Here is a 57,671-nt window from a genome sequence, read left to right on the forward strand (position 1 = left end):
CGGAGAAAATGGGGACGGACCACGTTTTTATGAAGGGGGCAAAGCGGCGCCCCGAAAAACGTGGTCTGTCCCCTATTTTTCCGCTATTTTTCCGCTGACGCCATTTTCCTCTCGACTCGTCAGACCTTGCTTTGAACAGATAGATATTTGTGGCAGCGACAATTTCGTGTAACGCTTCCCCAAGTTCGCTAATGTGGGGTTCAAGTGATTCACGATACGAAGCTCGGAGTTCAGCCGATTTCTGAGCACGGAGATTCGTCGCAACAGTGAATGCTGACGCTCCGGCCGCAATCAAAGCTGCTATGAGAGTTGCTTCTTCCCTATTCATGGCCTTTCACGCATAACAACTGATTCTACCGTTTACGGCTATCCAACCACTTGCCCGCGCCGGTCGAGCGAAAGACGCGAAGCGCCAGGCCCCTCTCGTCTAATCCGCCGAACCGGCGTGATAGACGGAGGAAGGATTAGCGCCCCACGCTAGCGAGCCCTCCCGACCCCCGCTGGGACGGCCCCGGGCACCGCGCGGCCGTGTAAGGAGTGTACTGTAGAACCCGGTGGGGGATAGTACCTGGCATCTTGGCATTGAGGCAGGTCAAGTTTGGCGGTGCCGGCGAAGCCCCGAGTGGAGTCAGGGGGCGCTCGGGGTCGCATCTTCGTTTCTTGGGTCGCCCCCGCGAGAAAATGGGGACGGCGAGAAAATGGGGACGGGCGAGAAAATGGGGACGGACCACGTTTTTAGGCGAGAAAATGGGGACGCGAGAAAATGGGGACGGACCACGTTTTTATGAAGGGGGCAAAGCGGCGCCCCGAAAAACGTGGTCTGTCCCCTATTTTTTGCGCTATCTGGACGAGGCCGTGACGGAACGCGTGCTGGCGATGGGGGAGCAAGTGGTGTCGCAGGGCGCTGAGATCGAAGTCCGGCGATTCGCGGCCTGATACCGGGTGGCGAGCCCCGGCCGCCCGATGCCGCCGCGCCCGACGAGAGCCCGCGTCAAACGAAGACCGGGTCAGAACTCGAGCAAAGCAGCGCATCTACGATTTGACGCTTCTTCATTGCGTTCACTCCCTAGAAAGAATGCCGAACAGCGGCGTGGCTGTGCGTGGTGGGGATGCGCAGTCCCGGGGGCGGTTTACTGATCGCTCCACCGCGCGCAGAAGGTATTAAGTTAACTGTCCCCGGAATTCCCGGGAGATGAGTAAACGTCCCCGGAACTCGTCCCCGGAACTCGCATGAGTCAGGGTTTCCTGAATATTGGAATATGCTGATGCTCTCCCTCGTTGTCCTTGTCGTTGTCGTTGTCGTCGGCGGCGACGCCCGGACCCGGACCATCTAGCGCTGAACGCCCCAAGCACGGGTTTACAGTTGACTAGGGTCGAACACGCCGCACGAGCGGGACCGATCCGCCGCCCGGCGGTTGTCGTGGGCACGGAAACGGATTAGCTTCCTGTTCTTAGGATCGGATCGGGGGAACTGCGATCTGGAATCTGTGCGACCGGGTCGGGGTGGGAAACGAAGAATGCTGGCGAAGTGGTCGGCTTAACCGTGGTCTGTCCCCCATTTCCGCGTGTCCCCCATTTCCGCGTGCGTCTTCGCACGTGGCGTGGATGGACTTGTTGGGCACAGCAAGCTCCGTGGACAGTTTATTTAACTCGCTCTCGGCGATGGGCGGGAGATGAGTAAACTGTCCCCGGAACTGCCGATTCAGGTGTGTGCGGATTGCCCAAGAGTGAATCCCTATCGAGGAGTCAATGCATCGCGATGAACATCTCTTTGCTCGAATTTGTTGCCGGGATCGGCGCAAGCATTGTCGCCACATTCGCCGTCGCGACCGTCGTTGTCGTTTGGAAGCCACTACGATTTCAAGTCCTGCTGTCTCGTTACAGATCGCTCCTTTCCGAACACGCATCGTTTCAAGATCCGTTGGGTACGGGGCTTGAATATTATCCATACCATACTCTTGAGTTCGATCAAGTCACGAAACCCGCAAAACCCTTGGCCTTAGTTACCGGAGACGCGGGTGTTGGCAAGACATGCTTTTTGAAGCATCTCTTGCATAACCAAGCATTTATGAGCCGTAGCCGACTCGGTCTTGTCAGCTCAACGCCAATCATTCTAGACGAAAATGTCGTCAGAAGCGCAGGGACAGGCACCCCGCACGCAAGGTTTCACCGGCTTGTCAGAAATGCCTTGAGCAACTGTGCTCCATTTTTCTACCTAGACATAGATAAACTGAAGTTTCCGGGTTTTGCGGCGTGCTAATAGCCAGTATTAATAAACGACATAATATCGGCATTCGCGACGACGCCTGGTGTTGCGCATTAGAATATAAGCGATCAATGATGGACGGGCGCATATCATCATCCGCTAAGATACTTATTGACCCGTGCGTATGACCTGCGTGCGCGCAGGTATTTGGATACGAAATCAATTGCTTAGTCGTGAATAAGGGCTCATTCCGCGGTATAATCAAGGTTGTCTAAGCACATGATCAAACGCGGAAAAGAGCCCCTATTCGATGTCCATCTTACGCACGTTGGCTCGCGATTTTCAATTCCTGTTTCCGCTCACCGAGCACGGCAACGAGCGGTTCCACTGGTTCGTGCTGACGTTGCAGGCGATCCTGGTGCCGGTCACCGCGTCGCGGACATCGAGTCTGCTGCGCAGCATTGCGACGCTGTTCGGCGTGACGATCGCGCAGGGGCGCTATTACACCTTCATGGCGTCGGCGAAGCTGCCCTGGGATGCGCTGTGGGAGACGCTGTGGCGGGCGATTCCGAGTCCGCTGACGGAGGGCCGTTTGCTGCTGGCGCTCGACGATTCGATCAATCCGAAGACGGGACGGCATATCTTCGCCTGTCAACGCACCTTCGATCATGCGGCGAAGACCAACCAGACGCGCTGGCCGTGGGCACAGACCATCGTCACGCTGGGGTTGCTGCTGCCGATTCACGAGCGCTGGTGTTGCGTGCCCTTGGCGTTCGCGTTCTATCTGCGCCGCACGCTGCTGCGCGCCGGCTGCGTGCGCGTGCGGGGCAAGGCGGTGCGCTTCGCCGACAAACTCACCCAAGCGCAAGGATTGATCAAGCGCGTGGCACGCTGCTTCCCACAGACGCCTGTGTTGGTGGTCTGCGACAGCTGGTTCGGCAACAACGGTCTGTTCAAGCCGCTGCGTGCATCCTTGGGCGAGCACGCGCATCTGCTCTCGCGCCTGCGCTCGAACACGGTGCTGTATGCACTGCCGACGTCGTCCCCGGGCAAGGCCGGGCGCCCGCGCAAGTACGGCCCGCGCCTCGGCAATGCCGCCGACTTGGCCGCGCGCATGCGCCCGCAGGCGCACGCCTATACCCTGCACGTTTATGGCGCGCTGCGCGAGGTCCTCGCCGCCGAGCAGGTGGTGATGCTCAGGACGCTGCGCTGCCCGGTGCGGGTCGTCTGGGTCTATCGCAAGACGCAGTGGGTCGCCTTGATGACCACCGACCTGACGCTCAGCGTCGAACAGATCGTGGAATACTATGCCGCGCGGTGGAAAATCGAGGCCGGGTTCCGCGAGATCAAACAGGAGATCGGCAGCAGCGACACGCAGACGCGCAATCCCGATGCGGTCACCAACCATCTGCACTTCTGCATGGCGGCGACTGCCATCACTTGGATCTACGCCGCGCATCTCAAACAAGCCCCCATCCGGCGCTATGCTTCAGACAACACCAACGAATACGCCTTCGCCGATGTGCGCCGCGCCCTCGCCAAAGAGATCGGGCGAGAGGGTTTTGGTATTGTTTGCCGCGATCCCGGCAAACCCGACAATAAATCCCTGATCTCGGTGATCATGCGGCTCGTCGCCTAGCGGAAATGCGGAAACTTCAGATAGATAAATTCGCAAAACCAATTTATTCCATGGCTCAGCGTCATCGGATAATCTTTATCATCGATGACATTGACCATTTCCAGGAACCGGCCTTAGGTGCGCTCCAAGAGATTCTCGACTACACGCTGACGGCCACGAAGCATCGGTTCGTCATCGCCTGCCGAACGCCCTTCTACCGCTACATTCTGGATCGACGATGGCAGCATGCAGGGATTAAAAGCCACTCCGTTACGATTGAGTTGCGCAGAATGGCAATAGATGAGCAACTGACTCGGGCAGCCGACGTGACCACGCGTATGCGTGCCAGCGGCCTCAATGATGCCGCGGACCGGATGCCGTCGCTCCTGGAGCATCCACAACTATCCGTGCTTTGTCTCCAGCCCATCTACTTTTCGATTCTGATCTGGCTGCTCAGAAATGGCGCGGCGCTTGACCCAACGGTTGCCAACCCTTTCGATCTGGTCGACCGCGCGGCAGATATTCTATTGCGTACGGACGAACAGCCTGTCGATCGCACTGTCCTGTATGCGGTGCTAGGTTGGCTGGCCGCCAATCGTGTCGACGGCTTGCTAAGCCCAGGTGCCGAACTGCAACGAGACCTCGGCAAGGCCCTGACTTACCATGGGTTGGGGCATCATCAGCAACACATCATAGCAATTGAGCGTGCCATCTGTAACGGGATACTAATCCCCCGACAATTTTCCCTCGGTGGCACGAACTCGCTTCGCTTTCTACACCCTCTGTTTCGCGACTACGTGCTAGCGTGGCACTATAAGGATCACCCGCAACAATTGGTTTCTACGTTCACTGGCAACGTCCAAGGGAACCTCGATCTCGTTTACTTCTGGTCTCGGTTATGCAATCACGCTTCGATTAACGCCTTTGCCAGATGGATTCTGCAAGGCGGTAGCGCCTCGCCAGTACTTGCTGCAACTCTTCTAAAGGCACTCTCGTCGCGAGAGACGACTCTCCCACCTTCCAGCTTAGTCCCAAGTTTATCAGATCACGCGAGCGCGTATGTCAACGAGCATACCTATGATTCGCTTGTCGCCGAGCCATACATCCACTGGTGTGCCGCACGATGCACGGCTGGCGCGGAAAGGAATTTCACGCAGTTACGCGACCTCTGCTTCCGCTGGTTCCTGACCTTGGAGGATCCGTCACTCGCGGAACCGCAGCGAAGCGCCGTTTCTCGTCAAGCGAATCATCTATTCGGCTGTTTGGTTCGCAATCTGGACGAGACAATCGCGCCTATGATGATTCCGCTGCTGTTGCGATTCCCGCGCCTGCGCACCGCCTGCAAGACTGCCGCAACGCTCATCGCGACTGCGCTTGAGGCGGAAGTCAACTCCTGGCAGAGCAGCATGGGAAATCGCATGTCTCTTGCACTGGACGGCGTCCCCGTCGTACGGGCAACCCTAGACGGTCTTCTGCAAACCCTTGCCGAGCTCGATACAGCGCAAGGCTTTGAGGTGCTCTGTCGGCAGCTTTGGGTCGAAGACCGTAAGTTAGCGGCCGCTAGGGCGTGTGCACCCCATTTTCACCCAACTGACAGGGTGCGGGCGGGGTTCAGCATCGAGCCGCGTGGCGTTAACCCTCAGGGCACTTTCGGCTGGTTGTGGCGGCCCTTCCTAGACGGCGAGCCGTCACCAGAGCTTTCCGCCAACACCACACGGCTCGTGTTACTCGTCGCCCAGGATCTGAGTAAACGTCCCGAACGCACCAATCCTGTTAACGGTTTGCTCTGGTTAGGTTTTGCCGCGATACACCATGGACCAGCGCTGCACCACGCGCGCCGCGAAGCACATGTTCTGAACTCTTACATCACTCAGCTTCAGGAAACGCGTCACCCGTCGCAAAACGATACATCTCCTAAAGACCGAGTTGTTGAGCAAATGCGGCTTTGGATTAGGGGCAGGGCGCCAGAATTCGCGCAGTATACAGAAAATTTGAGTAGTGAGGTCGTGTTAGAGCTGGTGCTTCGGATATTTGCGATGGAAGCCGGTCCAACCCCGAAGCATTGGTGTCGAAGTATCATTTGCGGTAAGGGCGAGACCTTCGTCAACAGCAGTGAATACGGCGCTATCAAATCTCTTTATCGCATTGGACATATTTGTGCGTTAACGGGCGTTGCTGCTGCGATAGTGCTATGTGACATGAGCCTTTGGACAGTTGTCGGACTCTTTGTATGCGTTTGGTTCCTTTTCGGAATGTGGTTCGGTTATGCGCGTGACCCCGTGCGCTGCGAACGCGAGTCGTATGCCATTGATGAATTTCCACTTTCCGCTACTCCACCTTTCATGTTGGGGTTCCTTATCGTCCAAATACCCTTGAGCCGGTGGGAGGCGCTGGCATCGGTGCTGCCGCGGGCTATCCGCGATCGAAGCTTTACGTACCTCGGATCTTCGCACGGACGAGAATACTTCAAGCATACAACTGTTTGGTGGCTATCGGTGTATTGCGCTATGTTATTCGGATATGCCTGCGTCGTTCCGTTGGACTTGGCGGCAAACTTACTGTTGGTTCTGGTTGTATTCGCCATGTCCTTCGACATCTACCTACAAGCCAAAGGATTAAAGAGCGAAGAGACCTGGTGGAATCCTTTGTCATGCCTGATAGACAAAGATGGCAGGATCCAACTTGACGAACTCCGAAGGGTTAAGTACTCCGACTAAATCATTTGTAATGGACTTCGCTAGCCTGGCTGCGCTCGACCCAGGGCCCGCTCGGCGTGCTCTACCTGGTGGATGAGCAGCGGCCGGTCGACCGCTACATCAACGCGGCGGGCAAGCTGTGGGAACAGTCCGACCCCGCCGCGACGCTGATTCAAACATTAGAGGTGCAGTCGCTGTCCGGTGCCTGTCTCGGGCTGATCGTGCTGCCGACGCATCCGTTGCGCGTCGCCTGGCAGCAGGGCTTCGACCTGATGGTGGCCACCTGATGGTGGCCAAATACCGCTACCGCGCCGAGAACGCCGGCAAGTTGACGGCGAAGCGCATGGCCGAGATCCTGCGCCCGGTCAACCGTGCCCACTATCCCGCATTCCTGCCCGGGCTTACGCCAGGCCAGACCTTCGTCTTCGGCGACACGCTCGGGTTGCACGCGGTGGCCCTGGTGACCGCCGATGATCCGGAGCCCAAGGCGACGCTGGCCCTGCTCGGCAGGCTGCTCGGGGGGCGACGAGGCGACGGCGCCATCGGTGGGCGAGGGTGCCGCAGACGCGCTGGCGGGGGAGCTGGGGCGCTGTCTGCAGTTGCATCCCCTGTATCGGCGGATACGGGTGCACGCGCTGCGCGCCGGAGACGCAATGCCGGTTGCCCGCGCGCTTGGTCGGGTGCAGCGCACGGTGGCGGACGCGGCGGAGGCCGACGAGGCCGAGGATGCGCACAGCTTCGAGCTGGAGCTGTTCCCCGGCACCGGGCGCTCCACGGCCCAGAGCGGGCGCTTTCTCGCCGCCACGGCGGAGCGCCGGCGCAGCGGCGCCGGAGCGGTGCCGGAGCAGGATCGCGGGCTGCTGCAAAGCGTCACCCGGCCCGGCGGCGTGACCCTGCCGCGGCTGCGCTGGGCGCGTCGGGATGCGACAAAGCCGGGCACGCCTGCCCATGTCGCCATCGCCTTCGATGTCTTCAGCTCGCGCGTCGAGACGCGCCGGCTGTCCGATCTGCCGCCGGACGGAACCCTGGAGGCGCATGGGCTGATGCTGGTGCCGTCGCGGGAGTTTTGAGCCGGGGATGCGCCCCATTGGCTGTCCTTCGTGCCGCCGCATCCGAAGGGGGCGCCGCACCCGTTCACGGCGAAGCTGACCAAGCGGCAGGTGGCCCTGCATGCGCTGATCCTGCAAGCGACCGCGCGCCATTTGAAGATCCAGCGCAGGGCCAGCGGGACCAGGCGAGTGAGGCCCTGGGGCATCGCACGGCGTGCTTCGCCACACCGGGGCCACGCATCCAGCCCACGACTACGTCAATGGTGTATAGTGCGCGGATGATCACGGTCGCCGAGACGGGCCTTGATCATCATTCCGGCCAAGCGACGGGCATGGCAGCGGGCCGAAGGAATGCGCCTGCTGTCCCGCGCCATCAACGCAGCCACTGGCGCGACGGCTCTCTCTCTGGTGACACCGCTCCCGCGGTGTCACCGCCTCCCGGCGCTCCGCGCCCACCCGCCGCGATCGCTGTCCCAAGGCCGCTGCCGACCTCGTCGCCCCGTCACACCCCGCGGGGCGCAGAGCGCCGAAGAGCGCGTGACACCGCAGGAGCGGTGTCACGAGCAGTACCTCGCGTCATCGCGGCCGGTACGATGATCAAGGCCCCGAGACGCTCCCGTTTCGCCGCAAGGCCGAATCGCTGCTCACCCCCGAGGAGCGGGACGGCCTCATCGACTATCTTGCCGAGCATCCGACGGCCGGCGTACTGATCCAGGGGACGGGCGGCATTCGCAAGCTCCGCTGGGGGGCCGAGGGGCGGGGCAAGCGTGGCGGTACTCGCGTGATCTATTTCGTCGGTGGTGAGGAGATGCCTCTGTACCTCTTGGCCTTGTTCGCGAAGAACGAAAAGGCGGATCTGTCCTTCGCGGAGCGTCGGCAGCTCCGCTCGTTGGTCGATGACCTGATGGCCTATTGGAGAAACCACAATGGGTAGAGCATTCACTGAGATTGCCGAGGGACTGGCGGATGCCGTTGCGCACGTCCAGGGCGGTGAGTCGGGGGTGGTCGAGCATCGCCGCGAGCCGATCGACGTGCGCGCGATCCGGGACAAGACCGGAATGAGTCAGCAGCAGTTCTGTGCTGCATTCGGCATCAGCCTTGGGACCCTGCGCAACTGGGAGCAGGGCCTGCGCACCCCGCGGGGGCCTGCTCGCGTGTTGCTGAAGGTGGTCGATCGCGAGCCCGAGACGGTGATTCGGGCATTGAAGCGTGCTGGGGATTGACCGAGCAAAGAATTTCCACCTCTCGGGTGCACCGCCGGCCTTTGAGCGGGCGCAGGGCCAGGTTCAGCTTTGTAGCCATGTCCCCGGAACGGAACAAATCGTTTCGGGGCTGGTCTCTCGTCTCACAAGACCCAGGGCGTTGTCCTGGGCTGGTATGTCCGACCCTTTCAGGTGAAGAAATCGGGAAGAAATCGGGGACGTACCACGGACTTCTTTCAACCGATAACCTGGCCCGTCTGGCGCATGGACAGGAGCGTCTCGTTCCAGTCCTTGGCACCATCCGGCTTTACGCGGTGAACCGCCAGGTCATCTCTACCCCCGTGGGCAAGAAACTCCGTATTCCGGGGACAGTGCGGCCTGGCAAGGCCGCGTGATCTAGCGGGTGTGAATCCCGCCTGGGTAATCGTGAGCCGCGAGCCCAGTATCGAGCCTTGCGGCGTGACTGGTAACAGGCGCGTCGATGCTTCGGCTGATGCGCAGGCGAGGTGCAAAGGTAACGGGTGAAGCCGACCCTGAAGGTGTTGAGCCCCGAAAATTTTGGTTGGTGAGTGCCGACGGTTTTGTCCCGCCGGCAGGCAACAATCCGTGTCGCGCTCTGGCGAGCGGCACGGATACTCCCCGGGGTCCGAGGCCGTGTCGAGCCTGACATTGAGAACATGCGGTAACCAGGGAGATCCACGCATCGGTCCGCGGGAAGCGGGCACCCGCGAACAAGTGTAAAAGCGAGGACGCGGGCGGTGATGCGTGGAAGTCGGAGCCACCCATACGAGCTGTGACGCCCGGTAATGCGGGTCGAGCAAAGGGGTGGCGGCCCGAGATAATGCGCGGGTGAAACACGGCCCTACACCGAGAGGACTCTGTCCGTGACAACCATGCTCGCGCGTTTCACGCCGTTGGCGTGCCCGCCCTTGTGGCGGTGCGCGACACACTCGGCGCTGCGGCGGAAGCCGCACGCGCGGAGTCGACAGGGCGCTGGACTCGCTCCCCTGTTCCACGGCGAAAGGCTCGGGCCGGGAGCCGGATGGTGTAACACTCCAAGTCCTACTGCTCCGAGCCGGGAGCCGAACCGTCGCATGGCAGAGATATTGCGGCACCGCCGGGAAACCAGGCGGCAAACAGATAAAGCAAACATCTGCCTAAACGGCGGCAAGGCCCCGGCTTACTCTCCGTTTACTTAATTGCGGAGTTGGAGTTCCTAGGGAAGAGGGGCAAGGGTCAATTACAGCCCTAGCCGGTTGAAGCATTCGCCCGACAAACTCGCCGGCTCCCGCCGAACTGCAGCCGGCACGCGTGGCCGCGGCTTGGCGCGGGCTGTGCTGAACGTAGAGCCACATAAACTGGGCTAGGGATTCCCGTTCCGGACGGGGTGAAGTGGTCCGGGACCACCTCGGGCCGAGCGCTGCCGATCCGCGCGGCCCCAGGCGTCTCCGGCTCAAGGGAGCCCCGACATCAAGACCGACCGCGAGATCTACACCCTGCTCGGCGCCGACGCCGAGACCCTGGCGATCCTCACCGACGGCATCTGCGTGCGCGGGCGCTATCATTTCGAGGCGCTGGAGGTCAAAGGGCTCGACCGCCGCACCGACGGCGTGCTGCTGCCGGATGCGCCGGAGGAGCCGATCTGGGTGATCGAGGGGAGAAAATGGGGACGGACCACGTTTTTATGAAGGGGGCAAAGCGGCGCCCCGAAAAACGTGGTCTGTCCCCTATTTTTCTACGAGGTCATGACGATCTTCGCTCCTTTTCGGAGCATTGGCCGGATTTGGGGCAAAATGTGATTCCATCGGTGGACCAGGAACTCCTCGTACTGGGTCACTCCGAACGCGTCGTCCAGCCAGAAGAACTGCGACGGCTCGTCTGGGTTCCAATGCTCGGTGACCTTGCCGGGTTCATCGAGCTTGAGCGTCGAGGCGTTCCACTGGTCGATTGCCGCCATCGCCAGCATGGATGCGATGGTCGTCTTGCCGGCAGCAGGCTCGCCGAGGAGTAGCACGAAACTGTACTCGTTGATCGCGTCGACGGCTTTCCTGTAGGCGGCGGTGACGACGACCTTGGCGAGGTCTTCGCGCATCGATTCAAGGACAGTGCGAGCCTGGACGTAGGCACGCTCGTCGAGAATCTGGCTTAAATCTCCTATTCCGTATAGTCTCGGAACGAGCATGCGTAGGCGCTTGTTCTCAAGAATCTGTTGGCTTATCCAGGTGGAACCGAACGTCGCGACGTGCTTGATTCCGGCCCCCTTGAAGAGCGCCTTGATCTTTTCATCTCCAGTCCCGGACAGACCCGCATTCGTCATGAGCACGTAGGAATCGCAAACGCCTTGCTTGACAAGCTTCTTGGCTTTTTCGACTTCGTCCGACAGATCGGACGTTCTCAGGACGGAGTTGATCTTGCTGGTGAACTTGCATTGGATTACGAAAGGGCCGCTAAGGCTCTCCCTTCCTGTGGCACTCCACGTTCCCGTGAATGCGCCATCCCTACCGCCATCATGCGAATCGAGAAACGACTCCACTGTCTGCCCGAGGATCTCCCTTGTGATCGTGAGACATAGTCGCTGAAAATCGTTCCAGCCAAGGGTGTGTAGCGCGTACATGTCATCTACCACACTTGCGAACGATACGGAGTTCGCGGCAGGCTCTCTCCGCCATACATGGCGGCATCTCGCTTGAATCAGACGAATGCGGCTACCCTACCACTTGCCCGCGCCGGTCGAGCGAAAGACGCGAAGCGGCAGGCCCCTCTCCGCTAACCCGCCGAACCGGCGCGATAGACGGAAGAAGGATTTGCGCCACACGCTAGCCAGCCCTCCCTGCCCGCGCCGGGACGGCCCCGGGCACCGTGCGGCCGTGTAAGGAGTGTACTGTAGAACCCGGTGGGGGATAGTACCTGGCATCTTGGCATTGATGCAGGTCAAGTTTGGCGGTGCCGGCGAAGCCCCGAGCGGGTTCAGGCGGCGCTCGGGGTCGCGTCGAGACCCGCCGGCTGTCCGAGCTGCCGCCGGACGGGACCCTGGAGGCGCATGGGCTCATGCTGGTGCCGTCGCGGGAGTTCTGTACCGGGGATGCGCCCCATTGGCTGTCCTTCGTGCCACCGAATCCGAAGGGGGCGCCGCACCCGTTCACGGCGAAGCTGACCAAGCGGCAGGTGGCACTGCATTCTGATCCTGCAAGCGACCGCGCGCCATTGGAAGATCCAGCGCAGGGCCAGCGGGACCAGGCGAGTGAGGCCCTGGGGCATCGCACCGCGTGCTTCGCCACACCAGGTCCACGCATCCAGCCCACGACTACGTCATTGGTGTATAGTGCGCGGATGATCACGGTCGCCGAGACGCTCCCGTTTCGCCGCAAGGCCGAATCGCTGCTCACCCCCGAGGAGCGGGAGGGCCTCATCGACTATCTTGCCGAGCATCCGACGGCCGGCGTACTGATCCAGGGGTTGGGCGGCATTCGCAAGCTCCGCTGGGGGGCCGAGGGGCGGGGCAAGCGTGGCGGTACTCGCGTGATCTATTTCGTCGGTGGTGAGGAGATGCCTCTGTACCTCTTGGCCTTGTTCGCGAAGAACGAAAAGGCCGATCTGTCCTTCGCGGAGCGTCGGCAGCTCCGCTCGTTGGTCGATGACCTGATGGCCTATTGGAGAAACCACAATGGGTAGAGCATTCGCTGAGATTGCCGAGGGACTGGCGGATGCCGTTGCGCACGTCCAGGGCGGTGAGTCGGGGGTGGTCGAGCATCGCCGCGAGCCGATCGACGTGCGCGCCATCCGGGACAAGACCGGAATGAGTCAGCAGCAGTTCTGTGCTGCATTCGGCATCAGCCTTGGGACCCTGCGCAACTGGGAGCAGGGCCTGCGCACCCCGCGGGGGCCTGCTCGCGTGTTGCTGAAGGTGGTCGATCGCGAGCCCGAGACGGTGATTCGGGTATTGAAGCGTGCTGGGGATTGACCGAGCAAAGAATTTCCACCTCTCGGGTGCACCGCCGGCCTTTGAGCGGGCGCAGGGTCAGGTCCAGCTTTGTAGCCATGTCCCCGGAACGGACCAAATCAATTCGGGGCTGGTCTCTCGTCTCACAAGACCCAGGGCGTTGGTAACCGTTTAGCCCCCACTCAACATCCGTAACCGATTGAATGGAGAAAAGGGGTCAATGGAGAAAAGGGGTCAGAGCCCTTTTTAATGAAGAGCGGAAATAATGCAAAAGGGGCCGGGGTCAATTACACCCGCAGCTGGTTAAGAATCCGCCCTGCAAGCTCGCCAGCTCGCGCCAAACTGCTGCCGGCGCTTCGCGCGTGGCCGCGGCTTGGCGCGGGCTGGGCTGAACGTGGAGCTACATAAATTGCGCTAGGGATTCCCGTTCCGCACGGGGTAAAGTGGTTCCCGACCACCGCGAGCCAAGCGCTGCCGATCCGCGCGGCCGCAGGCGTCCCCGGCTCAAGGGAGCCCCGACATCAAAACCGACCGCGAGATCTACACCCTGCTCGGCGCCGACGCCGAGACCCTGGCGATTCTCACCGACGGCATCCGCGTGCGCGGGCGCTATCATTTCGAGGCGCTGGAGGTCAAAGGGCTCGACCGTCGCACCGACGGCGTGCTGCTGCCGGATGCGCCGGAGGAGCCGATCTGGGTGATCGAGGTGCAGGGCCGGGGCGACGCCAACATCTACTACCGGCTGCTGGTGGAGCTCGGGCTGGTCGGCGAGCGTCATCCGGGCCGGGTCGTGCGCGGGCTGATTCTGTTCGCCACACCGGCCCTCGACCCTCGCACCGAGCCCTGGCACGGCGCCGCCCGGCACCCGGACGCCCCGTTGCGCGTGGCCTATCTTGAAAGCATCCTGGATGCACTGGCGGCGCGTGCCCCCGAGCATCCGCTGCTGGCGGTCTTCCTGCCCTACCGGGTTGCGGACCGGGAGCGGCTGCGCCGCGAGGGGCCGCAGGCGCTTGCGCGCATCGCCACCGCGGCGCTGCCCGAGCGCGTACGCGAGCGCCTGACCGACGTCTTCATGTCCTGGGTGACAGTCCGCTTCAGCCACATGAGCTACCGGGAGATTCTGACCATGTTCGGTATCGAGACACCCTTCGAAGAGACCCGCACCTACAAAGAGCTGGTGGCATTGGGCCGCGAAGAAGGCCACGAAGAAGGCCGCAAAGAAGGCCGCAAAGAAGGCCGAGAGGAAGGCCGCAAGGCGGAAGCCACGACCTTGCTGCTGCGCCAAGCCAAGCACCGCTTCGGCACCCTGCCAGCGGGGACGAGCGAGCGCATCGGCCAACTGCCGCTGGCGCGCCTCGAAAGCCTCGCCGAGGCCATTTTCGATCTCGACAGCGTGGCCAGCCTCGAAGCGTGGCTACGCGAGTCCTAACCCGCAGCGCTCACACCGGGTAAAGTGATTCCGGACCACCTCGGGCCAAGCGCTGCCGATCCGCGCGGCCGCAGGCGTCCCCGGCTAAGGGAGCCCCGACATCAAAACCGACCGCGAGATCTACGCCCTGCTCGGCGCCGACGCCGAGACCCTGGCGATCCTCACCGACGGCATCCGCGTGCGCGGGCGCTATCATTTCGAGGCGCTGGAGGTCAAAGGGCTCGACCGTCGCACCGACGGCGTGCTGCTGCCGGATGCGCCGGGGGAGCCGATCTGGGTGATCGAGGTGCAGGGCCGGGGCGACGCCAACATCTACTACCGGCTGCTGGTGGAGCTCGGGCTGGTCGGCGAGCGTCATCCGGGCCGGGTCGTGCGCGGGCTGATCCTGTTCGCCACACCGGCCCTCGACCCTCGCACCGAGCCCTGGCACGGCGCCGCCCGGCACCCGGACGCCCCGTTGCGCGTGGCCTATCTTGAAAGCATCCTGGATGCACTGGCGGCGCGCGCCCCCGAGCATCCGCTGCTGGCGGTCTTCCTGCCCTACCGGGTTGCGGACCGGGAGCGGCTGCGCCGCGAGGGGCCGCAGGCGCTTGCGCGCATCGCCACCGCGGTGCTGCCCGAGCGCGTGCGCGAGCGCCTGACCGACGTCTTCATGTCCTGGGTGACAGTCCGCTTTAGCCACATGAGCTACCGGGAGATTCTGACCATGTTCGGTATCGAGACACCCTTCGAAGAGACCCGCACCTACAAGGAGCTGGTGGCATTGGGCCGCGAAGAAGGCCACGAAGAAGGCCGCAAGGCGGAAGCCACGACCTTGCTGCTGCGGCAAGCCAGGCACCGCTTCGGCACCCTGCCCGCGGGGACGAGCGAGCGCATCGGGCAACTGCCGCTGGCGCGCCTCGAAAGCCTCGCCGAGGCCATTTTCGATCTCGACAGCGTCGCCAGCCTCGAAGCGTGGCTGCGCGAAGCTTAAGCGCCAACGGGGTCAAGCGCCACCGCGGTCAGGTGATGCCTTTTGGTTATTCAAATGGGCCGCCGCAACCGCGGCAGAAATATGCTCGGCCCGACCGCCCGTTGCCGCGCCGCCGCAGACGCGGGCGGCTCGACAGCATGCGGCGGGCCAGCCTCGGTTAGCCGTCAGGAAATGCAAACGGCACACAACGTGCTGATCTTGGCGTGTGAAGCCAATTTCTTGGAATCCAGATAAGAACGCACTTCTCCTAGCTCAGCGAGCAGTGTGGCGCTGTACCTGCCAGTGCCGCGGAGGTCGGCATCGCGCCTTCAATGAGTCGCTGAACCGCAGGACCGAATGCCATCTGATGGCCGATCTGGTGACGCCGAACAATGCGCGGGCACGGCAGATCGCCGAGATCATCCGGGGTGTGGACCCGCATATCATCCTAATGAACGAGATTGACGACGACACCGGTGCCGATGGCGACTTCGACAACCGGTGCAGGTTCGGCAAAACGGGTTTTCTGCTCTATCGCGAGCCCACTGCGCGCCCAGATGGCGCCTTGACCGATCGTCGATCCGCCGCGAGCTTCGATACCCAGGTGTCGATCCAGGGCGGCGATGGTTGGGTCCGTCGGGGCGTCTTCTTTTTCGCGCCGTACGTCCTGCGGGACTTGACGTGTGGTCCCCGAGGCAACGGTCATACCGCCATCCGTAAACCGAATTTGCGCACGAGGTTTCCACGGTGCGGTTAATGGCCAACAGGATCGCCGCCGGGTCGGCCGTCTTCACGCTTACCGCCGCACTGAGCGGGCTGGCGCCTGCGCGGGTAGACGGTGTGCTCGCTACGAAGCTCCAGACCATCGCCGACGCCTACATCGCGGACACCGCCGCGGGCGAACAGGCCACCGCGATTTCGATCAGCGTCAGCCTGCCCGAGGGCGGCGGCACGGTGAACGTGACCGCCGGCGCGGTCTCGAACGAGGCCGGCGCCGCCGCCGTGACGCCCGACACGCTGTTCCAGATCGGCAGCATCACCAAGTCCTTCACCTCGGTCACGCTGCTGCAACTCCAGTCCGAAGGGGTGCTCGACCTCGACGACACGCTGGGCGAATGGCTGCCGGAGTATCCCGCGTGGAAGGACGTCACGCTACGCCGGCTTCTGAACATGACGAGCGGCATCCCGAGCTACGACAACGTCGACGCGATGATCGGCGATATCGGTCGGAACGGGCTGTCGCGCCACTTCTCGCCTGCGGTCCTCGTCGGTTTTGCCGACCCCGCCTATCCCGGCGCCCCGGACCCGACGACGGGCTATTCCTACTCGAACACCAACTACATCCTTGCCGGGATGGTCATCGAGAAGGCTACCGGACGCGGGGTGCAGGAACACTTCGAGCAGCGGCTGTTCGGCCCGCGCTACGGCCTAACGAACACCTACTACCGGGCGGGCATCTATCCACGCGAGATCACCGAGCGCATGGCGTCCGGCTATTTCGTCGCCGAGGGCTATGACGGAATGAAGGCTCTGGACGGCGCCGACGTGAAGGGCGAGGACATGTCTTGGGGCGGGGCTGCCGGGGCAGGCGTCTCGCGCCCCGAGGAGGTCAACAACTGGGTGCGGGCGCTCTTCACGTCGGCGGATCTCCTCGATGCCGATGCCCGCGCCGAGCTCACCAGGGTCGTGTCGATGCGGACAGGCCAAGCGGTTGCCCGGCTGACCGCCGACGACCCCCATGGCTTCGGCCTCGGCATCTCGGGCTTTGCCTCGCCCGCGCTCGGCTCCGGCTGGCAGTACGAAGGCGAATCGATGGGCTTCCGCACCCTCTACATTTACTTGCCCGAGAAGGACCTCGTCGTCACCCTCGCGCTAAACAGCGGCGCCGAAGGCGTGGCCGACCACGCCGGCAAGGTGGCGCTGGCGGTCATCGAGGCGGCAGAGGCACAGTAGCCCCTAGTCGATTTCGTGCGCCGCAGCGTCAGCGAGCCCAATCCTCTACTGCGAGCACACATCGAATGTCAAACCCGAACCTGAAAGCGAAGCTCGATGCGATCTTTGCGGCGCACATGAACGCGGAGTTGGAGGGAGATCTCGACCGGACGCTGGCGACGATGGCGCCGACCCCACATCTGGTGAACGTGCCGACCATGGTCGGCGGGCAGGGGCCGGAAAGTGTCCGGAACTTTTACAGTAGGCGGCTGGTCGGGCAGTTCTTCCCGCCGGACGTGACCTTCGAGACCATCTCCCGCACCTACAGCGAGGAGCGGCTGGTCGATGAGCTGATCATCTCCTTCACGCACACGCAAAAGATCGACTGGATGCTTCCGGGCGTGGAGCCGACGTGCAAGCGTGTTGAGGCGGTATTCGTCGTGATCGTCGGCATCGCGGATGGCAAGGTATCGCACGAGCACATCCACTGGGATCAGGCGAGCGTGCTAGTGCAGATCGGCCTGCTCGATCCGGCGAACCTGCCGGTGGTCGGTGCCGGGGCCGCGGCGAAGCTACGAAATCCCGCGTTGCCGGATCCCTTTTTCAATGAAGGCTGACGCCGGGACTAGATTGCTTGGCGGCGGCGAATGTTTGCAGATGAGTCAAGTTTCACGACGACACGGCGCTTGCAGGCGAAAGGGCCGAGGGCCAAGGGCCAAGGGAGCCCGCCGCGGCCCTTGGCCCTTGCTTCAATGCGCCGACGAGCGGGCTGCGCAAGACTAGGCGCCGTGCCCTGGTCGGTCTGAGGCTCTGCCTCGCTAGGCTGTTCAATCCCCCGCCACAAAGCCCCGCAGCGTTCATGCAGTTTTGATGTCTGGCCTCAGGGCACGCCGACGGCGTGCGAGCATTGAAGTCCTGAGATGCTGCTCGACCCACTGCTCGACATCCAGGGTGCGCACTGATGCCAGCGCATCGTGGATGACCGGGGCGCTCAAGTCCGAAAGGAAGGCCGGAATCAGCAGCACCAGCCGGCCGACCTCCTTGAGCGGACTGCGCGCGGCAAAGCTCTTGTAGTGACCGAAGACCGATTCGATGATGTCGGAGGCGGCCAGCCAGGTCACGCCTTCCGGCAGCTTGGCGGCTTCCCGGTCGACGTGCTCGAGCAGCCGCGCCTGGAAGTCGGCCACCGGGGCCGCGAGCGGCGCGTGCGCGATCAACTCCGCCCGCACCGCTGCCGGTATCGTGCGCGAGAGCCCGTGGGTTTTCAGGACGCTCTGCACGGTCTTGGCCACGGCCATCGTCCGCGTCCACTCCGGCAAGTGCTGCCGATACGCCAACACCCAGCCGAAGGCTTCGAGAAAGCGCGCTGCGGACCCTCCTTGGCGTGCCGGCCACCGGCTGACCGGCCGCAGGACCTGCCCGCCGCCGGCCGCGTCTGCTGCGCGCCGCACCGAGCCGCGTCTGGCGATCACGCCTCCACGCGCTCAGGCGGGCGGCGGCTCATCTGCGACCAAGTCTGCGCCGTTGTCGGCGACGGGCTCGGGCTCGGGCTCGGGCGCGGGCTCGGCGCCGTCGACGCTGCCGGCAGCCAGCAGCGGTGCGGCGTCGATGCGCTCGGCGTCCATCAGCGCGGCGATGCGCTGCAGGGCCGCGAGCAGCATGCTCTGCTCCCATTCGGGGAGCTGGGCAAAGCGCCCCGAGAAGGACTCCTGCAACAACGGCGGCGCGCGCCTCAGCGACTCCACCGCGGCCGGCGTCGCGCGCAGCATGACCCGCCGGCGGTCGTTGCTGCTGCGCGTGCGGGCGACGAGGTCGCGCTTTTCCAGCCGATTGACGATGTCCGTGGTGGTTGCGTGGCTCAGGCTCACCCGCTGCGCAACGGTGCCGACGGCGAGCTCGCCGGCGGCGGCGATCTCCTTTAGCACCAGCGCCTGCGGCGCGGTGAGGCCGTGGCTGCGCACCAGGGCGCGGGAGTGCAGGTCAACGGCGCGCATGACCCGCCGCAGCGCGATCAGGACCTCGTCACAGCGGTCCGGGCGCGGCTGTGGATCACCGTCAATCATCGATTCAGGTTGTAATGCTTCGTTCACGAAAGACAAGATCACCGTGGATGGGGCTGTTGGGACAAGGCCAAAGCACTGAAAAAATACTAGAAATGACATGTCTACCATGTAACGCATGCCAAGCTTGCAGATATTTCCGCTTGAAATGCTTCGCGTGCTAAGTAGTATCGTCTCCGTGCGCGATCCGGCGGCGGCGCGAGCACTGTCATTCCCGCGTTGGCCGTCTACGACCGCGGCAACCCCGTCGGGCCGCCCTGAGCGCGCCCGGAGCCAGGCCAACCGGGCCGGTTCCCGGGCAGCCTCCCTGTAGGCAGACACGCCCGGGCCGCACGACCGCATGCGCCGGCGCAAGCCCGCGCGCGCCGCCAAGCCTCGCGCCCGACCGCTCGTCAAACACTCCGAGAGGACGACCCATGCAGACCCCGGCACAACTCCAAACACCCAAGCACCAAGACTACGGCGATGATCCGCTCGCCGTTCGCGAATCCGAAAAGTATCAGGAGGAATACGTCGAAGCCTTCGTCGACAAGTGGGACGAGCTCATCGACTGGGACGGCCGCGCCGCCGCCGAAGGCCAGTTCTTCATCGAGCAGCTACGCGAGCGAGGCGCCAAGAAGGTGCTCGATGTCGCCACTGGCACCGGCTATCACTCGGTGCAGCTCCTCAAGGCCGGTTTCGAGGTCACCAGTGCCGACGGCAGCCCGGTCATGCTGGCCAAGGCCTTCGAGAACGCCCGCCGCCACGGCCACATCCTGCGGACCATCCACGCGGACTGGCGCTGGCTCAACAAGAGCGTGCACGACCTCTACGACGCCGTCATCTGCCTCGGCAACTCCTTTACGCATCTGCATGAGGACAACGACCGGCGCAAGGCGCTGGCGGAGTTCTACGCGACGCTGCGCCACGACGGCATCCTGATCCTGGACCAGCGCAACTACGACGCGTTGCTCGACCATCAGGTGCAGCCGACGCACAACTACTACTACTGCGGCGACAACGTCCGCGCCGCCCCCGAGCACGTCGACGAGACGCTGGCGCGGTTCAAGTACAGCTTCCAGGACGGCTCGGTCTATCACCTCAATATGTTCCCGCTGCGCAAAGGCTATGTGCAGGGACTGATGCATGATGTGGGCTTCCAGCGCGTGGACACCTACGGCGACTTCCAGGAGACCTATCGCGAGGCCGAGCCGGACTTCTTCATCCACGTCGCCGAGAAAGAGTACCGGGAGGTGTCCTGATGCAGCAGGCCGAAGCACGCTACTCCGACACCGTCGAGACCGCTCGCGCCTACTACAACAGCGACGACGCGGACAACTTCTACTTCCACGTCTGGGGCGGAGAGGATATCCACATCGGGCTCTACGAGGGGCCTGAGGACGCCATCAAGGACGCCTCCGCGCGCACCGTGGCCTTCATGGCCGAGCGCATCGGGCACAAGCTCAAGCCCCCCGGGGCGCGCCTGATCGACCTGGGCGCCGGCTACGGCGGTGCCGCCCGCTGGCTGGCGCAGCGCTTCGGCTGCCGGGTGCTGGCGCTGAACCTGAGCGAGGCCGAGAACGCCCGCAATCGGCAGATGAGCCGCGATCAGGGCGTCGACAGCCTGATCGAGGTCGTCGACGGCAGCTTCGAGCAGATCCCGGCCGAGCACGCGACCTTCGACGCCGCCTGGTCGCAGGACGCCATCCTGCACTCCGGCTACCGGGAGCGGGTCATGACCGAGATGGACCGCGTGCTCAAGCCCGGCGGCGAGCTGGTCTTCACGGACCCGATGCAGGCCGACGACTGCCCCGACGGCGTGCTCGCCCCCGTGCTGGAGCGCATTCACTTGTCCAGCCTCGGCTCCTTCGCGTTCTATCGGGAGCAGGCGCGGCGCCTGGGCTGGGAGGAGGTCGAGATCACCGACCTGACCCCGCAGCTCGTCACCCACTACGGCCGCGTCGCCGAGGTGCTGCGCGCCGAGCGCGAGGCCCTCGCCGGCCGGGTGTCGGACGGCTACATCGAGCGCATGCTCCAAGGCCTTCAGCACTGGGTCGATGCCGGGCGCAACGGCTACCTCGCCTGGGGCGTCATGCACTTCCGCAAGCCCGCCTGAGCCTGGGAGTGGGGGCGTCCCGCCCTGGAGCGCCGGCGTCTCGCCGACGACCGGACCGGGGCGTCCCGCCCCCGACCAGGCCTGCCGCCCTCCACCGGCCACCCTCGCAGCGAGCCGGAACATTTCCCTATGCTATCTTCATGCCCATGCAATCTTCCCATGAGGCATAGGCATGGAGACCGTTAACGTCAGCGGGCTCAAGAACAACCCGAGCGAGGCGCTGCGCAAGGCGCGTCGTGATGTCGTGCTGGTGCTGAACCGCGACCGGCCCGATGCGCTGGTCATCGGCGTCGAGCTGGCGGGTGGCCTGGACGCGAAGGGCGTGAAGCCGGCGCTGGCCACGGCGCTGTTCCGCGACGGCAGTCTGTCGCTGGCGCGGGCCGCGCGTTTGGCGGAGATGCCGTTGTCCCAGTTCATCGCGCACCTTTCCCGCTTGGGCATTCCCGTGGTGGCCCTGAATGCCGACGAGGCCGCGGCGGATCTGGACACGCTGGAATCGTGGCTCGGCTCGTCCTGACCGACGCGAGCCCGGTGATCGGGCTCGCGCGGGTCGACGGATTGGGCTGGCTCGGCCCGCTCTTCGGTGCTGTCTGGATGCCGCCCGAGGTACGTGCCGAGGTGCCCGCGTGATCGAAACCGTATTGAAGCGGGTCGGCGAGTAGGCCAGGCAGCCGAAGGTGGCGCGCCGCACTGCGGGGTCGCTACTGGGCTTGGGCTCCAGTCTGCCGTGGCGCTCCATCCGTCGCCCCGACCTGAAACTCCCAGATGTCCGCGCCCCAGGTGCCCGTCGCGATGGCCGGCAGGCTGCGGGTCTCACCGCCGGCGACGGCCGCATGCAGCAGCGCTTCCAGCGGACGCAGCGCCGACCGGGACGCATCGCGCCGCCGCTCGTAGCCCTGCTGCGTCAGCAGGGCCGGGTCGATGGGCAGTTGCGTGCCGATGAGCAGGATCGACAGCGCCCCGGGCTGGTCCGCATGCAGCCCGGCCGTGAACGGGGCGAGGCTCAAGTCCCGGCGCTCGCCGGCGCCGAGCCGCGCCGCGGCGGCCGGATGCCGCGGCAGCGGAAACAGCACGTAGATGCTGCCGTCCGGCGTCAGCTCGAACAGGTAGGCATGGCGCGCCCGGCGGCCGGTGTTCACCAGCGCGAAGCTCAGCACCTGATCCAGCGGCAGCGCGCCGCGGGCCTGGAGGGCGGGCGGTGAGAGTGGCGCGGCCAGCTTGCGCCGGTGCAGGTTCGCGGCGAGGTGCGCGCAGTCGGGGCTCTGCGGCGCACAGGGCGCGTACTCGATGAGCGCCAAGGCCAGACCCGAGCCACCGCTCGCCTCCGCGGCCAGGAAGCGCAGATCATCCAGGCGCCGGTATCGCTCCAGGTTGCGATGCAAGGTCGCGAGCCCCGCCTCCGCTGGCTCGAGCCGGATGGCCAAGTCGTCGTGCAGCAGTGCCTCGCCGCGGTTCAGCACCCAGACCTCCGGTGCAGCGCCGGGGTCGTGCAGCGGCAGGCTGTCGCGCCCGCTCGGCGTTACCGGGAACCGGGCCGCGCCAGCCTCGCGCAGCGGGCGCAGTAGCGCTAGGATCAGGTCCGCGTCCGCCGCGGTCGCGGCCGGCTCGAAGCCGCTGAGCGTCGCCGCCATGCGGCGCACCCGCTCCAGCAGCGGCGCATCCTGGGGCTCCTGCGGGGCGAACAACCCGAGCCGACGCGCCGGCGAGTCGTAGGCGTGCTCGCGCTCCACCAGCAGGTCCCCCGCTGCCAGGTCGCCCGCCGTCAGCAGCCCGCTGCTCGTGGTGGCGCGGACCCCGGTGATCCGAACTCGCGCCGCACCCCCGTCCTCGGCCACCGCCGCGTACAGGCTGCCGACCGTGACGCCGGAGAGTCGCCCGGCAGCGAGCGCGACCCGGTCGCCCTGCACCGAGTGCACCGGCACCGTGCGCCGCGGCGCGATGCGACCGCCGCGCAGCGGCCGCTCCGCCGGGCCGCTGATCTGCGGTTGCTGGCCGATGCGCCGGTCCTGTGCGGTCCAGACCGCGGCGCGCTCGAACACCTGCCGCCAGCTCTCGCCGGGGATGGCGCGATGCAGTGACCGCACCCAGTTGGCGGTGAAGGCGCCGGCGTCGCGGTTGCGCGCCGCGCCGTAGGGCAGCTCGTAGGCGCTGCGGTCGTGTCGTGCGGCGCCGATGCGAACAGGCTGCGCGAGCGGTGCCGGCAGCGGCGGGGCGTGCCGAGACGCGTGCCCGTCCTGCCCTGCCGGCGGTGCAGCCCTCGGCGTCGGTGCCTGCGCACCGCGGGTGTGGGTTGCGGTATGGCCGGCATCGGTCACCCAGACCAGCTCGCCGGCCCGGGCCGCGATGGGTGCGAGCCAGGCGTTGACCTCAGCGTCCGAGATGTCGAAGCGGTCGAGCCCCTGCGCCGCGCCGGTGCGCGCGCCAAAGGGCACCAGCGTCCGAGCCCCGGCGGCCGGCTCGCCATCGTCCCCGAGGCCCGGGAGCCGCGAGCCGTAACCCGAGTAGTGGATGTAGACGAAGTCCCCCGGCGCCACCCGCCCGGCGAGGTCCGCGAGCGCCGCACGGATGCCGCCGTGCGTGGCCTCCGCGTCCACCAGCGTCGTGATGGCCGCGTCCGGCAGCCCCAGGCGCTCGCGCAGCGCCGCGCGCACGATCTGCACGTCCGTCAGCGCGCCCGGCAGGGGCTCCAGGCCTGCGGCGGCATAGTCCGAGATGCCGATGAGCAGGGCATGATCCGTCGCGCGACCGACGCCCGGCAGCGCGCCGAGGAGCGCGATGACGAGCGCCAGGCGCAGCATTCCAGCCATCGCCCCCATCAGCGCCCGAGCCAAGCCCTTACGCAACGCGTCGCGGGCCGCCATGCGCAACAGTCAGGAATCGAGCTTGCGCAGCAGTGCCCGCAGCGCCGCTCGGTCGTCGGGGTCGAGCGCGGCGAGCTGGTCCGGGTCCAGGCCGCGCAGGCGCTCTTCCGGCGGCAGCTTGGCGAGGATGGCACGGCGTTCCTCGGGCGGCGTCCTCTCGATCAGGGCGAAGCGCTCTTCCGGCGGCATCTTCTCGATCAGGGCGAAGCGCTCTTCCGGCAGCATCGTCTCGATCAGGGCGAGCCGCTCTTCCGGCGGCATCAGATTGACCACGGCAAGACGCTCCTCCGGCGTCAGGTCCGCGATTATCCGCTCGCGTGTCTCGCGGTTGAAGTCTTCGACGGTGTAGGTCATCGCGTTGAACCCCAGGCGGTAGGTCGAGAACAGGTTGTACAGCAGGTGCCGGCCCTCCCTGGTCTGCCCACGGTAGCGCTCGATCCCGCGCCGGACCCGCTCGAGCCGGGCGCTGAAGAGCTGCCAGAGGGCGTTGCGCGGCGCGTCGGCAACCGCGTCGAGCACGATCAGGCGCACCGTGCGTCCACCCCAGCGTAGATCATGGACGCCCGCGCAGGCGGCGGGTTGCCGCGCCCCGGCCGGCAGCCGACGGAGCAGCTTCGCCGGCTCGCGAGTGGCCACCGCGTAGAGCTGGAAGGCCGCCTCCGGCGGCAACGGCGGCACGGATGGGGCGTCGGCGCCGTCGGTGTCCGGGCGCGCTGACGCCGCGCCATCCAAGCGGCCGGCCAGCAGCTTGCGATAGTTGACATAGTGGCCGATCAGCTCGTCGAGCGCCCAGGCATCGAGGGCCTCCTGCTGCGACTTGTAGGTCAGCAGATTGTGGGCGCGCAGATCGTCCAGCCCGTCCGGTAGGTCCAGCGCGGCGGCGTCCGCCTGCACGGCGGTGTCGGCGCGCTCGATGATCACCACGTCGAGGCGCTGGCTCTTCAGCGCCATCTCCTTCTCCAGCTCCACTCGCCACGGTGTGCCGGCCAGGCGATCGGTCAAGCCGATGCCGAACCAGCGGTGCCAGTTGATGCGCTGCTCGATGGGCATGGGATGGGTCTGAATGGCGGTGCACAGGATGGCAAAGCGCCGATGCTACCGCGAAAACCCGAGCAACCGCCTACAGCCAATTCCCCATCAGCACGAACGGCGCCCAGTAGAACGGATGGCGCCAGCCGCAGGCAGCATCGGCGACGGCCTGCGCGGCGGCTCCTGGCGACCCGTCGCCGCCGCCGACATCGATCGGCCGCCGGTCGCCCGCGCAGCCGCTCGCCGCCTCCGGCGCCTGCTCACCCCGCAGCAGCCCGAGCTGCGCCTGTTGCAGGGCCTGGGCCTTGGTCAGGTCCGGGCGCTCGGCGCGCAGGCGATAGAACGTCTGCATCAGCACGCCGGTGCTGGCGTCGGCCACGGGCCACAGGCTGGCGAGCACGCCGCGGGCGCCCTGGCGCTGGATGATGGTGCCCATGCCCTCGATCTCGACGCCGGTGTCATCGGCGCCGCCCATGAAGGTGTTGCAGGCGGACAGGGTCACCAGGTCGATGTGGCGCAGATCCAGCGGCGGCTTGGACTCGCGCAGGGCCTTCAGGCTCAGGGTGTGGGGCTGGCCGTCGTCGGCGACGGTGCCGAGCAGCAGGCTGGAGTCGGCATCGCTGCCGGGGTGCAGGTCGAAGTGGCTGGCCAGGTGCAGGATGCGGTTGGCGGGGTCGGCGGCCTCGGTTCTCAGCGCCGTCTCGCTGAAGGCGGTGTTCAGCAGCGCGCGACCGGGCAGCACGCCGTTGGGGTCGGAATCGTCCTCGCGGACGATGCCGTCGATCTCCTGCTCAACCGCCGGCAGCGGCGTGAACTTGCCGCGCGGCTCGCTGACGCCGAGCCCGGCGACGCGCCAGTCGCCCCCGCCGCTGCCCGCGGCCTCCGGCTGGCGCTCCGAGGCCGCGGTGTAGTAGACCAGCGACCAGCGCTCGGCGAGCCATTGCTCCCCATCGTGCAGCGCCGCGAAGGGGATGTAGCGCAGCTTGCCGTCCAGGTGGACCAGCAGGGAGTGCAGGCCGGCGGCGTCGATGGCCTCGGCGATGGGGGCGACCAGGCGGGTGTAGAGGGCCTGGGCCGGGGTGGCCGCATCCGAGCCCGAATCGGTCAGCGCGGTGCGCAGGGCGTCGATTTCGGTGTTCAGCGTGTCGGCGTCCGTCTCGACGACGGCGGTGTGCCAGCCCGCGGGCGTGGTCAGCAGCAGGCGGACCTTGTCTTCCAGCAGGATGAATTGCAGCAGGCCGGTGGGCTGGCCGCTTTGTTCGGACAGCGCCGCCAGCAGGGTCTGTTTGTTGCCGGGGGCATTGGCCAGGGTCCGGTTGGCCTCGGCCTGCTGCGCCGGGGCGATGGCGGCGAAGTGCTCGGGCAGCTCGGCCAGCAGGCGCTCCAGCTCGGCGGTGGCCGCGTCGCGCTCGGTGGTGAGGCGCGCAAGCTCGGCCTGTTCCTCGGCGGTGCGCGCGCTGGCATCGATGCGGCTCAGCGTGGCGATGCGCTCGCCCAGGGCGGGCAAGGGCTCGGCGATGCCGTCATAGCCCGCGTTCCATGCGGCCTCGATTCGATTGAACGCGGCGCGCGTCGTGCGCGGGTCGTGGGCATCGTCCTCCTGGATGTAGTCGTAGAACTCCTGCTCCTTGAGCATATCCAGCACCTGCTGGGCCTCGGCGGGTCGGTCTTGGGCCAGCAGCAGGTCGGCGAGGTTGCGGTAGACGACTTCCTTGTCTTGCAGGAAGGACTGTTGCAGCGTCTGGTCGAGACCGCTGCTGGCCGCGCGCATGGCCTGGATGGTGTTCACCGCCCGCTTGCCGGCGACGATGGCGGGGCCGGGTTGGGATTGGGTCTCCCAAAGCTCCCGCATGTTGTTCCAGAGAAGCCATAGAGTCTCGGGCTCGTGGAGTTCGGTCTGAAGGGCTAGGGCTTGTTGATAACGAGCGTGAGCTCCGTTTAGATTGCCGCTGCCCCATTCCAAGGTGCCTAGGCTCGCCAAAGTGGCGGCCACATCAGAATGAGCGCCAATCTCTCGGTGGATGGCCAAAGCCCGAGTCAAGTGATCCCGGCCCTTCGAGTAGCGACCGAGGTGAGCGTATACGGTTCCAATGCCTTGCAAGGTACGACCCTCGCCTCGTCTGTAGCCTACTTCACGGCTGACGGTCATAGCCTGTGTTAGCTGCTCCAGGGCTAGCTCATAGCGGCCGAGGTTGGAAGCGACATTACTCAGGTTAACAAGTAAATTGACTTCCGTAGACCGTTCGCCGATATCGCGAGCAATAGCCAGAGCCTGCGTATAATTGACGAGCGCTTCCTGATGGCGGCCGAGAAACAAATAAACGGTCCCAATGCCACCGAGGTTTCTAGCTTCGCCGGGGCGGTCTTGGATTTCACGGCGGATGCCCAAAGCCTCGGTGAAGTGGTCCAGGGCCTCTTGGTAGCGGCCCAGGTTCCAATAGACGTTGCCGATGTTGGCGAGGACATTCCCTTCGCCTCGGCGGTCTCCGATTTCGCGGTCGATGGCCAGGGCCTGAGTGAAGTAGTCAAGAGCGTCCTGATAGCGACCGCGGTCCGAGTAGATGGTGCCAATATTGTCAAGCGCGCTCCCTTGGCCGCGGCGGTTGCCGATCTCGCTGTATACGGCCAGTGCTTGCCTGTAATGCTCCAGTCCCTCCTCGTACCGGGCCAATTCTGAATAGACGGTGCCGATATTGCTGAGGCCGCGCCCTTCGCCGCCGCGGTCACCTATCTCGCGGTGTAGACCTAAGGCCTGGGTGTGGTGATCCAGGGCTTCGGGGTAACGGCCAGGGCAATCGCATCAGAGTCTTACCATATACTTTTAGACTTGACTGGAGGAATCTCACATAATCGCCTGATGTTAAGAACCTTGTGAGAGCTTGCCCGTGGAACTAGTCGCTCCGGACCGCTCGCTTGTGGGCCACTTCGAGTCGCTTGAGGACCCCCGCTGTCCGCTCAAGCGGCGGCACATCCTCCACGAGATGATCGTCATCGCCATCGCCGCGATCCTGTGCGGGGCCGACGGCTGGGTGGGGATCGCCCAGTTCGGGCGCTCGAAGCGGACCTGGTTCGAGGGCTTTCTGAGGCTGCCCCACGGCATCCCCTCGCACGATACCTTCGGGCGCGTGTTCGGCCTGCTGGCGCCGGCGGCGTTCGAGGCCTGCTTTCGCGCCTGGGTGGAGTCGATTCGCGCGCTGCTGCCCGGGGAGATCGTGGCGATCGACGGCAAGACGCTGCGCCGTTCGCACAACCGCGGCGCCGGACTGGCGGCGTTGCACATGGTCAGCGCCTGGGCGACGCACAACCGCCTGGCGCTCGGGCAAGTCGCCACCGACGCGAAGTCCAACGAGATCACGGCGATTCCGCGCTTGCTCGAACTGCTGCACATCGAAGGCTGCATCGTGACCATTGACGCCATGGGCTGTCAGACCAAGATTGCCGCGCTGATCGTCGCCCGCGGCGGCGACTATCTGCTGGCGCTCAAGGGCAACCAAGGCACGCTGGCCGCGGAGGTGGAGGAGACCTTCATCGACGCCGACGCCAAGGACTATGACGGACTGCCCTCGCAGGTCGTCGAGACCGTCGAGCGGGGTCACGGACGCCGCGAGCGGCGGCGCTACCGCACGCTCGGGCAGCTTGACGGCCTCTCCAACGGCGCCGCGTGGAAGGGCCTGAACATGCTCGGCATGGTCGAGTCCGAATGCGAGCGCGACGGCAAGATCACGCGCGAGACGCGCTACTACATCGGCAGTACCGGCCTCGATGCGCAGACCTTCGCCAGCGCCGCGCGCGGGCATTGGGGTATCGAGAACAGCTTGCACTGGTCGTTGGACGTCGCCTTCCGCGAGGACGAGTCGCGCGTGCGCGACGAAAACGCCCGCGAAAACCTGGCGGTTCTGCGCCACTTCGCGCTGAATCGACTCAAGAACGACGACACCAAGCTCGGCATCGCCAACAAACGCCTGCGCGCCGGCTGGGACGATACGTATCTGCACAAGCTGCTCTTCGAACCACCCGACCTGCGGACGAAAATCAAAACATCAGCATCTGCGAATATTCGTGCCGGCTGATGCGATCGCCCTGGGGTAACGGCCGAGGCTCTGGTAGATGTTTCCGAGGTTGCCGAGGGCCGTCCCCTCGCCGCGGCGGTCGCCGATCTCGCGGGAGATCGCAACGGCTTGGGTGTAGTGCTCCAGGGCCTCCTGGTAGCGACCGAGGTTGGCGTAGACGGTGCCGATGTTGGTGAGGCCCTTCCCCTCGCCCGCGCGGTCGCCGATCTCGCGGTGGATGGCCAGCGCCTGGGTGTGGTGCTCCAGGGCCTCCTGGTAACGGCCGAGGTTGTCGTAGACGACGCCGATGTTGCCGAGGGCCGGCCCCTCGCCGCCGCGGTCGCCAATCTCGCGGTGGATGGCCAGCGCCTGGGTGTGGTGCTCCAGGGCCTCCTGGTAGCGACCAAGGTTTGAGTTGACGAGGCCGATGGTGTTGAGAATCGTCCCTTCACTGCGCCGATCGCCGATCTCGCGGACAATTGCCAAGGCTTGGGTGTGGTGCTCTATGGCCTTCTGGTAGTGGCCGAGCTGTTCGTATACGTTTCCAATGTTGGTAAGGTCCATCCCTACCCCAGGACGATCGCCGAGCTCGCGGCGAATGGCGAGGGCCCGGGTATGCTGCTCTAATGCCTGCTGGAAGCGGCCGAGCTTGAGCTGGACGGCGCCGATGTTGGCGAGCGCTTGTCCTTCACCCCGGCGATTGTCGACGTCGCGAAGGATGGTCAGGGCCTGCTCGTAGTGGTCCAGGGCCTTATCGTAGCTGCCCTGACTCGCGTAGACGTTGCCGATATTGAGGACAGAACTCCCTTCGCCTTCACGATCGCCGAGATCCCGGCGGATGGACATGCCCTGGGTAAGGTATTCCCGAGCCTCTGGATATCGCCCGAGATGCCAGTAGGCAACACCGATGTTCGAGAGATCCGCCCCTTCGCCGCTACGGTTGCCGATCTCGCGGTGGACGATCAAAGCCTGGGCGTAGTGCTCCAAGGCATCCTGAAGACGGCCTATGTGCTGGTAGACGTTGCCGATATTGTGGTGGTCTGCCGCAACGCCCGCGCGATCGTCGATTTCGCGGCGTATGACCAGCGCCTGGTTCAAGGCCCTCAGTGCCTCCTTGTAGCTACCGCAATTGCGGTAGAAGACGCCGATTCTGCCGAGGACTTCACCCTCCCCGCGGAGGTCGCCAACTTCGCGATTGATGGCTAAGGCTCGGGTCAAGTGCTGCAGGGCTTGCGGGCGGCAGCCGAGGTTGAGCTGGACGGCGCCAATGTTGGCGAGGACCTGTCGTTCCGAGTGCCGATCGCCCATCTCGCGGACAATCGCCAGGGCCTCGGTCAAGTATTCCAGTGCCTCTTGATAGTGTCCTAGTTCTGTAAGGATCACGCCGATTGCATTTGTAAACGGCGCCTGGCCTGGACGATGGTTATCCGAACGAGCGAGCCTAAGTCCTTCCTCAAAGGCCGCCAACGCGCCCGAATAGTCTGACCGCTGCCAAGCCTGGCCTCCCGCCTGGAACAAGGTCTCCATGCGGTCCTCCTGCGTGTCTGCCAGATCTTGGATGCCGACCCCGATGCGCCCGCTCCGGATCACGGCGTACAGGGCCTGCGCGCCGGCGGGATCATCCGGCGACGACGGGCGCACCCAGCGCAACGTGACGGCCTGCCCAGTGGGGGTCTCGCCGGTCAGGCCGACAAGCTGCTGCGCGCCGTCCAGCGGCGTCTCGCCATAGCGGATCAGCACGTCGCCGGGCCGGATGCCGGCGGCGGCGCCCTGGCCGTCCGGCAGCACCAGGGTGGCCAGCACGCCCTCGGCGCCGTCGAACAGCCCCGGCTCGGCCGCCTTCAGCGCCCGCCCGGACGCGAGCCAGGCGTCGATCTGCTCCGCGGTCGGCTCGGCGGCTTGACGCGATGCGGGCGCCGGCGCCGGCGGCGCATCCGCGTCGTTGCCGGTCTCGGCGAGGGCTACGCCGGCGAGGGCCGCGCAGAGCAGTAAGACGATGACGTTATCGATCCGAAACATGGCTGTGCTCCCGGGCTCTGGTCTGTTTTCGGGGTAGCGGCCCCGGCGTGGCTTTACCGCCCCGGATGCCGCGACCATACTCATCGGCTGAAGCGCGAGATCGCGCGGCATCGAGGCAGACAGTATGCAAACCATCTCCGTTGCCGAGGCCCGGGACCGGTTCGATGAGCTGATCGACCGGGTCGCGACCGACCCCGACTACACCCTGATCACCCGCGGCGCCGATGACGGCGCCGTGGTGATGTCGCTTGCGGCGTTCAACAGCCTGATGGAGACCGTGCATCTGCTGGGCTCCCCGGCGAACGCGGAGCACCTCGCCCGCTCCATCGCAGAATACCGTCGCGGCGAGGCCGAGCCGCACGCATTGCTCGATGACTAGGCGCCTGGCCTGGACCGCCGAGGCCTGGGCCGACTACCTCTATTGGCAGCGGCAGGACCGCAAGACGCTGAAGCGCATCAATGTCCTGGTCAACGACGCCCTGCGCACGCCCTTTGCGGGTCTCGGCAAGCCCGAGCCGTTGCGCGAGAACCTTGCCGGGTTCTGGTCGCGTCGCATCGATGACGCGAACCGGCTGGTCTACGCCGTCGATGACGACCTGCTGACTGTCATTGCCTGTCGCTACCACTATTGATCGGGTCCGCTCGTGAGCTTGGGCCTCGCTCCCGGCCCGCGCTTGCAGTGGATACCCTGGACGCATGGCTCGCCTCGTCCTGACCGATGTGCAGGTCCGATCGCGTCGCCCCCGACTCAGGCGGCCAGCTCGATGCGGATGCGCTGTCCAAGCGCCTGCGCGGCCTTCTCCAGCGTCAGCAGGGTGACGGAGGGGTTGTCGGGGTCGAGCAGCCGGTCCAGGGCGCTGCGGCTGGTGCCCATGCGCCGGGCAAGCTCCGCCTTGCTCAAGTGCTGTTGCTGCATCGCCTGCTCGAATTGGAAGGCAATGACGCGCTTGATCGCGATGGCCTGCGCCTCGGCCAGGAGGCCCTCGTCGTCGAGCAGGTCGTCCAGGCGGCTACCGATGTGCGGGTTCATGGCGAATCGGGTTCCGGGGGAGTTGTGTGCGGCGACGGCGCGCTAGGGCGAGGTCGTCCGCCGGTGTTTTCTGGGACTTCTTGATGAAGCCATGCAGCAGGATCATGCGACCGTCGGTCACGGTGAACAGGATGCGTGCGATCCGTCGGTCCAGGTGCGAGCGGACCTCCCGTAGCCCTGCCTCGAGCTTGCGCACCACCGGCATGCCGATGGGCCAGCCGTATTGGACGGTCTTGAGATCGGCGCCGATGACACGCTTGTCGGCCTTCGACAGTGACTTTAGCCAATCCCGGACCGGCTCCTGCCCGCTCTCGGTCCGGAAAAAGACGCGTCGATGATGGGCGCGCCGGTCATGCCGGTGACAGTACCATTTTTGGTGCGCTGGTGACGGCTCCGCGGACTGTCCGGCGCGGGGTCCCGCGTTGGAGCTTCTGGGGGACGGTCCGCGTCGCTCCTTTCGTTGCGGGGCTCGTTGCGGCGTCCGGTTGGTCCATTGGGTTGGCTGGGGTTGCGGCCTCCCCGGATTTCGCTTCGCTGCATCCGGGCTACCGGAGCTCGCAGGCTCAATGCCCTTGGCGCGCCGGCGCCTCAGGACCCGGATATAGAGTTTCCTGCGCGTCGATGCTGGCAATCAGCGCAAAGGCTTGCATGGCTCGTCTCCTAATCGATCGAAGATCGCACTCGCCGTGGGCGTCCAGTGGCGGGCAGGCAGGGGCGTGACGGTCGCCTCAGCCGCAGGGCGTTTCGCGCCGACGACGCCGGCCGTGCCTGGGGCGGACGGGCCACGCGAAGCCCAACGACGATCGCGCTGCCGGTCACTCTCCAACTCGGTTCGCGTCCGGTGAGCGCCTGTTGCAGGTCGGCGCGGTTCCGGGGGAGGCTCGCATCGGGGCACGCGCGAGACACCGTGGCGACGACTTAGACAGCATGCCAACCATCGGCCGTGCCAAGGTGTGCGACCGGCTCAACGAGCGGCTGAACCGGGTCTCGACGGACCCCGAGACGAGGGCGAGGCCGCGTGCTTGTGCCAACCCCGCGGTCGCGCGACACTTGGCTAACCTGACCAAGCGGAGGATGCTCGCACGCTTGGCAGTCACCGGAGCCGCCCGTGCAGGTCAACATGCTCGAAGCCAAGAGCCAACTCTCGAAACTGGTCAAGGCAGCCGTCGCCGGCGAGGAGGTCATCATCGCCAGCAACGGGCAACCGCAAGTCCGGCTGGTGCCCTGCGCGGACGCCGCGGGGCTGCGGCAGTGGGGCGTATTGGCCGGGCAGTTCGAGGACACCGACCAGGCCTTTGGCGAGGCAGTCGATGCGGAAGTGGGCAAGCTGTTCGGTGTCCGGTGAGGTTGCTGCTCGACACCCAGGTGATGTTGTGGTGGTTGCTGGCCGATCGGCGCCTGCGGCCCGAGACGCGCGAGCTGATGGCAACGCACGCCTGTCTGGTGTCGGCGGCCAGCATCTGGGAGGTCGCGATCAAGCACCGCATCGGTAAGCTGTCGATCGACCCGATCCGCTTCCGCGACCATAGTCTGGCCGTGGGCGCCACGCTGCTGGTCATCAATGATGCGCATGCCATCGAGACGGCAAGCCTGCCAGACATCCATGAAGACCCGTTCGACCGTTTGATCATTGCGCAGGCCCGCATCGAAGGCCTGACGGCGGTCTCGTCCGATACCCGCTGGAGCGAATACGGCATCGCGCTGAAACGCCCGTGACGAAGCCGCAATCGACCTCCGGCTGATCCCTCCCCAGGATCGGCCGTTGGTAGCGCCTGGCGGTCATGCTCAGAGCCAGTTGCCCATCAGCACGAAGGGTGCCCAGTGGTAGGGATGGCCCCAGCCGCAGGCGGTGTCGCCCGGTGCGGCGGGGCCGGTGGCCCTTGCATCGGCTGCCGCCGGGTCGCCGTCGGCGACGTCGAGCGGGCGGCGCGCGCTGGCGCAGCCGCCGGCGGCGGTGGCGGCCGCGGCGCCGTCTGCGGCGCCAGTGCCCTGCAAGAGGCTCAACTGTGCTTGGCGCAGGGCGTCGGCCTTGGTCAGGGTCGGGTCGGCGCCGCGCGCGCGGTAAAGCGTCTGCATCAGCACGCCGGTGCTCGCGTCCGCCACCGGCCACAGGGTCGCGAGCACGCCCTTGGCGCCGCGTTTCTGCGCCAGGGCGCCGAAGCTCTCCACCTCGGCGCCGCTGCCGCTGCGCTCGGGATTGCCCATGGCGGTGTCGCAAGCGGACAGCGTGAGCTGGTCGATGTGGTCGAGTCGGTAGGCGGTCTTGGCCTCGAAGTCCGCGAGCGCCAGCCGGCTGCCGTCGCCGAGCAACAGGAACGACGCGCTGTTGTCGCCGGGGTTGAGCTTGAAGTGACTGGCGATGTGCAGCACCGGATAGCCGGCGCGCAGCATGGCCTTGAGGCGCGGCTCGTCGAAATCGTCGTCCAAGTGCAGCTCGCCTTCGATGACGCCGTTGGGGTCGCCCGGCGCGCGGATGATGATGCCGTCGAGCTCGGCCGGCACCGCGTCCAGCGCGCTGAACCCCGGGTGCGCCCGGCTGACGCCCAGGCCCGCGACGCGCCAGGCGCCGTCCAGATCCTCGCGCAGGTTCTCCCGCGCGGCCAGGGTATAGAGCGCGAGCGGGTGTTGCTCGATCAGCCAGCGCGCGCCGTCGTGCAGCGCGGCCAGCGGCACATAGCGCAGCCCGGCGTCGAGGGACCACATCAGCGTGCCGGCCCGGGCCTGGGCGAGGTCGGCGGCGATCGGCGCCACCAGCACGCCGTGGAGCTGCTGGGCCAGCGGCAGCAGGTCGGTCTCGAGGTCGGCGTGCCGGTTGGTCAGGGCCTGACGAAACGCGACGATGAGCCGGTTCAGCTCGGCCTGACCGATCGGGGACTGGCGCGCGACCTGGGTGTCCGGCGTGGTCAGGATCAGGTGCAGCCGGTCCTCGGTGACGATGGTCGAGATCAGCACCGCGCCGTGGCCGAGCCGCGCCAGCATCGCCTGCTGGCCGCGCAGCCAGTCGAGCTGCTGCGCGCCGTGTGACCGTGGTGATGGTCCGCGCCGGGGCGGACGCGCTGTGCAGCCGGTCGAGCCAGTCGCCGGCGCGGGTCATGTACCGGCTCCAGGGGCCGGGCGGTGCGGCCGGCGTTGGCAGGGTGTACGGGCCTTGCGCTTGGCCGATCGGCACCAGCGCGCCGTCGTTGAGCTGGATGCGCAGCACGGCGTCGGCGGCGCGGACCTCGATGCGGTCGCCGGCGAGCAGCGGCATCAGGTGGCCCACCGGCAGCTCGGCGCCGGCGCGGGTCAGACGGTAGCCGGCGGGTGGGCCGTCGAAACTGTGGATCCAACCGGCGCGGGTCGGCGCGGCGGCTGCCGGGTCCGCGGCCGCTGCGGCGGGAGCGGCGGCGTCCGCCGCCGGGGTTGCCGGCGCCTGCTCGGCTGCGGTCGTCGGTGCGGCTAGGGCGGCGAGCATGAGACAGGCGGCGATGCGCCGGCCGCGGCCCGCCGAGGCGCGCAACGGGCGCGCGGCAGGCGATGAATCAAAGCGCGGATTGCAGCGGCGATGGTCAGGCATGGTTCGATGTCCTCCGGCGGCGGGCGGCAAGGTTCTCGCGCAGCTCTGCGGCCATCTGGTAGGCCTGGATCGCGAGCAGCGGAATGGCGTAGTTGAGCCACCAGCCGTCGGCGATGAGCCAAAGGCTGAGCGGCAGCAGGCCGAAGAGCACCAGCGCGCCTCCGCCGAGGCCGGCCCAGAAGCCGTTGAAGCGCGCGAACAGGAGGCTCAGCACGACGATGAGCAGGGTCTCGACGGCCAGGGTCGCGAGCAGCCCAGGGCCGCGTAACTCGCCGTGGCTGTCGAGCGAGAGCACGGCGTTGGCGACGATGAGGGCGCCCGGCATCAGCCCGAGCGGGGTGTCGTAGACGTCGCGGCCTTCGGCGTGGCTGGCGCCGATGATCACCAAGTGGCCGCGTGCGAGGCCGGGGTCGAGGGGCTGCACCGCGTCGGTGATCCGTGCCGCGGACAGGACGGTCAGCACCGGCACCTGCACGCCGTGCAGCAGCGTTTGCGGCATCTCGCCGGGTGCCGGCCGCCAGCGCAGCCGATAGCCGATGCGTCGGGCGATGCGCTCCGGCTCAAGATGCACGGGCTCCGTGCCGAGCTGTACCACCAGCGCCCGCCCGCGGGCACCGGGTGCCCGCAGCGCCATGTCGTCACAGTCCACCGGCGTCAGCAGCGCCAGCGCGTCGTGCAGCGCGGCGCACTGCGCGGGGTTGGCGTCCAGCAGTGCCTTGAGCTGAAGCTGGATTGAGGGGCGGATCAGCGCCACGCCCGCGGCGTCGCAGGCCGCGTCCCAGAGCCGCCAGCGGCGGACCTTGCCGTCGGCGTCCTGATCGAACGTCACCGCGCCCCAGTGCAGGCCGGGGGCGGCGGCCACCAGATGGTCGAAGGCCGTCGGGCGCTCCGTCGGCAGGCTGTCGTGGTGCTCCGGCAGCCGCGCGCGGGTGACGCGGGCGAGCACGAGCGGCGGCAGCGGAGCGGCGGAGTCGCGGTCCGCCGCGGCATAGCGGGCGAGGCTGCGCCACAGCGCCGCCTCGCCGCCGGCACCGATGCGGCTCAGGTCCACATCGACGACGATGGCCGCCGCGCCTCCCGCCAGCGCGAAGTCGATGAGTCGCGCGAGCTTCTCGCGCGGGGTCAGCAGCGGCTCGCCCCAGGCTTGGTAGCTGGCCTCGTCGATATCGAGGAAGAGCACCGGGCGCAGCCCCGCCGTCGGCGCGTCGCCGCTGCGCATGGCCATGACCCAGTCGAGCGAGGCGTCCTCTACGCTGCCCACCGTCGCGGTGTCGCGGAAGGCGTGCAGCAGCACCGTGATGGTGAGGCCGAGCAGCAGGTTGACGGCGAGGCGCCGCTGGAAGGGGGAGAGCGCAGACCAGCGCCGCCGCAGCCAGCCGCCCACGGCCGGCGGCATGCGCCGGAACAGCCAAGCCGTGCCCTGCGCCGCAATCGGAACGAGCGAGCGCAGCAGCGCGAGCAGCCACAACAGCTTGATGAGACGGGCCATCGCGACTCCCTAGCCGCCGCGCGTGGGTGGATTCAGTCGCGCGGCGCATCAGCGCCGCCGCATGCGGAGCATTCTCCGCGCGTGGGGGCCGAGAACAAGGGGTTTTCGCCTAAGGGCGTGTCAGAAAAGTCCCCATCGCTTCCGGAGCGGGCGCGGCGGCGGGCTAGCGCGCGCGTCGACGCCGCGGGGCGGCTCAGCGCAGGGCCGAACCTGACGACTGGACGGCGGAGATGGCGCCGACGCTCAGCCGGGCGCCAGGCGCGCGAGCAGCCGGTCGAGCGCGTTCGCGAAGGCCTGGCGGTCGCGCTGGCCGAAGGCCGCGGGGCCGCCGGTGTCCACGCCGCTGCCCCTGAGCGTGTCCATGAAGTCGCGCATGTTGAGCCGCTCGCGCACGTTCTCGGCGGTGTATTGCTCGCCGCGCGGGTTGAGCGCCGTGCAGCCCTTGGCGACGACGGCGGCGGCGAGCGGGATGTCCGCGGTGATGACCAGGTCACCGGGCTCGGCGTGCTCGACGATGTGGTTGTCCGCGACATCGAAGCCGGCGCTGACCCGCACGCTGCGGATGATGCGCGACGGCGGCGTGGCGATGGGCTGGTTCGCCACCAGCGTCAGCGGTACCGACTTGCGCTCCGCGGCGCGGAACAGGATCTCTTTGATCGGATTCGGACAGGCGTCGGCGTCGACCCAAATGTGCATGACGGTGCTGGCGTTGGCGCCGAGCGGCGCTGTCGGTGAGTGCGAGCCCAGGAGTATACTGCGCGATTGACCCAAGCTCCTCTGCCCATGAATAGCTCTGTTTCCGTTGGTGACGCGAGCCGCGACACCGACGCCCATCACGCACCCGATCCCACCCTCGAAGACGCCGCCGACACGCCGCTCGCGGCCGGCACCGATGCCGCGGCCGATGCCCGCGACGGTGACCAAGACGAGGCCCCGGACACCGCCCCAGACACCGCCGACGAGCACCCGTCCGCCGAGGCCGCGCCCGCGCCCGATGCGCTCGACGACGCCGCGGCCGACGACCCGGCGGACGCGGATGACGCACCGCAGGCGCTTGCCGAGCCCGAAGCCGGTGACCCAGCAGACGCGCAAGCCGCGCCGCCCGCGCTCGACGCCGCCGAAGCCCAAGCTGACGCCGCCGCCGACGTGGACGACGCCGCCGGGGACGACGCCGACGCCGACGCCGACCCCGCGCCCGACGACGACGAGCCGCCCGCCGGCCCGAGCTTCCGCGATCTGGGCCTGCCGCCCGTGCTGCTCGCGGCGCTGGACCGCGTCGGCTACGAGACCCCGTCGCCGATCCAGGCCGAGACCATCCCGCACCTGCTCAAGGGGCGTGACCTGCTCGGCCGCGCGCCCACCGGCACCGGCAAGACCGCGGCCTTTGTTCTGCCCCTGCTGGCACGGCTCGACATGGACGTGCGCGGGCCGCAGGCGCTGGTGCTGACGCCGACCCGCGAGCTCGCGATCCAAGTCGCCGAGGCCTGCCGACGTTACGCCGGAGCGCTCCCGGGCTTTCAGGTGCTGCCCATCTACGGCGGCCAGGACTACCGCGTGCAGCTCCGCCAGTTGGAGCGCGGCGTGCACGTCGTCGTCGGCACCCCGGGCCGGGTCATGGACCACATGCGCCGCGGCACGCTCGACCTGGAGTCACTGCACGTGCTGGTGCTCGACGAGGCGGACGAGATGCTCCGCATGGGCTTCATCGACGATGTCGAGTGGGTCCTGGAGCAGGCGCCAGCCGAGCGCCAGATCGCGCTCTTCTCGGCCACGCTGCCGCAGGCCATCCAGCGCATCGCCAAGTCCTACCTGCGTGACCCGGTCCAGGTCAGCATTGCCGCCCGCACCGCGACGGCGGAGACCATCCGCCAGCGCTGGTGGCTGGTCAGCGGCCTGCATAAGCTGGACGCGCTGACCCGCATCCTGGAAGTCGAGCCGTTCGACGCGCTGTTGCTGTTCGTGCGCACCAAGACCGCCACGGTGGAGCTGGCCGAGCGGCTCGAGGCCCGCGGCTTCGCCGCCGCGGCGCTGAACGGCGACCTGCCGCAGAAGCTGCGCGAGCAGATCATCGAGCGCTTAAAGCGCGGCCAGCTCGACATCATCGTCGCCACCGACGTCGCCGCCCGCGGGCTCGACGTGGAGCGGATCAGCCACGTCGTGAACTACGACATCCCCTACGACGTGGAGGCCTACATCCACCGCATCGGCCGCACCGGCCGCGCCGGGCGCGCGGGCGAGGCGATCCTGTTCGTGGCGCCCCGCGAGCGGCGCATGCTGCGCGCCATTGAGCACGCCACGCGCCAGCCCATCGAGCCGCTCACGCTGCCGTCCACCGAGACCGTCAACGACAAGCGCATCGCCGACTTCAAGCAGCGCATCACCGATGCCCACGCCGCCGGCGAGCTGGACTTTCTGCACGGCCTGATCGAGCAGTACCAGCAGGAGCACGACGTGCCGGCGACGGAGATCGCCGCCGCCCTCGCACGGCTCGTCATCGGCGAGCAGCCGCTGTTGCTGCCGCCCGAGTCCGAGCGAGCGCCCCGCCGCGACCCGCGCGAGCGCCGCGACGACTGGGGCCGCGACCGCGAGCGCCCGCCGCCGCGCGAGCAGCGTGCGGACCGCGGCGAGCGCGACGCCGGCGACGGCCGTCGCCGCGAGTGGCGTGCGCGCGACGACGACCGCGGACCGCCCCGGCGCGAGCAGCGGCCCGACCAGGACCGCGGCCGGCCCTGGCAGCAGCCAGACGCCGGCGCGCGACCCCCGCGCGAGCGCGAGGCGGCGTACCGGCCGCGCGAGCGCGACGACCGCCGCGACGACCGCCGCGAGCCCGAGCATCGCCGTGCCGCGGAAGCCCCGCGCGGCGCACCGGTGGACCGCGACCTGCCGCCGGCGCACTCCGCCCGTGACAGCGGCGCCGCCATCCCGGTGCGGGCGCGCGCCTACGATCGCCCGCCGCAAGCGGATCGCGACGACCGGCGACCCCGCCGGGACGATCGACGCGACGGCCGCCGCGATGATCGCGCCCCGCGCTTCGAGCGCCCCGAGCGGCCTGCCGGATCGGATCGGTTCCGCGACCGCGACGCACCCCGAGACCGCGACGCCCCGCGTGAGCGCGGCGGCGATCGGGACTTTGACGGGCCGCGCGAGCGCCGCATGGGGCCGCCCGCCGACGGCATGGAGCGCTTCCGCATCGAGGTGGGCCACGCCGACGGCGTGAAGCCCGGCAACATCGTCGGCGCCATCGCCAACGAGGCCGGCCTCGACGGCCGCAACATCGGCCGCATCGAGATCCGCGACGACCACACGACGCTCGACCTGCCCGCCGGCATGCCGAAGGAGATCTTCCAGCACCTGAAGAAGACGCGCGTCTGCGGCCGGGAGCTCGACATCAAGCGTATCGGCGGTGGCAAGCCGCCGCGGGATCGCTGAATCGGGCGGGACGACCCCTGCCCACCTTGTCGGCAGCGGCCCCGGTCGCTGAGCCGGCTTGTTTCCAGCGTGTTTCCACCCGCAGCACCACGCGCGCGGCCGGCCATGAGGCCGGGCGCCGTGGTGTGTTCTTCCCGATCAGCGCAGCGCCGTGGCGGGCTGCGAGCCCAAGCCCCAGCGCAACCCGAGCCAGCAACCGATGCTGGCCACCGCCGCGCACAGCAGCACGCCCCAGGCCGTGTCCACGAACACCATGGTCAGGGGCCAGGCCGGCAGCGTGGCGCGGTTGGTCAGCTCGTAGGTCAGGTAGGTGAAGAACCCGAATAGCGCACCGTTCAGCGCCGCGTCGGCGACGCGCCCGGACGCGAGCCCGGGTCGCACGCCGAAGTACTGGATGCCGGCGATGAAGAGCAGATAAAACGCCACCGCCGCCGCCCAGTCCACCTCCGGCGCGAGCAGATGGCCGATCTGCGCCTGGTAGAAGTCCACGGCGATGACGCCGAGCCAGAGCAGGTCCACGAGGAAGAAGACGGGGATCAGGGCGAGGTAGAGCTTGAGGTGTCGCATTGAGGGTTGTTTTCCGGATGAATGGTTGGGTCACGCCAGCGGCAACGGGCCGGCACGGCAGTGGCGGCGAGCGCACGGCAAGCGTGGGCTCGCGTGGGCGAGCGGCGAGCGCCGAGAAGCCCGGCCGGAGCAAGCCCCATCAATGCGCCGCCAACGCAAGCGCTGCGGGTGCACGCTGCCGTCGAGACTCGAGCCCACGTCCGACTCCGGCCGGCAGAATTGATCGGGATGCAGCGCCTCAACGTTGAGAAGCGTGTCCAGTCTGGCGCTTAGGAACCAGGGGATATCGTCGCGGGCCGGGGAGTATGCCTGCCCTTGGGCGCAGAGCTGGAGCTCGCGGCGGGAAGGGTTGGTCAGCTCGACCGACGCTTAAGATGCCGTTGCGCTCATCAGATGCCGTTGCGCTCATCGGATGCCGTTGCGCTCATCGGATGCCGTTGCACTCATCGGATGCCGTTGCGCTCATCGGATGCCGTTGCACTCATCAGATGCCGTTGCGCTCATCGACCGACGTTCGTGTCGTCGAAGACGCCCCGACGGCGAGGCGATGGTACGCCCCGCTTGCCGAAACGGCCAGTTCGCGGCGCCGCCGACCGCCGAAGCAATCGCTGCGCCGCCGGGGCCCGGCGAGGCTCGGCCGGCCGCGGCGGCAGGTCAAATCAGCCGCTCGCGCACGGCGGCGCTGACCCATTCGCTGATCAGCACGGTGGCGAGGATGACGAGGAAGATCAGCGTTACCTGCGGCCAGGCGAGGGTGTCCACGGACGCCTTCAGTTGCAGGCCGATGCCGCCGGCGCCGACCAGCCCGAGCACGGTGGATTCCCGAATGTTGATGTCCCACCTAAACACGGCGATGCCGGCGAAGGCGGGCAGGATCTGCGGCACCACGGCGTAGTCGAGCACCTGCGCGGGGCCGGCGCCGGTGGCGCGGATGGCCTCCACCTGGCGCGCGTCGATCTCCTCGATGGCCTCGTACAGCAGCTTGCCGATGAAGCCGATGGAGCGCAGTGCAATGGCGATGACGCCGGCGAGCAGCCCCGGACCCAGAATGGTCACCAGGAGCAGCGCCCAGATCAGCGAGCTGACCGAGCGCGACGCGACGATGACGAAGAGTGCCACGGGCCGCACCAAGAGCCCGCTCGGCGTCGTGTTGCGCGCGGCGAGGAAGGCCACCGGCACGGCGAGCAGTAGCGCGAGCAGCGTGCCCAGGGTCGCGATGTTGATGGTGTCCCAGAGTGGGCGCCACAGGCTGTCCAGATAGGACCAGCGCGGCGGCACCATGCGCGAGAACAGATCTGCCGCCTGCGTGGGGGCATCCCAGACGAAGGCCCAGATCTGGTTCTCGGTCATGATCTCCCAGCAGACGACGAACAGCAGCACGGCCAGGAGCCAGCCGAGCCAGCGTGCGAGCTCCGCCGGCGTGCTGCGGCGTCGCCAGGCGAGGGGGCCGGTGCCGCCGTGCGGGTTGTCGGGCGTTGGATCAGGCATCGCGCGTGGCTGGTGCCCTGCGTCGCGGGCGCGCCTGGTGCAGGGCGTGGTCCGTGCTTTCAGCTACCGTATGGCGGAAAACCATAATTTGATCCATCGCTATTGATGTTTCGCAATGAAGCATATTAGAACTTTCTAAAATACTACACTCCAACATCAAACCTCTGTTGGAGCAGTCTCGTGAAGCGGATCGACACCTCGGAGTATCACCCTCTGTACTTCCTCGCGGCCCTCGGCGCGGGCGGGCTCACGGTGTCCTTTTTCCTGTACTTCCTGTTCCTCGTGCCGCATCCGGCGACGCCGATGGCGACCGCCGACGACCTGCTCGCGCTCTGGGCGGCGGGGCCGGATTGGCTGCGGCCGCTGCTGCTGCTTGGCGTCGGCAGCATCGTGTTGATGGCGCTGCTGCATCTGCGCTTGCTGGTGTGGAACCTAGCGCATTATCGCCGCTGGCGGCGGAGCGATGCATATCCGCGCATGGTCGCGGCGAACAAGGACGTGGCTCTGATGACGCTGCCGCTGACGCTCACCATGACCATCAACGTGCTGTTTGTCGTCGCCTCGGTGCTGGTGCCGGGGCTCTGGGACTATGCCGAGTACATGTTCCCCGGCGTGCTGGTGGTGCTGTTGGTGATCGGTGTCTGGGCGCTGCGTCTGTACGGTGGCTACCTGGCACGGCTGGTGATGACGGGCTCCTTCGACTTCATCGGCAACGCCAATCTCGGGCAGATGATGCCGATCTTCGCCTTCGCGATGATCGCGGTGGCCTTCGCGGCGCCGGGGGCCATGAGTCAGACCCAAGTGGTGAACGCCTTCGGGCTGTTCTTCGCGATCTTCTTCTTGAGCCTGTCCGCGCTGCTCGGGCTGGTGAAGCTGGTGGTGGGCGTTACCGCAATGCTGCGCCACGGCATTAGCGCCGCGGCGGCACCGAGCCTGTGGATACTGATCCCGATCCTGACCCTGTCCGGCATCACGCTGGTGCGACTGATCATGGGGCTCGATCACGCCTTCGCGCTCAATGTGCCGATGCCGGCGCTGTTCGTGCTGACCTCGGTGATCCTGTCGCTGGAGATCCTGTTCGGGCTGCTCGGCTATGTGGTGATGAAGCGCTTGGGCTACTTCCGCGACTACCTGGCGGGCGACGCGCAGAGCCCCGGTGCCTACAGCCTGATCTGCCCTGGCGTGGCCTTCTTCGTGTTCGGCTGGTTCTGGATCATGTTCGGCCTTGTTGGAAACGGGCTGGTGACACCGCTGACGCCGGCCTTCTTCGCGCTGATGGCGCCGCTGGTATTCGTGCAGTGGAAGAGCCTGGAGACGCTGCTCAGGCTGAACCGCAAGCTCTTGGGCAGGGCGCCGATGCCTTGTTTTGCGGAGGCTTGACGCCGTTGCATGCGCCAGAGGTCAGCCGTTTGGCGCGCTGTCCGGACGCTGGCCCTCGGGCCAGAAGGCCTCGACCGTGATGGCATCGGTGCCGTAAGGGCATTCAAGCGCCACAGCGTCACGACTGGCGCGGTCGCCGTGTGCGCGGCAGTGGGCTTGCGCGGCGCGGCCCGTCAGCCGCGCCGGGACGCGTCCTCGGTCGGCTGCCATCGGCGCCAGCGGGTCAGGTCGGGGCCGTCGCTGACGGCGAGCCCGATCCGCTGCACCATCGCGAGCTCGTCGGCGAAGCCGGACGCCACCTCGTCGGCGCCCGAATAGTAGAGCCGCCAGTGCCCGTCGGGCATCGGCACGAGGCAGGGCGTGCCCACGGCGAAGGCGTCCCAGCGGCCTGATCCGCTCGGGGCATGGGCAAAGACCGCCCCGCCCGGCTCCGGCCCTCGGATGCGCGACCAGCCGAGCCCGTCGTCCGACTCGGCCAGGCCGATACAGCGATGGCCGTCGCGGCAGACGCCCTGGTAGAGCATCCGCCAGCCGGCGCCCGCGTGCTGTCCGGGCGGCAGGAGTTCCGGCAGCGTGACCCCGGTCTCGTCGAAAGCGCCGGTGGGGCCGGGGCCGAAGACCTCGCCGAGCCGGCCCCAGACGAGCCCGTCGTCGGACTCGGCGGCGCCGATCGCAAACTGCATCCGCGCCGGGTCCAGGCTGTGGTAGTACATGCGCCAGCGCCCGTCGGCGAGGCGCAGCACCCGCGGCCAGCCGCAGGTGGCCTGGTCGAAGGCGCCGGCCGGGCCGACGTCGAGCAGGGCGCCGCGATGGGGGCCGTCGATGCGCTGCCAGTGCATGCCGTCGGTGGAGCGGGCAGCGCCGATGCGCAGCCGGAGCCCCTTCACGTCGAAACGGCCGAAGCGAAAGCGCTCCTGATCGCCGCCGAAGTACCAGAGCCAGAAGCCCGAGGCGTCCCGCATGACCGAGCCGACGCCGACATGCGCCGAATCGAAGCGCTCCGGGTCCGGGTGCGGGTCGAGCACGGCCCCTTGCGTGCAAGGGCCGGCCACGCGCTGCCAGGTCAGCCCATCGTCGGAGCGCGCGAGGCCGATGCGCCCGCTGGGCAGGCCGATTTGCCGGTCGAAGCCGCGGTCGCGGCCGTAGTACCAGAGCAGCCAGGTGTCGTCCGCCAGGCGCAGCACGCGTGGGCCGGACACCCGCTCGTCATCCCAGTTGCCGGGCGGTCCGGGGCCGAGCAGCAGCCCGGCGGCGGATGCATCCTTAGGCATGGTGCGACCCTCGGTGGCAACCGGGCTCGGCATGCGTCATCTTGCCGCCGGCAGCTTAAGCTCCCGCCACAGCGCGAGCGTCGCGTCGGCCTGGTTCATGGTGTAGAAGTGCAGGCCGGGCGCGCCGCCGTCCAACAGCCGCCGGCACAGGTCCAGCACCACCTCGTGGCCGAAGGCGCGGATGGCGCTCTTGTCGTCGCCGTAGGCCTCCAGGCGCTTGCGGATATAGCGCGGGATCTCCGCGCCGCAGGCGTCCGAGAAGCGCGCGAGCTGGGTGTAGTTGGTGATGGGCATGATGCCCGGCACGATCGGTAGCGTGATGCCCTGCTCGTCGCACAGCTCGACAAACTCGAAGTAGGCGTCGGGGTTGAAGAAGTACTGCGTAATGGCCGCATTCGCGCCGGCCTCGACCTTGCGCTTGAAGTTGGCAAGGTCCGCATCGGCGTTCGGCGCCTGGGGATGGAACTCGGGGTAGGCGGCGACCTCGATGTGGAAGCGCTCGCCGTAGTCCCGCCGCAGGAAGGCGACCAGCTCGTTGGCGTAGCGAAAGCTGCCCAAGCCGCTGCTGCCCATGCCGGAGGGCATGTCGCCGCGCAGCGCCACGATGCGGTGGATGCCCTGGCCGATGTAGTGCTCGACGATGCCGCGGATCTCGGCCTCATCGGAGCCGATGCAGGCCAGGTGCGGGGCGGTCTCGATGCCCTGGGCGCAGAGCCAATCCACGGTCTCGAAGGTGCGCTCGCGGGTGGAGCCGCCGGCGCCGTAGGTGCAGGAGAAGTACTTCGGGCCGACGGCGTTGAGCTCGGCCACGGTGCCTTTCAGCTTCTCCATGCCCTCGGCGGTCTTGGGCGGAAACAGCTCGAAACTGAAGGTGCGGTTGTCATCGCGGGTGTTCATGATCGGTACCGGCATGCTTGATGATTGACGAGGTTTCCACATAGCCGAAGGCCGGCAGTCGGATGCTGGACCCGATGCCGGCCTTCGTCTGGCGCGCCTAGAACCTAGCTCCTAGGCCCCAGCACCTCATCAATACCGATAATGGTCCGTCTTGAACGGCCCCTCGACCGTAACGCCGATGTACTCGGCCTGGTCCGGTCGTAGTTGGGTGAGCTTCACGCCGATCTTGTCCAGATGCAGCCGCGCGACCTCCTCGTCCAGGTGCTTCGGCAGCACGTAGACGCCGATGGGATACTCCTCGGGCTTGGTGAACAGCTCGATCTGCGCGAGCACCTGATTGGTGAAGGAGTTGGACATGACGAAGCTCGGATGCCCCGTCGCGCAGCCGAGGTTCACCAGCCGGCCCTTGGCCAGCAGCGTGATGCGATGACCGTCCGGGAAGACGATCTGGTCCACCTGCGGCTTGATCTCGATCCACTCGTACTTGGCGAGCTTGTCTACCTGGATCTCGTTGTCGAAGTGGCCGATGTTGCAGACGATGGCCTGATCTTTCATCTTGAGCATGTGGTCTTCCGTGATGATGTCCTTGTTCCCGGTGGCGGTGACGAAGATGTCCGCCTGATCGCAGACCTCATCGAGACGCACGACGCGGTAGCCCTCCATCGCGGCCTGCAGCGCGCAGATCGGGTCGATCTCGGTCACCCAGACATTGGCGCCCAGGCCCCGCAGCGAGGCCGCGGACCCCTTGCCCACGTCGCCGTAGCCGCAGACCACGGCGACCTTGCCCGCGATCATCACGTCGGTGGCGCGCTTGATGGCGTCCACCAGCGACTCGCGGCAGCCGTAGAGGTTGTCGAACTTGGACTTGGTGACCGAGTCGTTGACGTTCATGGCCGGGAACAGGAGTTTGCCCGCCTTGAACATCTCGTAGAGCCGGTGAACGCCCGTGGTGGTCTCCTCGGTGACCCCCTTGATGCCCTCGGCGGTGCGGTGCCAGTGGCGGTCGTCGCGCGCGAAGGTGCGGCTCAGCAGACCGAGGATGGCGGTCCACTCCTCGTTGTCATCCGCGGTGGCCTCGGGCACGGCACCGGCCTGCTCGTACTCCACGCCCTTGTGCACCAGGAGCGTCGCGTCGCCGCCGTCGTCCAGGATCATGTTCGGGCCGCCGCCGTCCGGCCAGTTCAGCACCTGCTCGGTGCACCACCAGTACTCCTCCAGCGTCTCGCCCTTCCAGGCGTAGACCGGGATGCCGCGCGCGGCAATGGCCGCGGCGGCATGGTCCTGCGTGCTGAAGATGTTGCAGGAGGCCCAGCGCACCTCGGCGCCGAGCTCCACCAGCGTCTCGATCAGCACCGCGGTCTGGATGGTCATATGCAGGCTGCCGGTGATGCGTGCGCCGGCCAGCGGCTTCTCGGCGCCGTACTTGGCGCGCAGGGCCATCAGGCCGGGCATCTCGGTCTCGGCGATGTCCATCTCCTTGCGGCCGAAGTCGGCCAGGGCGATGTCGGCAACCTTGTAGTCGGAAAACTCACTCATGGGTTTCAGCACCTCAAGTCTGAGTGAGCGCCGTTGGAACAAGGATCACCCCGTCCGAGCCTGGCAGGGCCGTGCCCTGTTGCAACGCTCCTCGGATCGGGGGCGGAAATCGGGTCCGCTTGGTGGCGGGGTCCTGCATGCCGCATGGGGCAGCGAGGGCAGGGGACTCGCACGGATGCTCGGCCGCTGGTGTGTGAGGACTGGTCTCTCGGCGGCTGCAAGATGGCAGGATGGTGGCTCGTCATCGAGGCATCAACCGACGCCCCGCGGCAGCGGTCGAGCATTCTAAACCGCCGGCTCGGGGGCTGGCCAGCCGCGGGGGCGCCGGTTCGCGGAGTTTCCTGCTGATCAAGGACGCTGCGTAGGAGACTCCGAGCGTCGCGGGGCATCGAGCCAGTCGTAGATGCGCCGGGCGGCGGTGCGGACCTCGGGGTTCACGTCGGCGAGCCGCGCCTCGCCGTGCAGGTAGGCATCGTACGCGGCCACCAGCGGCCAATGGGTGTCGGCGATGCCGCGCTCGGTCAACGCGGCCAGCAGGGCGTCGCCGTGACCGCGGCGGGCGGCCTCGCGCAGGAAGAGCAGCACGAAGCCCTGGTAGAGCGTCAGCACGTCGCCGTCCGGCAGCGACAGCACCGCGGCGAAGGCGTCGATGGCCATCGGCAGGTCGCCGCGCACCAGCGCCCGCAGCGCGCGCAGCAGACCGGCGCCGCTGTCGGGGTGGCGGCCGACGATGGCGTCGAAGGCGGCGTCGTCCGCCGGCTCGATGTCGTCGCGCAGCAGGGCGATGGCGAGGAGGTTGCTGGCGGCTACGAGGTCTTCCGGGTCGATCTCTCGGCGCTTCGCATAGGCGGCTTTCGCCTCCTCGACTTGGCCGCGGAAATAGAGCAGCAGATAGCCTAGAGCGCAAAGCGCGGATGCTGACGAATCGTTCGGCATCGCTGTCCGCAACAGGCTTTCGGCCTCATCAAGCCGTCCTGAATTCATCAGCAGGAGCGCCAGTCTGCGACGCGGTACGTTTGCGGCTGCATCCAACGCCACGGCACGGCGGAATGCTGCCTCGGATTCTCCCCAACGGCTTGGGTCAGCGAGCAGGAGATGCGCCAAGTCCGTCCATGCGTCGGCGTCGTCAGGGTTTTCGGCGATCGCCCGACGATACAGCGCCTCTGTTTCCGCCAGCCTGTCGGTTCGCAGCAGCAGACGCGCGAGATCGATCCAAGCCCATCGCGCCAAACCGAATTTGATTGCCGATACGTACGCGGATTCGGCTTCGTCGAATCGCTCCTGGTCGCGCAGCAGATCACCCAAATGCTTCCAGGGCCACCCTGCCTTCGGATCAAGCTCAAGCGCGGTGCGATATGCCGCCTCGGCCTCCTCGATCCGCCCCAGTTGCCGATGCAGCAAGAGCCCATGCAGATCCCAATCCTCGGCCGTCTCCGGCCGCGGGAGGTCGCTGAGGTCGCCGATGTCCTCGACACGCTTGCCGCTGCGCGCCAGATACGCGAAGACGCGCTCGGCCTCCAGCGCCAGTGCCCGGCGCCAAGCGGGCTCGTCCACGGCATCGCTCAAGGCCAGCAGGTATTGGCCGCGCGACAGCCCGCCGGCGTCGTCGCTGTTGAAGAGCCCAAGCGCCCGATCGCGCAATTGCGCCGGCGTGTAGAAGCCGCGCAGAAAGGCGCTCAGCCAGCGCAGCCGGGCGCGCTGGCGGCGGGGGCCGTGGCGCATCAGGTACCAGATGTTGAAGAAGCGCTCGGCGAGCTGGTAGGCGTCGCGGTTGCTGCGCGACACGCTGACCTTCTGCAGGATGCCGTCGCGCTCCAGCCTTGTGAGCTGCGCCGAGACGACGCCGGTGGCGAGCCCGGAGGCGGCGGCGACCTCGGCGGCAATGACCGGGTTCCAGGCCAGCGCGACGGCATCGAGCACGACCCGCGACTGCGGTGCCAGATCCTCGACGCGGGCCTTGTACAGCACGCTCACCTGATCAAGCAGCCGCTCCAGATCGCTCAGCACGTCGCCGCCGGTGTCGGTCTCCAGCAGCAGGTACAAGAGCGTTAGCGTGCGCGGGTTGCCGCCGGTGAGGTCATGCAGCGCCCGAATCCGACCCGGGTCCGTCGCGAGCAGGGCCTGCACCGCGCGGCCAGGCTCGCCGCGCAAGGCCGCGAGCCGGCCCAGGCAGCGGATCAGCTCGCCGGCGGCGAGGGGCTCCAGCACCGTGACCTGGAAGAAGTCGTAGAAGGCGGCGTTCTTCTCCTCGGTGGCCTCCAGCCAGCCGGCGGAGGCGCCGACGACGACGATGCCGCCCGGGCGCTGCAGCTCGCGGCGCAGGCTCCATTGCTGTTTGGCAAGGCCATTGAGAATGATGTCCAAGTTGTCGAGCAAGAGCAGCGGCCGGCGGCCGAGTTGGCGCATCCAGCGCTGGAAGGCCGCAAGCGCCTCGGTGCCTTCCGGATCGGCCGCGGCCGGCCCCTGCCCAAGCCGGGCCACGTCGCGATCGAGCGCGGCGGCCTGTGCGGGCTGCCCGCTCTGCTCGAACCAGTCGCCGAGGGCGTCCAGGCAGTTGAGCCAGAACACATGCAGGTTGTGCAGTCGTGCGCGGCGAGCTGTTCGACGCTGCGACTGCTGCGCCAGCCCCGGGTTACTTCGCGACCACGCGCCGGAGGGATGTCAGGGCGCTCGCGGGATGATCGCCGCGGCCTCCTGCTTCGCCATGTCGGTCGACTGCTTCGCGATCGGCGACTGACGTGGGCTACCGAAACAGGACACAAAGATACAGGACGAGATCGAGCGACTGGCCTGCCTTTCGTCTGTTCTCGCATGTCTTGCCGCTGCGAGGTTCGCAGGACGGCATGCCAGGGTCGTTAAGCGTTGAAGGTGTCACCCGTGTTCGCAAGTCAAGCGCAGCAGCCGGCGGCGGCTCGGGTTATTCGACTCGAATCAGCGGTGGGCGCCGGCGAGATCGAGATAGCGGGCGTGCAGCGCGGCGACCTGCGGGCGCAGGGCAGCGCGGTCGCCGGCGTTGTCGATCACGTCGTCGGCGGCGGCGAGGCGCTCGGCGCGGGTCGCTTGGCTCGCGATGATGCGCCGCACCGCCGCCGGTGCGAGGCCGCTGCGGCGGCCGACGCGCGCGATGCGCAGCGCCTCGGGGGCGTCCACGACCAGCACCCGGTCGGCGAGGCCGGTCTGGCCGGTTTCCACCAGCAGCGGGATGGCGAGCAGCGCGTAGGGGCCTTGGTCCGCGGCCAGGGCCGCCTGCATGCGCTCGCGGATCATCGGGTGCAGGATGGCCTCTAGCCGGCGCCGTGCGGCCGGGTCCGCGAACACGCGCTCGCGCAGCAGCGGCCGGTTGAGCCCCGTGTTGGCGCACAGCACCTCGGCGCCGAAGGCGGCGTTGATGGGGGCGAGGGCCGCGCCGCCGGGGGCGGTGAGCGCATGCGAGATGGCGTCGGCATCGATGACGGTGACGCCGAGCTCAGCGAACAGGTCCGCAACGGCGCTCTTGCCGCTGCCGATGCCGCCGGTGAGCGCGACGGCGTAGGGGCGCGGTGGTGGCGCTTGGGTCGGCAACTCAGCCAAGGCCGCTGACGCGCAGATAGGCGTCTGCGATGTCCGTACCCCAGAGCAGGTTCACCCAGCCGGAGATGGCGAGGAAGGGGCCGAAGGGGATCGGCGTCTCGCGGCCGGTGCGCCCGGTGGCGATGAGCGCGATGCCGAACAGCGCGCCGGGCAGCGCCGACAGGAGCACGATCTGCGGCAGCGTCTGCCAGCCCATCCAGGCGCCGAACAGCGCGAGCAGCTTGAAGTCGCCGCGGCCGAGCCCTTCCTTGCCGGTCAGCAGCCGAAAGGCGTGGAAGATGGCCCACAGCGCGAGATAGCCGGCAACGGCGCCGAGGATGGCGGTCTCGCTGTCCACGAACACCGGCACCAGGCTCAGCACCAGCCCGAGCCACAACAGCGGCAGCGTGATGTCGTCCGGCAGCAGTTGTGTGTCGGCGTCGATGAAGGCGAGGGCGACGAGCCCCCAGGTGAAGACCAGCGCCGCCGCCGCCGCGGGCGTCGGGCCGAAGTGCCAGACGACGATGATCGAGAGCAGCGCCGTCAACGCCTCCACCAGCGGATAGCGCAGGGAGATGGCGCCGCTGCAGGCGCTGCAGCGCCCGCGTAGGAACAGCCAGCTCAGCACCGGGATGTTCTCCCAGGGCCGGATGCGATGGCCGCAGTGCGGGCAGTGTGAGGCCGGGCGGGACAGGCTGAGCGGGGGCGTCGCGTCCGCCGCGCGGGCTGGGCTCGGCGCGTCGGTGCCGGCCGCGGCCAGCTCGGCGCATTCGCTCTGCCACTGTGCCTCCATGATGCGCGGCAGGCGGGCGATGACGACGTTGAGGAAGCTGCCCATGATCAGCCCCAGCAGAACCACTCCCGCGTACAGCAGCGGTGGGGCCTCGGCCAATTCGGTCAGGGCGGCGAGAAAGAAATCCATGGGGGGCTCCGGAGTGCTCCTGGAGAGGCGATGGGATCGCTATCGGGATCGCTATCGGGATCGCTTTCGCTTTCGCTTTCGCTATCGGGATCGCCATCGCTGCGTAATCATCGATTGGAATCCCGATCCCGATCCCGATCCCGATCCCGACCTCACACCACCGCCGCGAGCTTGAAGATGGGAAGATACATCGCCACCACCAAGCCGCCGACGAGGCCGCCGATGACGACCATGATCAACGGCTCCAGCAGGCTGCTCAGGGCATCCACGGCGTTGTCGACTTCTTCTTCATAGAAGTCGGCCACCTTGGCGAGCATCTCGTCGAGCGCGCCGGATTCCTCGCCGATGGCGGTCATCTGGATAACCATGTGCGGGAACAGGTTGCGCTGGCGCATCGAGAGCTGCAGGCTCTGGCCGGTGGCGACCTCCTCGCGCATCTTCATCACGGCATTGCTGTAGACGATGTTGCCGGTGGCGCCGGCCACCGAGTCCAGCGCCTCCACCAGCGGCACACCGGCCGCGAACATGGTCGAGAGCGTGCGCGCATAGCGGGCCACGGCCGACTTGTTCAGGATGCTGCCGATGACGGGGATCTTGAGCGACAGCCGGTCGATGAGCTCACGGAACTTGCGCGAGCGCTGGAACAGCTTGCCGATGCCCCAAACCGTGCCGCCAATGGTCAGCGCCGCGGCCCACCAGTAGTCGCGCAGCAGGTCCGACAGGGTGATGACCAGCAGCGTGAAGGCCGGCAGGTCTGCGCCGAAGGACGAGAACATCGCCTTGAACTGCGGTATCACGAACAGCAGGATGACGACGGTGACGCCGATGGCGACCAGGATGACCGCCGCTGGGTAGAACAACGCCTTTTTGACCTTGCCTTTGATGGACTCGGTCTTTTCCTTGTACGTGGCGATCTTGTCCAACAGCACGTCGAGTACACCGGCCTGTTCGCCGGCGGCGACCAGGTTGCAGACCAGGTCGTCGAAGTAGATCGGGTACTTGCGCAGCGCATCGGCCATGGCCGTGCCGCTCTCGATGTCCTGTTTGATGGCGAGCAGCAGATCCTGCATGCTCGGGTTGTCGTGGCCGCGCCCAACGATGTCGAACGCTTGCACCAGCGGGACGCCGGCCGACATCATGGTGGCGAGCTGGCGGCTGAAGACCGTGAGGTCCTGGCTCGTGATCTTGCGCTTGCCGCCGCCTAAGAGCGGCTGCGCCTTCTTGCGGACCTTGGTGGGGTTCACCCCCTGGCGCCGCAGGTCCGCGCGCACGATCGCGACGCTTGCGGCGCGAAGGTCCCCCTTGACGCGGTTGCCGCGCCGGTCCACGCCCTCCCAGGCGAATACGCGGGCCTTTTCGGCCTTGGGTTTCTGGAGTGCGGTGACCGCCATGGCTTAATCCTTGGTGACGCGGTTGAGCTCGACCAAGCTTGTCATCCCTGACTTGACCTTGCGCAGCCCGGCGCGGCGCAGATCGGCGTAGCCCTCCTTGTCGGCTTGGTCTGCCAATTGGATAGAGTTGCCGCCTTCCATGATCAGGCGGCCCATTTCCTCGGATACCTTGATCACCTGAAAAATGCCGATGCGGCCCTTGTAGCCGTCGACGCAGCGGTCGCAGCCAACGGCCTTGTAGACGGTGATGCCCTCGGCGATCTCTTCTTCGGTGAAGCCCTCCTCGATCAGCGCCTCGCGCGGCAGGTCGTCTTCGCTGCGGCAGTGGGGGCAGAGCTTGCGCGCGAGGCGCTGGGCCATGATCAAGAGCACGGAGGAGGCGATGTTGAAGGGCGGCACGCCCATGTTGGCAAGGCGGGTGAGGCACTGCGGCGCATCATTGGTGTGCAGCGTGGACAGCACGAGGTGACCAGTCTGCGCGGCCTTGACCGCGATCTCGGCGGTTTCCAGGTCGCGGATCTCGCCGACCATGACGATGTCCGGGTCCTGGCGCAGGAAGGCGCGTAGCGCGGCGGCAAAGGTCATGCCCGTCTTGGGGTTCATGTTCACCTGGTTGATGCCGGGCACCTGGATCTCCACCGGGTCTTCGACCGTGGAGATGTTGATGTCCGGCTTGTTCAGGATATTGAGCGCCGAATACAGCGTGACGGTCTTGCCGGAGCCCGTGGGACCGGTAACCAGGATCATGCCGTAGGGCTTCTTGATGCAGCTCATGAAGGCCGTGCGTTGCTCCGCGTCCATGCCGAGCTGGTCGATGCCGACGTTGGCGGCGTTGGAGTCCAGGATACGCAGCACGACCTTCTCGCCGTACAGCGTGGGCAGTGTGTTGACGCGGAAGTCGATGTCACGCGTGCGGCTCAGCTTGAGCTTGATGCGGCCGTCCTGCGGCACGCGGCGCTCGGCGATGTTCATCCGCGACATGACCTTGAGCCGCGCCACCAGGCGGGTGGCGATGCTGATGGGCGGGTTCGCGATCTCGCGCAGCATGCCGTCCTGACGGTAGCGGATGCGAAAGTACTTCTCGTAGGGCTCGAAGTGGATGTCCGACGCCGCCGCGGAGATGGCGTCGACGAGGACCTTGTTCACGTAGCGCACAACGGGCGCCTCGTCGACGTTGAGGTCGGAGTCGTCGTGGGCCTCGTCGTCTTCGTTGGCGATCTCCAGGTTGTCCAGGTCGGTGTCCATGAGGTCCGTCATGGTCGTGTCCTGGGCATCGATCGCCTGATCGATGGCGGCGGCGAGCTTGGTCTCTTCCACCAGGATGGCGTTCGTCGCCAGGCCGGTGTTGAAGCGGATCTCGTCCAGCGCGCGGTCGTTGGTGGGGTCCGAGACCGCCAGGAACAGCCGGTTGCCGCGCCGGTGGATGGGCAGCACTCGGTGCTTGCGGATCAGCTTCTCGTCCACCAGCGTGAAGGGCATGGTCTGGCGGTCGATGGCGTCCAAGTCCAACAGCGGCACGCCGAACTCCTGGGAGGCGGCGATGGCAATGCGGCGGCTGTCGAGCACCTTCTCGGCGACCAGATACTGGATCAGCGGCTGGCGGCGGCGCGCGGCCTCAATGTGTGCGGTCTGCGCCTGCTGCTCGCTGATGAGGCCGTCGCGCACTAGGCGGCGCGCCAGACCTGCGGGGTGGATTTGGGCCGGTTCGGTGGACATTCAGGAACCTCGTTGAGCTCCGGTGGCCGATGCCACTCGCTTGGCGCCGCCGCGGCTCCGTGGCGATGCCGGCGGGCTGGCCGGTGGAGCCCCGTCGGCCGCGCTGTCCGGCGTCGTCGGCCGCGGGGGACTCGCGTGGCGGGACGGACCGCCGCTGCGGTCGATGCGACGCGGCCGTTGCGTGGCGGGATCGAGACGGGCCGCACGGCGCTCAGGGAACGCCGTGCGGGTGGGCTCCAATCCGTCCAATTGACAGTTTAGTCCGCCGATCGGTTCCCAAGTTGGGCGGACGGTCGCATTAGCGATTGACGTTGTAGGCGAGACGGACGTTTTTCGCCACCAGACCGTTGTCCTTCTGCTCGCTCTCGGCGATGTAGAACTCCAGGATGGTCTCGCGGTTCATCAGCATGTCCTCGCTCACGTCGTCCGCCACCTCGTTGGCGTGGCAGAACACCGGGACGTAGGGCGAGAGCTCCTCGCGCGGGTCCGTAATCCATAGGTGCGGCGAGATGTGTGTCATGAAGCGCAGGAAGCCGAAGCCCTTCTCCGGGAACCACTTGGTACAGACGCCGCGCACGCAGGAGCCGGGCTTGCCCCATTCGTTGCGGGGCTCGTAGGACACCGGCAGCAGGTCCGGGATCAGGAAGCCGGACCAGAACGCGTCTACTTCCTGCTGCAACTGGCGCGAGATGTTCTTGAAGGCGATGAGCTCAACCCGGCAGCCGCGGTTCTGCAGCGCATCGACGACCTGCAGGAAGTCGCCGTCGCCGGTGACGAGGATGACCTGCTCAAGCTTCTCTGCCTGCAGCATCGCATCCACCGCCATGTCGAGGTCCGCGTTGGCCTTGGTGGAGACGTTGCCGGCCTCGTCCGTGTAGCGCCGGACGTACTTGACCGTGATCTTCCAGCCGAAGTCCCTGACCATCTGTTGATAGGCGCGCGACTTCTTGTTGTATTCCGGGTCTTCCTTGGCGCGTTCGGCATCGAAGGCAATGTAGGTATTGAGGCGTTGCAAAACACCGTTCTCGCGGCTCGCAAACTTGCGCAGCACGTCATAGCGCATCTGGTAACCGCCGTTGTAGCGGATGTTCTCGGCGTCGACGTAGACGCCAACACGTGGCGTAGATGGCAAAGTAAAGACTCCGTGTAGGCAGAGCGTTTCAGGCTGTTGCGGCATGGCCGGTCCCCCGCAGTCGCCGCGTGCGTGGGGGCGCCGGATGCTTGAGGGCTTGGGGTCGGATGGAAAGAGGATGCGCGACCCCGGCATGGGGCCGCTCGGGCATGCCGCACCGCCGCCGCGGCCATGCAGCCGCCGGCGGCCGGCGCTGGTGCCGAGTGGCGAGATTACTGGTTGGCGCGGTTTTCAATGAGGTCGTCGACCACGGTGGGGTCGGCCAGCGTCGAGGTGTCGCCCAGGCTGTCGATCTCGTTCGCGGCGATCTTGCGCAGGATACGGCGCATGATCTTGCCGGAGCGCGTCTTCGGCAGACCCGGCGCCCATTGGATGATGTCGATACCGGCGATGGGGCCGATCTCGGTCCGCACCAGCTTCACCAGCTCCTTCTTCAGCTCGTCGCTAGGCTCGACGCCGGCCATGGGCGTGACGTAGGCGTAGATGCCCTGGCCCTTGATGTCGTGCGGGTAGCCGACGACGGCGGCCTCGGCGATGGCGTCGTGCAGCACCAGCGCCGACTCGATCTCGGCGGTACCGAGGCGGTGGCCGGAGACGTTCAGCACGTCGTCGATGCGCCCGGTGATCCAATAGTAGCCGTCCTCGTCACGCTTCGCGCCGTCGCCGGTGAAGTAGTAGCCCGGATACTGCTTGAAGTAGGTGTCCACAAAGCGCTGATGGTCGCCGTAGACGCTGCGCATCTGCGCGGGCCAAGGGCGGGTGATGACGAGCGCGCCCTCGGTGGCGCCCTCCAGCAGCGTGCCCTCGCCCGCGTCCACGAGCGCCGGCACGACGCCGAAGAAGGGCCGCGTCGCGGAGCCCGGCTTTAAGGCCGTGGCGCCCGGCAGCGGCGTGATCAGGTGGCCGCCGGTCTCGGTCTGCCACCAGGTGTCGACGATGGGGCAGCGACCGTCGCCGACGACGTTGTGGTACCACTCCCAGGCCTCGGGGTTGATGGGCTCGCCGACCGAGCCCAGGATGCGCAGGCTTTTGCGCGAGGTCTTCTTCACCGGTTCCTCGCCGGCGCGCATCAAGGAGCGGATTGCGGTGGGCGCGGTGTAGAAGGTGGCGACGTTGTGCTTGTCCACCACTTGCCAGAAGCGCGACACGTCCGGGTAGGTCGGGATGCCCTCGAACATCAG

Annotated in this window: 50 protein-coding genes, 2 pseudogenes and 1 riboswitch (1 of these 53 running past the window's edge); of the genes and pseudogenes, 27 read left to right on the forward strand and 25 right to left on the reverse strand. The window is 66.9% G+C overall.

All coding sequences use genetic code 11. From position 1 onward, the window contains the following. Positions 1-1,759: 1,759 nt before the first annotated feature. From ML01_RS30215 to ML01_RS27390, 8 genes are all read left to right on the forward strand, one after another. Positions 1,760-2,260, forward strand: coding sequence for a hypothetical protein (locus ML01_RS30215; RefSeq protein ID WP_216819184.1), 501 nt, complete (start codon positions 1,760-1,762; stop codon positions 2,258-2,260). Between the two features lie 256 nt (positions 2,261-2,516). Beyond that, on the forward strand, positions 2,517-3,845 hold the full coding sequence (locus ML01_RS14305) for a transposase (RefSeq protein WP_058556085.1): 1,329 nt from the start codon (positions 2,517-2,519) through the stop codon (positions 3,843-3,845). A 50-nt stretch (positions 3,846-3,895) separates the two neighbouring features. Continuing rightward, the gene (locus ML01_RS28790) at positions 3,896-6,541 is read left to right on the forward strand and encodes a hypothetical protein (protein ID WP_156427730.1); all 2,646 of its coding nucleotides are present in this window, start codon (positions 3,896-3,898) and stop codon (positions 6,539-6,541) included. A 56-nt stretch (positions 6,542-6,597) separates the two neighbouring features. Beyond that, positions 6,598-6,807, forward strand: a complete 210-nt coding sequence (locus ML01_RS14315) for a hypothetical protein (RefSeq protein WP_058556087.1) — start codon at positions 6,598-6,600, stop codon at positions 6,805-6,807. Between the two features lie 183 nt (positions 6,808-6,990). Further along, entirely contained in the window at positions 6,991-7,590 is a 600-nt protein-coding gene (locus ML01_RS14320) for a hypothetical protein (RefSeq protein ID WP_156427731.1), read from the forward strand. 706 nt (positions 7,591-8,296) lie between these two features. Further along, on the forward strand, positions 8,297-8,503 hold the full coding sequence (locus ML01_RS30635; RefSeq protein WP_256363651.1) for a type II toxin-antitoxin system RelE/ParE family toxin: 207 nt from the start codon (positions 8,297-8,299) through the stop codon (positions 8,501-8,503). After that, entirely contained in the window at positions 8,496-8,792 is a 297-nt protein-coding gene (locus ML01_RS14330; RefSeq protein ID WP_058556090.1) for a DNA-binding transcriptional regulator, read from the forward strand. The genes ML01_RS30635 and ML01_RS14330 overlap by 8 nt, the downstream gene beginning before the upstream one ends. Before the next feature lie 1,466 nt (positions 8,793-10,258). Then, the gene (locus ML01_RS27390) at positions 10,259-10,459 is read left to right on the forward strand and encodes an Rpn family recombination-promoting nuclease/putative transposase (protein WP_256363652.1); all 201 of its coding nucleotides are present in this window, start codon (positions 10,259-10,261) and stop codon (positions 10,457-10,459) included. Between the two features lie 47 nt (positions 10,460-10,506). Here ML01_RS27390 and ML01_RS14335 read toward each other — a convergent pair whose 3' ends face one another. After that, positions 10,507-11,385, reverse strand: coding sequence for a hypothetical protein (locus tag ML01_RS14335; protein WP_216819185.1), 879 nt, complete (start codon positions 11,383-11,385; stop codon positions 10,507-10,509). Positions 11,386-11,714: 329 nt separating this feature from the next. Here ML01_RS14335 and ML01_RS30220 point away from each other — a divergent pair, with 329 nt between their 5' ends. From ML01_RS30220 to ML01_RS14370, 7 genes are all read left to right on the forward strand, one after another. After that, a complete protein-coding gene (locus ML01_RS30220; RefSeq protein ID WP_216819186.1) occupies positions 11,715-12,443 on the forward strand; it encodes a type II toxin-antitoxin system RelE/ParE family toxin in 729 nt (242 codons plus the stop codon). Further along, positions 12,436-12,732 (forward strand): DNA-binding transcriptional regulator, encoded by a 297-nt coding sequence (locus tag ML01_RS14345; protein ID WP_058556091.1) that lies wholly within the window; start codon positions 12,436-12,438, stop codon positions 12,730-12,732. The genes ML01_RS30220 and ML01_RS14345 overlap by 8 nt, the downstream gene beginning before the upstream one ends. Before the next feature lie 517 nt (positions 12,733-13,249). Beyond that, positions 13,250-14,140, forward strand: coding sequence for a DUF2887 domain-containing protein (locus tag ML01_RS14350; RefSeq protein WP_256363653.1), 891 nt, complete (start codon positions 13,250-13,252; stop codon positions 14,138-14,140). Positions 14,141-14,258: 118 nt separating this feature from the next. Continuing rightward, positions 14,259-15,113 (forward strand): DUF2887 domain-containing protein, encoded by an 855-nt coding sequence (locus ML01_RS14355; protein ID WP_256363654.1) that lies wholly within the window; start codon positions 14,259-14,261, stop codon positions 15,111-15,113. A gap of 346 nt (positions 15,114-15,459) precedes the next feature. Continuing rightward, positions 15,460-15,849 (forward strand): endonuclease/exonuclease/phosphatase family protein, encoded by a 390-nt coding sequence (locus tag ML01_RS14360; RefSeq protein ID WP_058556094.1) that lies wholly within the window; start codon positions 15,460-15,462, stop codon positions 15,847-15,849. Further along, entirely contained in the window at positions 15,849-17,045 is a 1,197-nt protein-coding gene (locus ML01_RS14365; protein ID WP_058556095.1) for a serine hydrolase, read from the forward strand. Before ML01_RS14360 ends, ML01_RS14365 begins: the two co-directional genes overlap by 1 nt. Positions 17,046-17,110: 65 nt before the next feature. After that, positions 17,111-17,641, forward strand: a complete 531-nt coding sequence (locus tag ML01_RS14370; protein WP_058556096.1) for a nuclear transport factor 2 family protein — start codon at positions 17,111-17,113, stop codon at positions 17,639-17,641. A 240-nt stretch (positions 17,642-17,881) separates the two neighbouring features. Here the strand turns inward: ML01_RS14370 and ML01_RS14375 are convergent, their stop codons facing one another. Then, entirely contained in the window at positions 17,882-18,496 is a 615-nt protein-coding gene (locus tag ML01_RS14375) for a hypothetical protein (protein WP_058556097.1), read from the reverse strand. A gap of 12 nt (positions 18,497-18,508) precedes the next feature. Next, positions 18,509-19,087 carry a MarR family winged helix-turn-helix transcriptional regulator gene (locus ML01_RS14380; RefSeq protein ID WP_082674294.1) on the reverse strand — a complete coding sequence of 193 codons (579 nt, stop codon included), beginning with the start codon at positions 19,085-19,087 and terminating at the stop codon, positions 18,509-18,511. A gap of 413 nt (positions 19,088-19,500) precedes the next feature. Here ML01_RS14380 and ML01_RS28795 point away from each other — a divergent pair, with 413 nt between their 5' ends. The 4 genes from ML01_RS28795 (at position 19,501) to ML01_RS31065 (ending at position 21,809) form a co-directional block, all read left to right on the forward strand. Next, positions 19,501-20,325 (forward strand): class I SAM-dependent methyltransferase, encoded by an 825-nt coding sequence (locus ML01_RS28795; RefSeq protein ID WP_058556098.1) that lies wholly within the window; start codon positions 19,501-19,503, stop codon positions 20,323-20,325. Next, positions 20,325-21,179: a cyclopropane-fatty-acyl-phospholipid synthase family protein gene (locus ML01_RS28800; protein WP_058556099.1), complete on the forward strand. Its 855-nt coding sequence runs from the start codon at positions 20,325-20,327 to the stop codon at positions 21,177-21,179. The genes ML01_RS28795 and ML01_RS28800 overlap by 1 nt, the downstream gene beginning before the upstream one ends. Positions 21,180-21,351: 172 nt before the next feature. Then, on the forward strand, positions 21,352-21,696 hold the full coding sequence (locus ML01_RS14395; protein WP_058556100.1) for a UPF0175 family protein: 345 nt from the start codon (positions 21,352-21,354) through the stop codon (positions 21,694-21,696). Continuing rightward, positions 21,678-21,809 (forward strand): hypothetical protein, encoded by a 132-nt coding sequence (locus ML01_RS31065; RefSeq protein WP_256363649.1) that lies wholly within the window; start codon positions 21,678-21,680, stop codon positions 21,807-21,809. Before ML01_RS14395 ends, ML01_RS31065 begins: the two co-directional genes overlap by 19 nt. 71 nt (positions 21,810-21,880) lie before the next feature. Here ML01_RS31065 and ML01_RS14400 read toward each other — a convergent pair whose 3' ends face one another. The 4 genes and pseudogenes from ML01_RS14400 to ML01_RS31385 form a co-directional block, all read right to left on the reverse strand. Further along, on the reverse strand, positions 21,881-24,040 hold the full coding sequence (locus tag ML01_RS14400) for a caspase family protein (protein ID WP_082674295.1): 2,160 nt from the start codon (positions 24,038-24,040) through the stop codon (positions 21,881-21,883). 9 nt (positions 24,041-24,049) lie between these two features. Further along, a complete protein-coding gene (locus ML01_RS14405; protein ID WP_058556102.1) occupies positions 24,050-25,090 on the reverse strand; it encodes a magnesium transporter MgtE N-terminal domain-containing protein in 1,041 nt (346 codons plus the stop codon). 70 nt (positions 25,091-25,160) lie between these two features. Further along, a complete protein-coding gene (locus ML01_RS14410) occupies positions 25,161-26,921 on the reverse strand; it encodes a CHAT domain-containing protein (protein WP_058556103.1) in 1,761 nt (586 codons plus the stop codon). 39 nt (positions 26,922-26,960) lie between these two features. Next, positions 26,961-27,839: pseudogene (locus ML01_RS31385) on the reverse strand (tetratricopeptide repeat protein); the annotation flags it as partial. A 115-nt stretch (positions 27,840-27,954) separates the two neighbouring features. On the opposite strand from ML01_RS31385, the gene ML01_RS14420 reads away from it, so the two are divergent. Next, positions 27,955-29,139 carry an ISAs1 family transposase gene (locus ML01_RS14420; protein WP_058556105.1) on the forward strand — a complete coding sequence of 395 codons (1,185 nt, stop codon included), beginning with the start codon at positions 27,955-27,957 and terminating at the stop codon, positions 29,137-29,139. Here the strand turns inward: ML01_RS14420 and ML01_RS14425 are convergent. After that, the gene (locus ML01_RS14425; protein WP_058556106.1) at positions 29,110-31,137 is read right to left on the reverse strand and encodes a tetratricopeptide repeat protein; all 2,028 of its coding nucleotides are present in this window, start codon (positions 31,135-31,137) and stop codon (positions 29,110-29,112) included. The genes ML01_RS14420 and ML01_RS14425 overlap by 30 nt on opposite strands. A gap of 124 nt (positions 31,138-31,261) precedes the next feature. Here ML01_RS14425 and ML01_RS14430 point away from each other — a divergent pair, with 124 nt between their 5' ends. Further along, on the forward strand, positions 31,262-31,516 hold the full coding sequence (locus tag ML01_RS14430; RefSeq protein WP_058556107.1) for a type II toxin-antitoxin system Phd/YefM family antitoxin: 255 nt from the start codon (positions 31,262-31,264) through the stop codon (positions 31,514-31,516). After that, positions 31,509-31,769 carry a Txe/YoeB family addiction module toxin gene (locus ML01_RS14435; protein ID WP_058556108.1) on the forward strand — a complete coding sequence of 87 codons (261 nt, stop codon included), beginning with the start codon at positions 31,509-31,511 and terminating at the stop codon, positions 31,767-31,769. Before ML01_RS14430 ends, ML01_RS14435 begins: the two co-directional genes overlap by 8 nt. Before the next feature lie 116 nt (positions 31,770-31,885). On the opposite strand, the gene ML01_RS14440 is transcribed toward ML01_RS14435, so the two are convergent. Then, positions 31,886-32,167: a helix-turn-helix transcriptional regulator gene (locus ML01_RS14440; protein ID WP_058556109.1), complete on the reverse strand. Its 282-nt coding sequence runs from the start codon at positions 32,165-32,167 to the stop codon at positions 31,886-31,888. Continuing rightward, on the reverse strand, positions 32,148-32,798 hold the full coding sequence (locus ML01_RS30225; protein WP_216819187.1) for a type II toxin-antitoxin system RelE/ParE family toxin: 651 nt from the start codon (positions 32,796-32,798) through the stop codon (positions 32,148-32,150). Before ML01_RS30225 ends, ML01_RS14440 begins: the two co-directional genes overlap by 20 nt. A 477-nt stretch (positions 32,799-33,275) precedes the next feature. Here ML01_RS30225 and ML01_RS14450 point away from each other — a divergent pair, with 477 nt between their 5' ends. Together ML01_RS14450 and ML01_RS14455 are read left to right on the forward strand one after the other, a co-directional pair. Continuing rightward, a complete protein-coding gene (locus tag ML01_RS14450) occupies positions 33,276-33,512 on the forward strand; it encodes a type II toxin-antitoxin system Phd/YefM family antitoxin (protein WP_058556110.1) in 237 nt (78 codons plus the stop codon). Continuing rightward, positions 33,509-33,883 (forward strand): type II toxin-antitoxin system VapC family toxin, encoded by a 375-nt coding sequence (locus ML01_RS14455; RefSeq protein ID WP_058556111.1) that lies wholly within the window; start codon positions 33,509-33,511, stop codon positions 33,881-33,883. The genes ML01_RS14450 and ML01_RS14455 overlap by 4 nt, the downstream gene beginning before the upstream one ends. Positions 33,884-33,952: 69 nt before the next feature. On the opposite strand, the gene ML01_RS14460 is transcribed toward ML01_RS14455, so the two are convergent. From ML01_RS14460 to ML01_RS14475, 3 genes are all read right to left on the reverse strand, one after another. After that, a complete protein-coding gene (locus ML01_RS14460) occupies positions 33,953-35,146 on the reverse strand; it encodes a CHAT domain-containing protein (RefSeq protein ID WP_058556112.1) in 1,194 nt (397 codons plus the stop codon). 569 nt (positions 35,147-35,715) lie between these two features. Then, positions 35,716-37,212, reverse strand: coding sequence for a CHASE2 domain-containing protein (locus ML01_RS14470; RefSeq protein ID WP_058556114.1), 1,497 nt, complete (start codon positions 37,210-37,212; stop codon positions 35,716-35,718). 243 nt (positions 37,213-37,455) lie between these two features. Then, the gene (locus ML01_RS14475) at positions 37,456-37,908 is read right to left on the reverse strand and encodes a YaiI/YqxD family protein (RefSeq protein ID WP_058556115.1); all 453 of its coding nucleotides are present in this window, start codon (positions 37,906-37,908) and stop codon (positions 37,456-37,458) included. 540 nt (positions 37,909-38,448) lie between these two features. Here ML01_RS14475 and ML01_RS14480 point away from each other — a divergent pair. After that, a pseudogene (locus ML01_RS14480) lies at positions 38,449-39,511 on the forward strand (DEAD/DEAH box helicase); the annotation flags it as partial. Positions 39,512-40,386: 875 nt separating this feature from the next. Continuing rightward, the gene (locus ML01_RS30230; protein ID WP_254045264.1) at positions 40,387-40,641 is read left to right on the forward strand and encodes a DbpA RNA binding domain-containing protein; all 255 of its coding nucleotides are present in this window, start codon (positions 40,387-40,389) and stop codon (positions 40,639-40,641) included. A gap of 138 nt (positions 40,642-40,779) precedes the next feature. On the opposite strand, the gene ML01_RS14485 is transcribed toward ML01_RS30230, so the two are convergent. Both ML01_RS14485 and phnE read right to left on the reverse strand, forming a co-directional pair. After that, entirely contained in the window at positions 40,780-41,208 is a 429-nt protein-coding gene (locus ML01_RS14485) for a DUF2177 family protein (RefSeq protein WP_058556116.1), read from the reverse strand. Positions 41,209-41,862: 654 nt separating this feature from the next. Beyond that, entirely contained in the window at positions 41,863-42,696 is an 834-nt protein-coding gene (phnE, locus tag ML01_RS14490) for a phosphonate ABC transporter, permease protein PhnE (RefSeq protein ID WP_058556117.1), read from the reverse strand. A gap of 180 nt (positions 42,697-42,876) precedes the next feature. Here phnE and ML01_RS14495 point away from each other — a divergent pair, with 180 nt between their 5' ends. Then, positions 42,877-44,076 (forward strand): hypothetical protein, encoded by a 1,200-nt coding sequence (locus ML01_RS14495; RefSeq protein ID WP_058556118.1) that lies wholly within the window; start codon positions 42,877-42,879, stop codon positions 44,074-44,076. A gap of 173 nt (positions 44,077-44,249) precedes the next feature. Here the strand turns inward: ML01_RS14495 and ML01_RS14500 are convergent, their stop codons facing one another. The 10 genes from ML01_RS14500 to acs all read right to left on the reverse strand — a co-directional run. Then, complete coding sequence (locus tag ML01_RS14500) at positions 44,250-45,347, reverse strand: hypothetical protein (RefSeq protein WP_058556164.1); 1,098 nt, start codon at positions 45,345-45,347, stop codon at positions 44,250-44,252. Positions 45,348-45,383: 36 nt separating this feature from the next. Beyond that, positions 45,384-46,244 (reverse strand): methylenetetrahydrofolate reductase [NAD(P)H], encoded by an 861-nt coding sequence (gene metF / locus ML01_RS14505; RefSeq protein ID WP_058556165.1) that lies wholly within the window; start codon positions 46,242-46,244, stop codon positions 45,384-45,386. A gap of 129 nt (positions 46,245-46,373) precedes the next feature. Next, positions 46,374-47,780, reverse strand: a complete 1,407-nt coding sequence (gene ahcY / locus ML01_RS14510) for an adenosylhomocysteinase (protein ID WP_058556119.1) — start codon at positions 47,778-47,780, stop codon at positions 46,374-46,376. 18 nt (positions 47,781-47,798) lie between these two features. Continuing rightward, positions 47,799-47,879: riboswitch (S-adenosyl-L-homocysteine riboswitch) on the reverse strand. A gap of 249 nt (positions 47,880-48,128) precedes the next feature. Next, positions 48,129-50,348 (reverse strand): tetratricopeptide repeat protein, encoded by a 2,220-nt coding sequence (locus ML01_RS14515; RefSeq protein ID WP_058556120.1) that lies wholly within the window; start codon positions 50,346-50,348, stop codon positions 48,129-48,131. Between the two features lie 363 nt (positions 50,349-50,711). Next, positions 50,712-51,350: a dephospho-CoA kinase gene (coaE, locus tag ML01_RS14520; RefSeq protein ID WP_254045260.1), complete on the reverse strand. Its 639-nt coding sequence runs from the start codon at positions 51,348-51,350 to the stop codon at positions 50,712-50,714. Continuing rightward, positions 51,343-52,251, reverse strand: coding sequence for an A24 family peptidase (locus ML01_RS14525; protein ID WP_058556122.1), 909 nt, complete (start codon positions 52,249-52,251; stop codon positions 51,343-51,345). Before ML01_RS14525 ends, coaE begins: the two co-directional genes overlap by 8 nt. Positions 52,252-52,403: 152 nt before the next feature. Further along, complete coding sequence (locus ML01_RS14530) at positions 52,404-53,642, reverse strand: type II secretion system F family protein (protein WP_058556123.1); 1,239 nt, start codon at positions 53,640-53,642, stop codon at positions 52,404-52,406. A 3-nt stretch (positions 53,643-53,645) separates the two neighbouring features. Next, positions 53,646-55,358 (reverse strand): type IV-A pilus assembly ATPase PilB, encoded by a 1,713-nt coding sequence (pilB, locus tag ML01_RS14535; protein ID WP_058556124.1) that lies wholly within the window; start codon positions 55,356-55,358, stop codon positions 53,646-53,648. A gap of 298 nt (positions 55,359-55,656) precedes the next feature. Continuing rightward, the gene (locus ML01_RS14540) at positions 55,657-56,490 is read right to left on the reverse strand and encodes an NYN domain-containing protein (RefSeq protein WP_058556125.1); all 834 of its coding nucleotides are present in this window, start codon (positions 56,488-56,490) and stop codon (positions 55,657-55,659) included. Between the two features lie 212 nt (positions 56,491-56,702). Beyond that, positions 56,703-57,671, reverse strand: the 3' portion of a protein-coding gene (acs, locus tag ML01_RS14545) for an acetate--CoA ligase (RefSeq protein ID WP_058556126.1). It continues 978 nt past the right edge of the window; 969 of the gene's 1,947 nt are visible here — the last part of the coding sequence; its start codon lies off the right edge, out of view; it ends in the stop codon at positions 56,703-56,705.

It is taken from the genome of Thiohalocapsa sp. ML1, assembly GCF_001469165.1.
Classification (GTDB): domain Bacteria; phylum Pseudomonadota; class Gammaproteobacteria; order Chromatiales; family Chromatiaceae; genus Thiohalocapsa.

Coding starts and splice junctions, on each gene's coding strand:
- ML01_RS30215 (WP_216819184.1), top strand. CDS start 1,760: ATGAACATCTCTTTGCTCGAATTTGTTGCCGGGATCGGCGCAAGCATT.
- ML01_RS14305 (WP_058556085.1), top strand. CDS start 2,517: ATGTCCATCTTACGCACGTTGGCTCGCGATTTTCAATTCCTGTTTCCG.
- ML01_RS28790 (WP_156427730.1), top strand. CDS start 3,896: ATGGCTCAGCGTCATCGGATAATCTTTATCATCGATGACATTGACCAT.
- ML01_RS14320 (WP_156427731.1), top strand. CDS start 6,991: ATGATCCGGAGCCCAAGGCGACGCTGGCCCTGCTCGGCAGGCTGCTCG.
- ML01_RS14330 (WP_058556090.1), top strand. CDS start 8,496: ATGGGTAGAGCATTCACTGAGATTGCCGAGGGACTGGCGGATGCCGTT.
- ML01_RS14335 (WP_216819185.1), bottom strand. CDS start 11,385: ATGTACGCGCTACACACCCTTGGCTGGAACGATTTTCAGCGACTATGT.
- ML01_RS14345 (WP_058556091.1), top strand. CDS start 12,436: ATGGGTAGAGCATTCGCTGAGATTGCCGAGGGACTGGCGGATGCCGTT.
- ML01_RS14360 (WP_058556094.1), top strand. CDS start 15,460: ATGGCCGATCTGGTGACGCCGAACAATGCGCGGGCACGGCAGATCGCC.
- ML01_RS14365 (WP_058556095.1), top strand. CDS start 15,849: ATGGCCAACAGGATCGCCGCCGGGTCGGCCGTCTTCACGCTTACCGCC.
- ML01_RS14370 (WP_058556096.1), top strand. CDS start 17,111: ATGTCAAACCCGAACCTGAAAGCGAAGCTCGATGCGATCTTTGCGGCG.
- ML01_RS14380 (WP_082674294.1), bottom strand. CDS start 19,087: ATGATTGACGGTGATCCACAGCCGCGCCCGGACCGCTGTGACGAGGTC.
- ML01_RS28795 (WP_058556098.1), top strand. CDS start 19,501: ATGCAGACCCCGGCACAACTCCAAACACCCAAGCACCAAGACTACGGC.
- ML01_RS28800 (WP_058556099.1), top strand. CDS start 20,325: ATGCAGCAGGCCGAAGCACGCTACTCCGACACCGTCGAGACCGCTCGC.
- ML01_RS14395 (WP_058556100.1), top strand. CDS start 21,352: ATGGAGACCGTTAACGTCAGCGGGCTCAAGAACAACCCGAGCGAGGCG.
- ML01_RS14400 (WP_082674295.1), bottom strand. CDS start 24,040: ATGGCGGCCCGCGACGCGTTGCGTAAGGGCTTGGCTCGGGCGCTGATG.
- ML01_RS14405 (WP_058556102.1), bottom strand. CDS start 25,090: ATGCCCATCGAGCAGCGCATCAACTGGCACCGCTGGTTCGGCATCGGC.
- ML01_RS14410 (WP_058556103.1), bottom strand. CDS start 26,921: ATGCGGGAGCTTTGGGAGACCCAATCCCAACCCGGCCCCGCCATCGTC.
- ML01_RS14425 (WP_058556106.1), bottom strand. CDS start 31,137: ATGTTTCGGATCGATAACGTCATCGTCTTACTGCTCTGCGCGGCCCTC.
- ML01_RS14430 (WP_058556107.1), top strand. CDS start 31,262: ATGCAAACCATCTCCGTTGCCGAGGCCCGGGACCGGTTCGATGAGCTG.
- ML01_RS14435 (WP_058556108.1), top strand. CDS start 31,509: ATGACTAGGCGCCTGGCCTGGACCGCCGAGGCCTGGGCCGACTACCTC.
- ML01_RS14440 (WP_058556109.1), bottom strand. CDS start 32,167: ATGAACCCGCACATCGGTAGCCGCCTGGACGACCTGCTCGACGACGAG.
- ML01_RS14460 (WP_058556112.1), bottom strand. CDS start 35,146: ATGCTGGCGCGGCTCGGCCACGGCGCGGTGCTGATCTCGACCATCGTC.
- ML01_RS14470 (WP_058556114.1), bottom strand. CDS start 37,212: ATGGCCCGTCTCATCAAGCTGTTGTGGCTGCTCGCGCTGCTGCGCTCG.
- ML01_RS14475 (WP_058556115.1), bottom strand. CDS start 37,908: ATGCACATTTGGGTCGACGCCGACGCCTGTCCGAATCCGATCAAAGAG.
- ML01_RS30230 (WP_254045264.1), top strand. CDS start 40,387: ATGGAGCGCTTCCGCATCGAGGTGGGCCACGCCGACGGCGTGAAGCCC.
- ML01_RS14485 (WP_058556116.1), bottom strand. CDS start 41,208: ATGCGACACCTCAAGCTCTACCTCGCCCTGATCCCCGTCTTCTTCCTC.
- phnE (WP_058556117.1), bottom strand. CDS start 42,696: ATGCCTGATCCAACGCCCGACAACCCGCACGGCGGCACCGGCCCCCTC.
- ML01_RS14500 (WP_058556164.1), bottom strand. CDS start 45,347: ATGCCTAAGGATGCATCCGCCGCCGGGCTGCTGCTCGGCCCCGGACCG.
- metF (WP_058556165.1), bottom strand. CDS start 46,244: ATGAACACCCGCGATGACAACCGCACCTTCAGTTTCGAGCTGTTTCCG.
- ahcY (WP_058556119.1), bottom strand. CDS start 47,780: ATGAGTGAGTTTTCCGACTACAAGGTTGCCGACATCGCCCTGGCCGAC.
- ML01_RS14525 (WP_058556122.1), bottom strand. CDS start 52,251: ATGGATTTCTTTCTCGCCGCCCTGACCGAATTGGCCGAGGCCCCACCG.
- ML01_RS14530 (WP_058556123.1), bottom strand. CDS start 53,642: ATGGCGGTCACCGCACTCCAGAAACCCAAGGCCGAAAAGGCCCGCGTA.
- pilB (WP_058556124.1), bottom strand. CDS start 55,358: ATGTCCACCGAACCGGCCCAAATCCACCCCGCAGGTCTGGCGCGCCGC.